This is a genomic window from Spirosoma luteolum (assembly GCF_054778875.1).
Genome location: NZ_BAAGZE010000022.1, coordinates 1 through 57671, shown reverse-complemented (window position 1 = coordinate 57671; position 57671 = coordinate 1). Strand labels below are relative to the sequence as shown.

General features: G+C 60.5%; 49 protein-coding genes and 1 riboswitch (1 of these 50 running past the window's edge). Of the genes, 15 read left to right on the top strand and 34 right to left on the bottom strand.

From position 1 onward, the window contains the following. The 20 genes from ACYVAC_RS19480 to ACYVAC_RS19385 all read right to left on the bottom strand — a co-directional run. Window positions 1-221, bottom strand: the start of a protein-coding gene (locus ACYVAC_RS19480) for an efflux RND transporter permease subunit (RefSeq protein WP_461099466.1). It extends 2926 nt beyond the left edge of the window; only the first 221 of its 3147 coding nucleotides appear in the window; its start codon is at window positions 219-221; its stop codon lies beyond the left edge, outside the window. A 43-nt stretch (window positions 222-264) separates the two neighbouring features. After that, the gene (locus ACYVAC_RS19475; protein ID WP_461099465.1) at window positions 265-1359 is read right to left on the bottom strand and encodes an efflux RND transporter periplasmic adaptor subunit; all 1095 of its coding nucleotides are present in this window, start codon (window positions 1357-1359) and stop codon (window positions 265-267) included. A 3-nt stretch (window positions 1360-1362) separates the two neighbouring features. Continuing rightward, window positions 1363-2631 (bottom strand): TolC family protein, encoded by a 1269-nt coding sequence (locus ACYVAC_RS19470; protein WP_461099464.1) that lies wholly within the window; start codon window positions 2629-2631, stop codon window positions 1363-1365. Window positions 2632-2747: 116 nt separating this feature from the next. Next, window positions 2748-4115, bottom strand: coding sequence for a sensor histidine kinase (locus ACYVAC_RS19465; protein WP_461099463.1), 1368 nt, complete (start codon window positions 4113-4115; stop codon window positions 2748-2750). Next, window positions 4112-4807: a response regulator gene (locus ACYVAC_RS19460; protein ID WP_461099462.1), complete on the bottom strand. Its 696-nt coding sequence runs from the start codon at window positions 4805-4807 to the stop codon at window positions 4112-4114. The genes ACYVAC_RS19465 and ACYVAC_RS19460 overlap by 4 nt, the downstream gene beginning before the upstream one ends. A gap of 108 nt (window positions 4808-4915) precedes the next feature. Then, window positions 4916-6487 carry a hypothetical protein gene (locus ACYVAC_RS19455; RefSeq protein WP_461099461.1) on the bottom strand — a complete coding sequence of 524 codons (1572 nt, stop codon included), beginning with the start codon at window positions 6485-6487 and terminating at the stop codon, window positions 4916-4918. Between the two features lie 309 nt (window positions 6488-6796). Next, window positions 6797-7120, bottom strand: coding sequence for a hypothetical protein (locus tag ACYVAC_RS19450; RefSeq protein ID WP_461099460.1), 324 nt, complete (start codon window positions 7118-7120; stop codon window positions 6797-6799). Window positions 7121-7205: 85 nt separating this feature from the next. After that, window positions 7206-7688, bottom strand: a complete 483-nt coding sequence (locus ACYVAC_RS19445) for a GyrI-like domain-containing protein (protein ID WP_461099459.1) — start codon at window positions 7686-7688, stop codon at window positions 7206-7208. A 61-nt stretch (window positions 7689-7749) separates the two neighbouring features. Then, complete coding sequence (locus ACYVAC_RS19440) at window positions 7750-8928, bottom strand: ATP-binding protein (protein ID WP_461099458.1); 1179 nt, start codon at window positions 8926-8928, stop codon at window positions 7750-7752. A 13-nt stretch (window positions 8929-8941) separates the two neighbouring features. Continuing rightward, window positions 8942-9748, bottom strand: a complete 807-nt coding sequence (locus ACYVAC_RS19435; protein ID WP_461099457.1) for an alpha/beta fold hydrolase — start codon at window positions 9746-9748, stop codon at window positions 8942-8944. A gap of 33 nt (window positions 9749-9781) precedes the next feature. Further along, window positions 9782-10210: a response regulator gene (locus tag ACYVAC_RS19430; protein ID WP_461099456.1), complete on the bottom strand. Its 429-nt coding sequence runs from the start codon at window positions 10208-10210 to the stop codon at window positions 9782-9784. Window positions 10211-10480: 270 nt separating this feature from the next. Beyond that, on the bottom strand, window positions 10481-11761 hold the full coding sequence (locus tag ACYVAC_RS19425; RefSeq protein ID WP_461099455.1) for an APC family permease: 1281 nt from the start codon (window positions 11759-11761) through the stop codon (window positions 10481-10483). 100 nt (window positions 11762-11861) lie between these two features. Next, the gene (locus ACYVAC_RS19420; RefSeq protein ID WP_461099454.1) at window positions 11862-13499 is read right to left on the bottom strand and encodes a hypothetical protein; all 1638 of its coding nucleotides are present in this window, start codon (window positions 13497-13499) and stop codon (window positions 11862-11864) included. Between the two features lie 11 nt (window positions 13500-13510). Beyond that, window positions 13511-14872, bottom strand: a complete 1362-nt coding sequence (locus ACYVAC_RS19415) for a DoxX family protein (protein ID WP_461099453.1) — start codon at window positions 14870-14872, stop codon at window positions 13511-13513. A 34-nt stretch (window positions 14873-14906) separates the two neighbouring features. Further along, entirely contained in the window at window positions 14907-15806 is a 900-nt protein-coding gene (locus tag ACYVAC_RS19410) for a cyanophycinase (protein WP_461099452.1), read from the bottom strand. A 120-nt stretch (window positions 15807-15926) separates the two neighbouring features. Then, complete coding sequence (locus ACYVAC_RS19405; protein ID WP_461099451.1) at window positions 15927-17276, bottom strand: RagB/SusD family nutrient uptake outer membrane protein; 1350 nt, start codon at window positions 17274-17276, stop codon at window positions 15927-15929. A 63-nt stretch (window positions 17277-17339) separates the two neighbouring features. Beyond that, window positions 17340-20366: a SusC/RagA family TonB-linked outer membrane protein gene (locus ACYVAC_RS19400; protein WP_461099450.1), complete on the bottom strand. Its 3027-nt coding sequence runs from the start codon at window positions 20364-20366 to the stop codon at window positions 17340-17342. 151 nt (window positions 20367-20517) lie between these two features. Then, window positions 20518-21333, bottom strand: coding sequence for a phytanoyl-CoA dioxygenase family protein (locus ACYVAC_RS19395; protein ID WP_461099449.1), 816 nt, complete (start codon window positions 21331-21333; stop codon window positions 20518-20520). A gap of 49 nt (window positions 21334-21382) precedes the next feature. Beyond that, window positions 21383-22339 carry a DUF1684 domain-containing protein gene (locus tag ACYVAC_RS19390; RefSeq protein WP_461099448.1) on the bottom strand — a complete coding sequence of 319 codons (957 nt, stop codon included), beginning with the start codon at window positions 22337-22339 and terminating at the stop codon, window positions 21383-21385. Between the two features lie 3 nt (window positions 22340-22342). Then, window positions 22343-22636 (bottom strand): hypothetical protein, encoded by a 294-nt coding sequence (locus ACYVAC_RS19385; protein ID WP_461099447.1) that lies wholly within the window; start codon window positions 22634-22636, stop codon window positions 22343-22345. A 256-nt stretch (window positions 22637-22892) separates the two neighbouring features. Continuing rightward, a riboswitch (SAM riboswitch) is annotated at window positions 22893-22997 on the bottom strand. A 147-nt stretch (window positions 22998-23144) separates the two neighbouring features. Between ACYVAC_RS19385 and ACYVAC_RS19380 the strand changes: the two genes are divergently transcribed. Both ACYVAC_RS19380 and ACYVAC_RS19375 read left to right on the top strand, forming a co-directional pair. Next, on the top strand, window positions 23145-23582 hold the full coding sequence (locus tag ACYVAC_RS19380; protein ID WP_461099445.1) for an RrF2 family transcriptional regulator: 438 nt from the start codon (window positions 23145-23147) through the stop codon (window positions 23580-23582). Between the two features lie 44 nt (window positions 23583-23626). After that, on the top strand, window positions 23627-25525 hold the full coding sequence (locus ACYVAC_RS19375) for an AAA domain-containing protein (protein ID WP_461099444.1): 1899 nt from the start codon (window positions 23627-23629) through the stop codon (window positions 25523-25525). A gap of 114 nt (window positions 25526-25639) precedes the next feature. On the opposite strand, the gene dnaJ is transcribed toward ACYVAC_RS19375, so the two are convergent. Then, complete coding sequence (gene dnaJ, locus ACYVAC_RS19370) at window positions 25640-26806, bottom strand: molecular chaperone DnaJ (protein WP_461099443.1); 1167 nt, start codon at window positions 26804-26806, stop codon at window positions 25640-25642. Window positions 26807-26906: 100 nt separating this feature from the next. After that, window positions 26907-27497: a nucleotide exchange factor GrpE gene (locus ACYVAC_RS19365; protein WP_461099442.1), complete on the bottom strand. Its 591-nt coding sequence runs from the start codon at window positions 27495-27497 to the stop codon at window positions 26907-26909. A gap of 167 nt (window positions 27498-27664) precedes the next feature. On the opposite strand from ACYVAC_RS19365, the gene queG reads away from it, so the two are divergent. Both queG and ACYVAC_RS19355 read left to right on the top strand, forming a co-directional pair. After that, the gene (gene queG / locus ACYVAC_RS19360; RefSeq protein ID WP_461099441.1) at window positions 27665-28654 is read left to right on the top strand and encodes a tRNA epoxyqueuosine(34) reductase QueG; all 990 of its coding nucleotides are present in this window, start codon (window positions 27665-27667) and stop codon (window positions 28652-28654) included. A gap of 68 nt (window positions 28655-28722) precedes the next feature. After that, window positions 28723-29361 (top strand): TetR/AcrR family transcriptional regulator, encoded by a 639-nt coding sequence (locus tag ACYVAC_RS19355; RefSeq protein WP_461099440.1) that lies wholly within the window; start codon window positions 28723-28725, stop codon window positions 29359-29361. On the opposite strand, the gene kynU is transcribed toward ACYVAC_RS19355, so the two are convergent. Beyond that, the gene (gene kynU, locus ACYVAC_RS19350; RefSeq protein ID WP_461099439.1) at window positions 29332-30603 is read right to left on the bottom strand and encodes a kynureninase; all 1272 of its coding nucleotides are present in this window, start codon (window positions 30601-30603) and stop codon (window positions 29332-29334) included. The genes ACYVAC_RS19355 and kynU overlap by 30 nt on opposite strands. Window positions 30604-30674: 71 nt before the next feature. Next, the gene (locus ACYVAC_RS19345) at window positions 30675-31844 is read right to left on the bottom strand and encodes a sensor histidine kinase (protein ID WP_461099438.1); all 1170 of its coding nucleotides are present in this window, start codon (window positions 31842-31844) and stop codon (window positions 30675-30677) included. A gap of 188 nt (window positions 31845-32032) precedes the next feature. Here ACYVAC_RS19345 and ACYVAC_RS19340 point away from each other — a divergent pair, with 188 nt between their 5' ends. Beyond that, window positions 32033-32980, top strand: coding sequence for a hypothetical protein (locus ACYVAC_RS19340; protein ID WP_461099437.1), 948 nt, complete (start codon window positions 32033-32035; stop codon window positions 32978-32980). 67 nt (window positions 32981-33047) lie between these two features. On the opposite strand, the gene ACYVAC_RS19335 is transcribed toward ACYVAC_RS19340, so the two are convergent. The 6 genes from ACYVAC_RS19335 to ACYVAC_RS19310 form a co-directional block, all read right to left on the bottom strand. After that, on the bottom strand, window positions 33048-33407 hold the full coding sequence (locus tag ACYVAC_RS19335; protein ID WP_461099436.1) for a heavy-metal-associated domain-containing protein: 360 nt from the start codon (window positions 33405-33407) through the stop codon (window positions 33048-33050). 38 nt (window positions 33408-33445) lie between these two features. Then, a complete protein-coding gene (locus tag ACYVAC_RS19330; RefSeq protein ID WP_461099435.1) occupies window positions 33446-34927 on the bottom strand; it encodes a hypothetical protein in 1482 nt (493 codons plus the stop codon). Between the two features lie 96 nt (window positions 34928-35023). After that, on the bottom strand, window positions 35024-35374 hold the full coding sequence (locus ACYVAC_RS19325) for a four-helix bundle copper-binding protein (protein ID WP_461099434.1): 351 nt from the start codon (window positions 35372-35374) through the stop codon (window positions 35024-35026). A 105-nt stretch (window positions 35375-35479) separates the two neighbouring features. Beyond that, the gene (locus ACYVAC_RS19320) at window positions 35480-36046 is read right to left on the bottom strand and encodes an AraC family transcriptional regulator (RefSeq protein WP_461099433.1); all 567 of its coding nucleotides are present in this window, start codon (window positions 36044-36046) and stop codon (window positions 35480-35482) included. A gap of 5 nt (window positions 36047-36051) precedes the next feature. Further along, the gene (locus tag ACYVAC_RS19315; protein WP_461099432.1) at window positions 36052-38322 is read right to left on the bottom strand and encodes a TonB-dependent receptor; all 2271 of its coding nucleotides are present in this window, start codon (window positions 38320-38322) and stop codon (window positions 36052-36054) included. Between the two features lie 76 nt (window positions 38323-38398). Then, window positions 38399-38857 (bottom strand): HYC_CC_PP family protein, encoded by a 459-nt coding sequence (locus tag ACYVAC_RS19310; RefSeq protein ID WP_461099431.1) that lies wholly within the window; start codon window positions 38855-38857, stop codon window positions 38399-38401. Window positions 38858-38976: 119 nt separating this feature from the next. On the opposite strand from ACYVAC_RS19310, the gene ACYVAC_RS19305 reads away from it, so the two are divergent. The 4 genes from ACYVAC_RS19305 (at window position 38977) to ACYVAC_RS19290 (ending at window position 45997) form a co-directional block, all read left to right on the top strand. Next, on the top strand, window positions 38977-39573 hold the full coding sequence (locus tag ACYVAC_RS19305) for a Crp/Fnr family transcriptional regulator (protein ID WP_461099430.1): 597 nt from the start codon (window positions 38977-38979) through the stop codon (window positions 39571-39573). 86 nt (window positions 39574-39659) lie between these two features. Continuing rightward, window positions 39660-40625 (top strand): NAD-dependent epimerase/dehydratase family protein, encoded by a 966-nt coding sequence (locus ACYVAC_RS19300; RefSeq protein ID WP_461099429.1) that lies wholly within the window; start codon window positions 39660-39662, stop codon window positions 40623-40625. Between the two features lie 78 nt (window positions 40626-40703). Next, window positions 40704-42173 (top strand): DASH family cryptochrome, encoded by a 1470-nt coding sequence (locus ACYVAC_RS19295; protein ID WP_461099428.1) that lies wholly within the window; start codon window positions 40704-40706, stop codon window positions 42171-42173. A gap of 215 nt (window positions 42174-42388) precedes the next feature. After that, the gene (locus tag ACYVAC_RS19290; RefSeq protein WP_461099427.1) at window positions 42389-45997 is read left to right on the top strand and encodes a CRTAC1 family protein; all 3609 of its coding nucleotides are present in this window, start codon (window positions 42389-42391) and stop codon (window positions 45995-45997) included. A 67-nt stretch (window positions 45998-46064) separates the two neighbouring features. On the opposite strand, the gene ACYVAC_RS19285 is transcribed toward ACYVAC_RS19290, so the two are convergent. Next, window positions 46065-46589, bottom strand: a complete 525-nt coding sequence (locus ACYVAC_RS19285; protein ID WP_461099426.1) for a DUF4494 domain-containing protein — start codon at window positions 46587-46589, stop codon at window positions 46065-46067. Between the two features lie 259 nt (window positions 46590-46848). On the opposite strand from ACYVAC_RS19285, the gene ACYVAC_RS19280 reads away from it, so the two are divergent. Further along, entirely contained in the window at window positions 46849-47391 is a 543-nt protein-coding gene (locus tag ACYVAC_RS19280; RefSeq protein WP_461099425.1) for a YceI family protein, read from the top strand. A gap of 208 nt (window positions 47392-47599) precedes the next feature. On the opposite strand, the gene ACYVAC_RS19275 is transcribed toward ACYVAC_RS19280, so the two are convergent. From ACYVAC_RS19275 to ACYVAC_RS19265, 3 genes are all read right to left on the bottom strand, one after another. Next, entirely contained in the window at window positions 47600-49813 is a 2214-nt protein-coding gene (locus ACYVAC_RS19275; RefSeq protein ID WP_461099424.1) for a carbohydrate binding family 9 domain-containing protein, read from the bottom strand. A gap of 115 nt (window positions 49814-49928) precedes the next feature. Then, a complete protein-coding gene (locus ACYVAC_RS19270) occupies window positions 49929-51968 on the bottom strand; it encodes a M3 family metallopeptidase (protein ID WP_461099423.1) in 2040 nt (679 codons plus the stop codon). A gap of 215 nt (window positions 51969-52183) precedes the next feature. Continuing rightward, the gene (locus ACYVAC_RS19265; protein ID WP_461099422.1) at window positions 52184-52702 is read right to left on the bottom strand and encodes an acyl-CoA thioesterase; all 519 of its coding nucleotides are present in this window, start codon (window positions 52700-52702) and stop codon (window positions 52184-52186) included. Window positions 52703-52896: 194 nt separating this feature from the next. On the opposite strand from ACYVAC_RS19265, the gene ACYVAC_RS19260 reads away from it, so the two are divergent. From ACYVAC_RS19260 to ACYVAC_RS19240, 5 genes are all read left to right on the top strand, one after another. Further along, the gene (locus ACYVAC_RS19260; RefSeq protein WP_461099421.1) at window positions 52897-53355 is read left to right on the top strand and encodes a DUF2147 domain-containing protein; all 459 of its coding nucleotides are present in this window, start codon (window positions 52897-52899) and stop codon (window positions 53353-53355) included. A gap of 82 nt (window positions 53356-53437) precedes the next feature. After that, window positions 53438-54586 (top strand): flavin-containing monooxygenase, encoded by a 1149-nt coding sequence (locus ACYVAC_RS19255; protein ID WP_461099420.1) that lies wholly within the window; start codon window positions 53438-53440, stop codon window positions 54584-54586. A 53-nt stretch (window positions 54587-54639) separates the two neighbouring features. Then, a complete protein-coding gene (locus tag ACYVAC_RS19250; RefSeq protein ID WP_461099419.1) occupies window positions 54640-54825 on the top strand; it encodes a CsbD family protein in 186 nt (61 codons plus the stop codon). 147 nt (window positions 54826-54972) lie between these two features. Then, window positions 54973-56418 (top strand): leucine-rich repeat domain-containing protein, encoded by a 1446-nt coding sequence (locus ACYVAC_RS19245; protein WP_461099418.1) that lies wholly within the window; start codon window positions 54973-54975, stop codon window positions 56416-56418. Between the two features lie 127 nt (window positions 56419-56545). After that, a complete protein-coding gene (locus ACYVAC_RS19240; protein ID WP_461099417.1) occupies window positions 56546-57466 on the top strand; it encodes an EamA family transporter in 921 nt (306 codons plus the stop codon). Window positions 57467-57671 lie beyond the last annotated feature (205 nt).

Sequence of the window (57671 nt, the reverse complement as noted above, 5' to 3'; positions counted from 1 at the left end):
ACTTCGATGGGCACCGTTACGAACCGTTCGACCTCCTCGGCCGAGCGGCCGTTCCACTCGGTCACCACAATGATCTGCGTGTTGGTCACGTCGGGAAAGGCTTCGATGGGGGTTTTGAGGTAACTCACCACCCCCGCCAGCACCAGCACGCCGGTCATGAAAAAAATAAAGAATCGGTTTTTCAGCGAAAACCCGACTACTGTCCGAATGAATTTTGACATAGCAATCCGAAGCCGGCAGCCGCCCCACGAGCAGCTACCCGCGTTACTGATTTAAGGCATTGAACACAAGGAGCTGGTTGGCCGTAATGACCTGTTCGCCGGGTTTCACCCCCTGCTGAATGTACGCGACGTCGCCCAGCGATTTGAGGAGACTGACTTCGCGGGTTTCGATGTCGGTACGGCTCCGGAAGACCATGACAAACTGTTTCGATCGCTCGAAAATGACGGCACCGGCCGGTACGGTGGGCAGCCCCCCGCCCCCGGTCGACGAGAGCGTAACGGTGGCGTGCATGTCGGGCTTGAGGGTGCCGTCGGTGTTGGCCAGCCTAATCCGGACGGTCATGGCCTTGGTGCCGGGGTCGAGTACACTATACACCTTATCGACGCGGCCCGTATAGATCCGGTCGGGGTAGCTCAGCGTACGCACTTCGGCCTGCATACCCGCCCGCACCCGGCTGATATCGCTTTCGTTGACATTGGCCAGCACCCATACATCGCTGATTTTACCGATCGTGAAGAGGTTGTCGGCATTGTCGGCCCGCAGTTGGGTACCCCGGTTTACATTCTTCTCGATCACGTAGCCATCGATGGGGGCTTTAACGGTGTAGATCGACGAGTTGCCGATGCCGTAGATGCGGGATACCTCGCGCACCCGCCGTACCTCGGCCTGCGCCTTCTCCACGTCTTTACGGGCAGCTACCACCTCGCGCTGCGCCGTGAGTTTGGTTTCGTACAGATCTTCGACCACCCGCAGGTTTTTTTCGGCCACCAGCAGTTCCGACTGGGCCTGAATGCCCTGCCGCTCGATGTCGGCGACTTCGCCCGAGCGGATGGCCGCCAGCGTCTGGCCTTTCCGCACGTAGTCGCCCAGCTCGACCCGCACCGCTTCCACGTCGCCCCCCACCAGCGGAAATACCTTGATAACCTGATTTTCGTCGGCGGCAATGCGGCCCACCAGCGTCAGTTCGCTCCGCACGGGCTGCACCCGCACCGTATCGAGCCGGATGCGCCGGAGCATGGTATCCGACAACCGAAACGCCTTGTCGGTTTCGGCTTCGGGTTTGGTATGGCAGCCCGCCAGCAGGCAAAGGCTCCCGACCAGCATAAGCTGGGTTAGGTGTTTGGGTAACATAGGCATGAATTAGTTGAACAGGTCGCGGCCGATGCGGTAGGAAAGCGATTCGTAGGCGCCCACCCGATCGGCCTTCAGGCGGTTGAGCTGCTGGATACTGTCGGTATAGGCTTCCACCAGGTCGACAAATTCAATCAGGGTCAGGTTGCCCCGGCGGAAACTCGTGATGACGCCCTGGTTGAGCTGCTCGAGCTGACTGGTGAAGGTGCTTTCGACCGCCTGCACCCGGGCCTCCACCGCCCGCACCTGCTGCAGGGCCGTAGAGACTTCGTTACGCACCTGAATGGCCTGCTGCTGCGCCAGCTGCTGCTGGTAGGCAATCTGACTCCGGGCCGCCCGGATGGCACCCTGGTTGCGGTTGAACAGGGGAATATCGGCCGAGAGCGACACCCCCACGTAGTTGCGGATGTAGTCGCTGGCCTGGTCGTAGCGGGCACCTACCTGAAGGTCGGGCACGGCAAGGGCGCGCTGCAGGGTATAGTTCAGGCGGGCTTCTTCGGTTTCGGCGTTTTTGACCAGCACATCGGGCCGATTGCGGAGCGCCAGCTGCCGCAGCGTATCGTCGGGCAGGGCTGGCAGGGTGTAACGTGCCAGTTCGGCATCGGTGGTCAGGGGCCGTACGGCGCGGTCGGTCGAAAGCAGGGTCTGGAGCGCCTGCTGATTCTCAGCCAGCTGCCCAAGCAGGGTGGCGCGGTCGTTATCGAGCTGGAAGAGCAGCGTCCGCAGCCGGAGCAGTTCGCGCAGCGACACGTTGTTGCGGTCATACTGGGTCTGGTAGGCCGCCACGGTGGTTTGCAGCATGCCCCGCTGCTGGTCGAAGCGCTGCAGGGTCTGCTGATCGAAGTAAATGGCGTAGAAGCGGGTGCGGAGTTCGTAGCGCAGGCCGCGCAGCAGATCGAGCAGTTCGAGTTCGGTCAGGCGGGTGCGCTGGGCGGCCAGGGCCACACGTTTGTTGCGCTTGCCGGCCGTAGCGAGCAGCTGCTCGATGCTGATCACCTTCTGCCCCTGGCGACCCACATCGACTACGCGCCGGGTTTCGTTGTTGTAGGCACTGGCTTCGACCGTCAGGGTCGGATTGGCGGTTAGACTGGCCTGCAGGGCCTCGGCGCGGCTGGCCTCGACCTGAAAGCGGCCGGCCAGCAGCAGCAGGTTGTGCTGCCGGAACACACTATCGGCCTGCGCCAGCGACAGCCGGAGCGTATCGGCCGGCGGGGGCGTCTGCGCAAAACAGGCGGGCAGTAGAGCAACGCAAAAAAAGAGACTAAATAGCAATCGCATGGGCTGATCGGGAACAGCCACAAAGCTCCCCTGCCCCGATTACACCCGCCTTACAGCCCGATTACATGTTGCTTAGACCCCGATTAGAATTCGCTTAGACCCGTCCTGCGGGTGGTTTACACATGCGGCAGCACCACCGTAAACGTACTGCCCAGCCCGAGCTCGCTGCTTACCTCGAGCCGTCCCTGGTGCAGCTCGACCAGGCGCCGGGCAATGGCCAGCCCCATGCCGAACCCCCCATAGCCAACGGCGCTCTCGGCCCGGAAAAAGGGCTCGAAAATCCGGTTCAGATCAGCTTCGGCAATGCCTATACCCGTGTCGCGCACCCGGATGTAGCACCAGGTGGGGTCGGTACTGATGCGCACCTGCGCCCGGTGGTCGGCCGAGTACTTGCAGGCGTTATCGAACAGGTTGAGCAGTACCTGTTTCAGCAGGTTCTCGTTGCCCTCCACCAGGGTTTCGTTTTCGCTGGCGGGCAGCGTGTCGTAATCCACGTCGATCTGGTAGCCAGGCCGGGCCAGCAGCAGTTCATCTTTGGCGCTGAACACCGCATCGTCGGCCCGAACGGGTTTGAACGGCAGCTGACTGATGGTATCCAGGGCGCGGGCCAGCGTCAACAAACTGTTGGTCAGGCCAATGAGCCGGTCGGTGTCGAGCAGCAGGTTTTCCAGAATGGCTGCGTGTTCGGGCACGGTGAGGGGGCGCAGCAAACCCAGCTGGATCTCGGATTTGAGGGCGGCCAGCGGGGTGCGCAGCTGGTGCGAAGTAAGCGACACGAAACTGCGCTGCTGGTTGAATGCCTGCTCCAGCCGCTCCAGCAGACTGTTGATGTTGATGGCCAGCCGCGCAATCTCGTCGGTGCGGTTGCCTTCGCTCAGGCGCTGCTGCAGGTTGCGGGCCGTAATGGTCGCCACCGTGTCGTTGATCTGGCTGATGGGCCGCAGCGACTGCCCGGCGAAAAATACGCCCAGCCCGATGGTCAGGCTCAAACCCGCCAGCAGCCCCCACCCCAGCGTCAGCCGCAGGTTGTCGAGCTTACTGCGCCCGAAGCGGTCACTGGCCGAGGCCAGCACCACCAGGTCGCGCCCGTTCTGGCGGTAGACGAGCCCGATCAGTTCGTTTTCGCCACTGTACGTCTCCACGTCGCGCAGCCGGCGCACGTCGGCCAGCAGCGCGGGCGAGTAATGAATCACCTGATCGTCGACACTGGCGTAGAGCAGCCGGTCGTGGGCATCGAAAATGAGTACTTTCTCGTCGAAGAGGGCCGTAAGCGTATTGCGGTCGATGATTTTCAGCAGCGTCTGGTCTACCTCTTTCACTTCGACCAGAAACCGGACCGTGGTGCGGGCCTTGTTTTTAAGCCGGTCGTAGAACTCCTCGCGCCGGTACGTGGCCGACACGGCGTAGATCAGCACCGAAAACAGGATTAGAATCGACGCGACGATCACCGAAAACTGCAGCGCCAGGCGGGTGCGGATGGTCATAGGTCGTCGCGCAGGATGTAGCCCATGCCGGGGCGGGTGTGAATCAGCCTGGGCTCGTAGTCACGGTCGATTTTCTTGCGCAGGTAGTTGATATAAACCTCCACCACGTTGGTACCGGGGTCGAAGTTCAGGTTCCAGACCGCTTCGGCAATGTCCATTTTGGCCAGCACCCGCCCCCGGTTTCGCATCAGGTATTCGAGCAGGGCAAACTCCCGCGCGGTCAGGTCGATCAGGGTGTTGCCCCGCCGGACTTCCTTGGTTCCCATATCGACGGTCAGGTCGGCCAGTCGCCAGACCTCGGGAGGCCGGCTGCCCGACTCGGTGCCCAGTTCCACCCGCCGGAAGCAGGTGGCTACCCGGGCAATGAGCTCCCGAAAATCGAACGGTTTCACGATGTAATCGTCGGCGCCCAGGCCGAGGCCTTCTATTTTATCCTCGATTTCGCCCAGGGCCGTGAGCATGATGATGGGCAGATGAGGCCGTTCGGCGCGTACCGACCGGCACACCTCGAAGCCACTCAGTCCCGGCAGGTTCAGGTCCAGTATCAGCAGGTCGATATCGGCCTGCAGGGCTCGCTGCCGGCCATTCAGCCCCTCGTAGACCACGTCGGTATCGTAGCCTTCATCGCGCAGCCCCCGGCTTATATTCTGGGCAATGCGCCGGTCGTCTTCGATGATCAGAATTTTCTTCATGTCTGTATGTAACGCAAAAAAGCCCGAAAAAACCCATTCTAACCGGTCGATGCCGGCAGTCGGGTTCGTTCGGACTCTATTGGAGGGCGTTGGACGGGCGTGGCTGGCCTACCGGCGCGCTACCAGGCCGGGGGCCGTACGCTCATACACATCGCAGTCGGCAAAGCGCCGGCGCAATGTATAATCGGTGGTTGTCAGCCCGGCGAAGGCCGTCGTCTGTTCGTTGGGCCGGGTAATCAGAAACCGGATACGACCCTGCCGGATGCGGGCATCCAGCCCCGAATAATCGAGCGTTTGCCGCGGATACATCACCGCCACAATCTCCTGCTGCGGCAGTAGGCAGTTGCGGTAGAGCAGCCCGTTGAGGTAGCAATAATTGTAGTTGGTCACGAACACCGCATCGGTGGGGCGCATCCCGAGCGACTGGTGCAGGTAGCGTACCACCTGCTGCTGCTCCTGATACGGTTTTTCGGAACCGGCGCTGGCACTGAGGGCAAAAGGCCAGTTGAAGTTGGGCACGTTGGGCAGCACCGCCCAGCCCAGTACGGCCAGCCCCAGCAGGGGCCAGCTCCGGCCCAGTTCGCGCAGCACGCGGTCGTGGTTACTGATCCAGACCATCACCACCAGCCCGGTCAGGGACACATAATCGGTAAAGTAGTTTAGCGCTGATCCCTGCTTGGTGCTCGTCAGCAGGGCAAAGGCAAACAGCATGAGCGCGCTCCAGCCCAGCCACCGCTGGTCGGCCCGGGGCTGGCGCAGCAGCCACACCGAAAACACCAGCCCGAGGGCATTGTGCAGCCCAAACGGTTTGAGGTAGTGATCGTAGATATTTACTTTGAACATGGCCCAGTCGAATCCCTGGCTCACCCCCGTTACGATGTTGGCGTAGAGCAGGGCCGGGTCGTGCTCGGGCATCAGTCCCAGCAGCGCCACCAGCGCCAGCGCCCCGGTAGCCGCGCCAATAGTCAGCCCGTAGGCCCAGTTGTGCCGAAACAGACAGTAGTAGCCCGCCCAGATCGCCGGCAGCACAATGCCCGACTGTTTGGTGGCGATGGCCAGCGCGGCCGCCCCCATCCCCGTCAGCAGCCAGCCGGTGGCGGTGCCGGCGGGAGCCTGCCACACGCGGGTGCCGGCATAGAGCGAGAGCAGACTCAGCAGCCCACACACGCTGTCGGGCCGCGAGTAGGCGTGCGGGGGCAGCAACACAAAGGCAACCACGCCAACGCCCAGTGCCGCCCACCGGGTTAGCCCGAAGCGACTGCCCAGCGCGGCCAGCAACCCCGCGTAGCCCAGATTGGCCAGCAGCGACAACCCGCGGCTGACGCGGTAAATACCCATTGGATCGTCGGGATTGAGCGAGCAGGCCGAGGCCACGGCCGCCACGAGCCGGTAGTAGAGCGGACTGTACTGCGTGATGGTAAAGGGCGCGGCTTCGGGGCTGGCATAGAGCGGAAAGCCCGCCAGGTAGCGCTGTACCGAGTAGATCACAAAGCTTTCGATACCGCCAATGTCGGAGCTGGCCAGAAAAATAAGCCGGTACCGCACCAGCAGCGTCAGCACCAGGCAACCACCCAGTATGAGGGCAAAGAGCAGCCGCCAGACCAGGCCCCGGCTTAGCCCGATTCGGTGGGTATCGAAACCATACGAGATGGCGTCTATCGTGAGCAGAAGTGTTTTCATCGGCTTTGTTGTCAGGGAGTGGCGACCGGACAGACGGTATCCGCCCGGCCTGCGATAGTAGCTATAAAAACTGTGCCTTTCTTTACTATTCGGTATCTTCTCAGTGTATTTTAATCGTCTATTCCCCCATTTCGTATCAACCAGTAAACCTGGTAGGCTACCTAGTCGACTTAGTCGGATTGCTGTTTTATCGGAACATACGGCCGGAGTTGACAGCGAATTCGGCGTTTTTTTTCAGAGCCGGGCATAAAAAAAGCCACACCCGGGGGGTATGGCTGATGCGGACTGACGTCCACGACCACGTCGGGCCTAGTAGCCTTCATCGGTAACCAGGTAGTAGCTGGCCTGTGTCGCCTGCTGATCGGCCTCGGTAAGCGTTACCGACAGCCATTCCACATGGGTATAGTCACTGTAGGGTTCGCTGCTGTGGCTGGTCAGCTGCTGACCCCGTTCGCCGGCCTGCTGCGCCACAAACGCCAGCGCTTCGTCGCGGCTGTCGAAACTGCCGAGCAGATCGCCCAGGCTCAGCGCCGGCTCGTTATCGGGCAGTTCGCCGGCGGGGTTCGAGATGGGTGCTTCGGGCTGGGCCGAGGCCGTTGCTGCCGTCGGTGCGGCATACAGTTCAATGATCATGCGCGTAGGATTCGTTTGACAGGCATAACCCGGCAATGCGGCCGAGTGTTGCCCGGCGGCCCGTTTCAGCCGCCCGTCACCCGACTCAGCGTGGCCGGACCGGCACCCAGATTTCTTCTTCCGAATCGGGCGACTGGGGGTCATAGGCCGGCCCCAGCCGTTCAAAATGCGGCCGGTCGTCGAGCTGGTAGTCCGACGCCGGCAGCCACGTCTGAAAAATATACCGAAACATCTGGGCGCCTTCGCTGGGCAGACCCCGGTAGTCGAACACGGCATACAGACCCGCCGGCAGCAGCAGCACGGCCATACCGGGCGGCACCTCATTCGGCACCGATACGGCCACGGCTGCCCACTTCACAAACGAAACCGCCGGGTCAAACGTCTTGACATAGCCGGGCGGGTAGCGTTGAACCGAGTACAGATCGGTGCCGATCCGGTTGGCAATGGTGGTTCGGCGGGGCATAAACGACCGCCATAACCCGGCCGTTTCGTTCCGGGCAAGCGACATCGGCCGATTCAGCCCAACCAGAATTGTGGCCGGCAGCAGCAAAAGACGGGGGGTGTACATGGGTGCAAACCTACACAATCGGCCTCAACGCCTGCCACCGTTCAGCGCCGAAACCACAGGCTTACCCGCCAATGGGCAACAGCAGGGTAATGGTGGTGCCCTGGCCGGGCGTCGACTGGGCCGATATCTGGCCGCCGTGCCGTTCGGCAATCTTTCGGGCAATGGCCAGGCCGATCCCGATGCCGGGTGTAGGGCCGTGCAGTTTTTTCAACAGCATGAAAACGGTTTCGCGGTGCTCATTGCCGAAACCCATCCCGTTGTCGGTTACCGTAATACGGGCATAATCGGCATAATCGTATTTGCCGGGCAGATTCCGAAATCGGTTGACGCCCACAACGGTACCGGCAATGTGAACGGTCAGGGGCGTATCGGGCCGGCGAAACTTGACCGCATTGTCGATCAGGTGGCGAAACAGGGTGCCCAGTTCGGCTTCGCTCCCCATCACGTCGGGCAAGGCATCGACTTCAATCGAGCAGGTGTCGTCCCGAAATTCGCTGGTCACCTGATTCAGCAACCAATCGAGCGAAACGGGCCGCGAAGACACTTCTTCACTTGTCTGGGTGAAGTAAAACTGCAAATCGCGGATCAGGTGCCGCATGCGGCCACTGGCCCGGGCCATACTCGCTATGGCCTGCTGGCCCACGGGTGTCAGCACCGAATCGGTTTCCTGCTGCAGCAGGTCGGCAAAGAGCATCAGTTTCCGGAGCGGCTCCTGCAAATCGTGCGCGATGATCCGGCTGAACTGTTCCAACTCGTCGTTCCGCTGTTTAAGCGAACTGAGCTGCCGGTCGAGTTCGACCTGATTCGTTTCGAGCTCATTTTTGAGCCGCACCAGTTCATCGTTTCGAAAGAGGGCTTCTTCGGCCTGCCGACGGGCGTTGATCAGCTCCTGCTCGAATTGCCGGCGCTGGTGCACCGGCATAAAGGCAAAGTACACCAACTGACCGCCGTCGCGCTCTTTGGCCACCGCGTTCAGCAGTACCGGAATAGACACCCGGTCGCTGGTCAGGAGCGACAGGTACACTTCGCTGGCGGCCCGCTGTAACGTGACGATGGGGTAAATATGGGTCTGAAAGTAGATCCGGCTGGCAACAGCCATAATCCGCTCCACTGACTGACCAATCAACTGCTGCGGTGTGTAGCCCAGTAGCTGACAGCTGTAGCTGTTTGCCTTTACGATGTGGTGTTCGCTATTAACCACCAGCACAGCCGCTGGCAACAGATCAAATGTATCAGGCATGTTGAGGCAACGATCAGTTGACGGTCAGCAGGTATTCCCGAATAGCCTCGATGGTTGGCCGGGGCGCACTCAGGTGCGGGCAGTGACCGGTTGCCTCAATGACTGCCAGCGTACTTTTGGGCGTATGCCGGGCTACGTATTCGCCCACCTGAAGGGGCGCAATGACATCCTGCTGCGCCTGAATAATGAGCGAGGGTACACGTAGCCTGGGCAGGTCGGCCCGGTTGTCACCGTAGAACGTTACCCGGGCCAGCTGAAGGGCTATCTGCGGATTGGTCTGGCAGAAGCTCGCCGTCAGTTCCTGCCCCAGCTCAGGCTGGTCGGGGTTACCCATGATGACAGGGCCGAAGGTGTTGGCCCAGCCCAGAAAGTTACCATCCAGTGTAGCCAGCAGTTCATTGATGTCTTCGCGATCAAAACCACCCCAGTACTCGCCATCGTTGATGTAGCAGGGCGATGGGCCAATCATGATCAGCCGATGAAACAGCGTGGGCTCGGCCAGACAGGCCAGCAGGCCGATCATGCTGCTGACCGAATGCCCCACCAGAATCACATCGGTCAGTTCAAGGGCATGGCAGATATCCAGAATATCCTGTGCGTAGCCATGCAGGGTGCTGTAGCGTTCGGCATTGTAGGTGTCGGGGGCCTGCTTACCATGACCGATGTAATCGAAGCGCACCACTTTGTAATCAGCTTCGAAGGCGGGGGCGATGTACCGCCACATGTGCTGATCACAGCCGAACCCGTGAGCCAGCACCAGGGGCTGTGTGCCGTGCCCGGTCACCGTTACATTATATCGTTTCTGAAGTACCTCCCGCATACCGTCAAATATAACGTATAAGCCTATAGGAAATCACCTGTACATTTGACTCCCCCACTGATTGATAAGCCCGGCAGTCAGGGTCAGCAGGTCCTGAAATTCGGTGGGTTTGCTGTAAAATGCCGACGCGCCCAGCTTCTCCGAGCGGGCCCGATCTTGTTCGTGGGACGACGTTGTCAGCATGATGACCGGCAATTGCTGATAATCGTGCTGCGCCCGCAGTAACTCAAGGGCATACAACCCGTTCATACGGGGCATATTCAAATCCATGATCACCACATTCGGCACCGGCATCGCCTGCTTCAGTTTTGGCAGCAGTTCATCGCCATCACGTAATACCTGTATCTGCACGGTTGGGGCAACCCGCTCGATGGCGGTCGTCAACATAAACAGGTCGTCTTCATCATCGTCGACGAGCCAAATACTGGTGCAGTCCGGTTGAGTAGATCGATCAGCGTTCATAACTATTGCTAAGGAGTCAAGACAAAGGTAGCTATAAATTATACCATTTGCGCCAGAACGTATGATGCTTTTATTGTATTTATACTCACCAGAATCTGCGCTATTTCAAGGCACTACTCAATACCAATCACCTCACAAACAAACGATTAATTTTAATTAGATAATAACCGACCCGGCAACCAACCTTTTAGTAAGAATCACTTATACGTATATAGGCATCCGGTCGTGACGCTCAGCAGGGCATCGCTCCGCCTGCTGAAAGCCACCTGATCAGGCCCGGCGCGGCCTCAGCCAGTACGTCAGCCCTCCCACCAGCACAATACCCAGCCCGATCAGGCTTTCGTAAGGGCGGTCGTTGATGATGAAACCCAGCACAGCGGTGCTGAACGCGATGTAGCCCCACTGCAGCCATGGCCGCAACGGACTCGGGAAGTCGCCGGGCTGGCGGGGTGTGCGGAGCAGACTGGCCACGGCCAGGGTACCCATCAGCTGCAGCACAAACGAGGTACAGAGCAGCACCTGCTCGAGGGTACCCGAAAAAAGCAGGAGCAGCGTGATGCCCACCTGCAGCCAGATGGCCCGCACCGGAATATGCTGCGCCGAGAGCCGGCCAAAGTAGCACCACAGCGGAAAATCGGCGGCCATGCGGCTCGTAACCCGGGCGCCGATCCAGCAGTACGAACTCATGGTAGCCACCAGCTGCAGGGCGATGCCGGCGCTGACCCACCGGCCGACCGTCGGCCCGAACCGGTTCTGGAACGCAATAACAGCCACATCGGCCTGATTCTGTAACCCTTCGGCCGGGGCCAGCCGCAGAAACACGAGCTGCAGTGCTACATACAGCGCCGTCACCGTGCCCGTACCCAGCAGCAGGGCCCGGGGCAGATTCCGGCGTGGCTCGCGGATTTCGGCCACGATGTAGGCGGCCGCGTTCCAGCCCGTGTAGGCATAGGTAACGTAGAGCAGTGAAACGGCAAAACCGGCCGTCAGCACTTCGGCGACAACGGGTCCGTCGGTACGCAGGGCGTTGGGCAGGGCGGGCGCCACCCACACCCCCACGCCGAGCAGCGCGGCCACAAAGAGCAGCTTGAGCAGCGTGGTGGCATTCTGAAAGCGGCTGCTGTGGCGCAGACTGACCGAGTGGATAAAGCCGGTCGACAGCACGAGCCCGACCGTCAGCCACCGCCACGAACCGCCCCCGAAGGCCGCGAGGTACGCTTCCATGGCCTTGCCGGCAATGGCCACCGGGGCCGCAAAGCCACCCACCAGCGACACCCAGGCCGAGAGGTAGCCCAGAAAGGGGTGCAGCCCCCGGGCAATGAACACGTAGTCACCCCCGTTGTCGCGGGGGTAGTGGGTGCCCAGTTCGGCAAACGTAAACGCCCCGATCAGGGCGAGCAGCCCGCCCAGCACCCAGAGCAGCACAATACTCCCCGTTTGCTGCACCGATCCCAGCTGAAAGCCCAGGCTCGTGAATACGCCCGTACCCACCATGTTGGCCACCACCAGCGAGGTAGCCGTACGCCAGCCTATTTTATGTGCTTCGTTCATCCATGCGGCAAGCCATCTTACCGGCTTTGGCGGCCAACATACGCATTTCGACGCATAAGCCGACAGGCCCAGAAGGGTGTCCAGGTCGTTTCGAGCGGGTTCATCGGTCGTTATAGCGACCCGCCGGCAGGCTGTTGGGGCTCAGGGCGTAGGGGCGTTCGACCCGGTCGAGCACCACTTCGATGGAGTCGTACGGCCCGGTCTGCCCGCGCAGAATGACCCGCCGGCCATCGGTAGTGTCGTAATGCAGTACCAGCCGGTCGCGCTCGGCGGGTTTGCTTTCCTCAATCAGGCCGCGCCGGCGCCGGGTGGTCTGCACCAGCGGATCGACCTTGCTGAATTCATCGCCGATAACGGCCCGGGCGCTGGCCGGTATCCAGTCGCGCTCAGCCCGGGCCCGGGCCGAGGGAGTAGGCCCAGGGCGCCGGGTGCCGCTCTCGGCGGGGTTGCCTGCCCCGGGCGCATCGGCCCGGGGTCCCTCGATCCGTACCTTGTCCTGCAAATACAGCACCCGCGCCACCGTATCGGCATCGTAGTAGAACACCCGCTGCCCACCGGCCACGCCCGTCACCTCGAAGGTTCGGTTGAGGTCGCGCATGGGGGCCCCGCCCCCATTGCTCAGGTCGAGCCGGGCGGGTTTGTTGACCGAGAACGTCAGCGTACTCCAGTTTTCGAAGGTCGCCTGTCGCCAGCGTGTTGTGTCGGTGGGGTCATAGGGCAGCGACTTGCCGTTGATGCGGAAATCGGTTACGGCGTAGTTGCCCCGCAGCGTTCGTACCCCCGCCTGCGCCGGTTGCTTGTAGGGGTCGTAGATAAAGTTGACCACCTGCAGGTAAAACAGCACGACTACAAACAGCCACAGGGTCAGGGCTTTCAGGGTGTAGCGCCCCCAGCGTTGCCAGGGCTGCGTCAGCGCCGGGTGATACGTGTAGGGTACGGTATAGCGTTCCCGAACGAGCAGATTCCAGACCGCGGGCAGATCCTTCCAGAGCAGAAAACCCGCCAGCAGCACAAAGTACGAACTATAGACGTGGACGCCCCCGTCGTAGGCCAGGTTAACCCAGACGATATCGGCCAGGGCACCGAACAGCAGCACGGCGCCCAGAAAGGTGGTTTTACGGAAGAAAAGCAGGATACCCGCCACCACCTCCACCACCCCCGCGAACACCTCGTACCAGGGCACGATACCGATCGATAGCCAGTACAGCTTCTGCGCCGTCAGGTCGCCAAAGTTAGCGTTCATGAGCCCCAGCGACGGATAAGGCAGCTGCGTTGGCAGCACTTTGGTGAACCCGAAACCAATAATACCGATACCGGCCCGGTAGCGCACCACCACCCGCAGCCAGTAATACAGGTCATTATAATTCCGCACCTCGCGGCCGCGCCACCGGGCCAGGCCGGTCCAGAGCAGACCGCCCACCACAGCCACCAGCGCGGTAATCAGCCAGGGTGCGTAGCCCATCAATTCGTTGCCGAACAACCGGTTACCAAACAGGGTCAGCCCCGAGCCGAAGCGGGCAATGTCGTACAGGTCGCGGTAGTGCAGACTGGTCCAGTCGAGGGCCAGCAGGTCGCGGTACCAGCGCAGGCTGTTGGGCAGCGCCATGATCCCGAAAAAAATAACGGCAATCCGGAGTGCCAGCCGCTGGCCAAACGACCAGGGGGTTACGGCCAGCGGAGCAGCAGCGGGGGGCACGGGTGCCCGACGGGGGGGCTGGGTGGCAGGTTGTATAAGCATGGGCGAAAGGTTCAGAGCCTTAGCTGGTGCCGCCGGCCGCTACGGGCCGCTTCAACCAGCAGATACGGTTTGTCGACCCGCTCGAGTACGGCGTAGACCGAATCGTGACGGGCGTTTCGGCCGGCCAGCACCAGCGTGCCGGGGCGGGGCTGGGTGTAGGTGAGCCGGTAGGTATCGGCCGGGCGCTGGGAATTTTGCAGTTGCAGGGTGTGGGAGGCCGCCATGACCGGCTGGTAGCGGTAATAGTGCCGGCCAATCTGGCCGGCGGCCTCAAAGGTGCGGGCCGCATCGGTTGAGGCAATGGTTTCGCGGTTGGCCGGATCGAGCGGGGCCGGGGCCGGCCGGCGGATGCTGAGTGTGTTCCAGCGCTCGACCACCACGTTGTCCCAGCGCACCGAGTCGGTTGCCGAGGGCGGGCGCGTCTGGCCATTGAGCTGAAAGGTCCGCACGGTATACAGCCCGGCGGCCCCACCGAGCACAGCAGGCCGCGTATCGGCCGGGTACTGGTGCCCACCCCGCTGCCACGCCCGGTAGGCTGTACCGGCATACAGCAGCAGACCGGCCGCGAGTGCAGCTTTGGCCACCCACCGCCCCGTTTGCGGCCAGCCCGGCCCGTACCGGAGCCGATAGCGGTTGGGCGCCGTGGGGCGGCCCAGCACCAGCAGCCGATACAGGCGCGGGATGTCGTCGCACAGCAGGTAAAGCGCCATCAGAAACAGCAGCAGCGCGTAAGCGCCGTCGCCCCCGCCATAGGCCAGGTTCGACATAAAGACATTACCCGAGAAAAAAACCGTGATGAAGGCGCCGATGGTAGCCGACCGGCGCGTGAGCAGCAGCAGTCCGGCCAGCGTTTCGATTGCCCCCAGAAACGACTGGTACGACGGCACGATACCCAGCGTCAGCACAAACAGTTTCCACTCGGTCATTTCACCGTAAGGGGTGTTGAGGGCGCTCAGCGAGGGGGCCGGTGCCTGCAGCGGAATCAGCTTGATAAGCCCGAAGGCCAGCAGACCAACCGCCAGCCGGTAGCGCAGCGCCAGGCGGAGCCAGGCCTGCAGCCGGTTGTGGTTGGGGGGCGGGTGGCCAGCCGCTGTCCGGTGCGCGGTCCAGCGCATCCAGATCAGGGCGCCGACCAGCGCCAGACCAGCCGCCACGGCCATGTTGCCGAACGAACCGGGCCGCCCCACCCAGTCGGGCGTATAGCTGGCCAGTACAAACAGCGATGGATACTGTCCATCGAGAGCCACCAGCGCGCGCCAGAACGCGGGCGTCAGCGGCAGTACCTGCACCGCAAAAAACAAAATGGCGATGTACAGCAGGCCCTGCTGCCAGGCCGCCCGGCGGGTCAGGGCAGCGGACGGGTCGGCAGGCATAGGATTCGGGTGTTGGTGCATCGGTATGGGTTGGTTAGCGGGCCGGTTCGCCCGGCCGTTGTCGGGAAGGAGTAAGCACGGTGCGGGTCTGCAGGTCGAACTGCTGGCCTTTGCCGAGAAAATAAAACGGGCCACCGGCGCTATTCTGCCCCGACGGGTACTGCGCGTTGCTGCTGATCTGCCGGCTGTCGTAGATACTCACGTAGGAGCTGCCCAGCACCTCGAACGTGTTGCCGCGCACCACCACGGCTGTGCCCTCGTCGATACCCAGCCCGAGCAGCGCCGGCCGGGCTTTGATGACCTCGATTAAATCGAACTGCCGGTTTCGGCGCAGCACGTGCTGGTCGATGGTGACGTCGCGCAGAAAGCCAAGCCCTTCCGTATGGTCGCCCACCAGAATGGCGTTGCCTTTGGTATCGCCCCGCACCATAAACGAGCCCAGAATGGTCGCCCCGGCCGAGGTGCCGCCGATGACACCCCCGCGGGCCAGCAGCGCCCGAAACGCCTGGTGGGTGCGGGTATTGAGGTAGGCGTCGGCCAGCCGCCAGTGCCGCCCCCCGTCGAACCAGACGGCCGTTGCCTGCTGCAGCGGGGCCACAAAAGCGGGGTCGTTGGCTTGTTTGGGGTCGCGGGTGTGGAGCAGGGTTACGTGCTTAACGCCCAGATCGAGCAGCCGCTGCCGGGTGCGCTGCCCCGACGCCACCAGCGACGAATCGTCGCCGGCGGTTGGAATGACCACGATACGAGCGCTGGGACCACCCGCCAGCTCGATAAACCGGTTCCAGACATCGGGCGGAATGGCCCCGCCCCCCACAATTACCAGCGCCCCATTCTCGGGACCGATGGTAGTGGCAGCGGGGGTTTGGGCACTGGCGGGCCGCAGCGATACCATCAGCAGAAAAAACAACAGACAGGCGTTCAGAAACGTACGCATAAGAGGGTGGTTGGTTTGAGGTTGTTGTAGCCGGTGCAGCCTGTTTCCCCGTGGGGCGGCTGCACCGGCTACAAACTACGCAGCCTCATCGGAAACTAACGATCGGAGGGCGCCGGCGCATCAGTAGCCGGGGTTCTGGGTCAGGGCTTTGTCGGCCAGCAGCTCACTCGTCGGAATGGGGAACAGGTACTTGCGGGGGTCGGTGATGCCGAGCACGGCCCCTGCCCGGCCTGTTCGGATCAGGTCGAACCAGCGGTCGGTTTCGAAGGCAAACTCCAGCCGCCGTTCGCTTTCGATGGCCAGCAGCAGGGCATCGGTCGTGGGCGTTGTGTCGCTCGTCAGGGCGGTCAGCCCGGCCCGGCTCCGCACGGCGTTCAGATCGGCCAGCGCCAGATCGGTCTTTCCCTGCCGCCCCCGGGCCTCGGCCCGGATCAGGTACAGTTCGGCGAGTCGGATCAGGTAAGCCGGATCGGTACCGGTGGGTGTGCGGTAGTACAGTTTGCCATACCACAGGTTACCCGGCGGGGCGGTTTGCCCGATCAGCGCCGACCGGTTGCCGCCCACGGCCGGATTGTTGAGCAGCGCCACCAGCTGCGGGTTGGGCGCCCATTCGCGCCGGCCACCCAGGGCGGGTGGAAGCCACCAGTTGTAATGACTATTTCTGGCCGAGTTGCCATACGCCAGTTCCCAGACCGACTCTGGCGTAGCCACGGCGTTGCTGGCAAAGAAGGCGCTGTAGGGCTTCGCCAGGGTGTAGTTTGCGCCATCGTCGATTAGTTTGGCCGCGTAGGTTTCGGCCAGCGCCCACTCCTGCCGGTACAGGTGGTAACGCGCCCGCAGCGCCCAGACGGTTTTTCGGGTTACGCGGTTGCGGTTGGTCGTTGCCGTCAGCAGCGGTTCGGCCGCCGTCAGATCGGCCAGTACCTGCGCGTAGGTGTCGGCGGTCGAGCTGCGCGCGATGCCCTGATTGTCGGCCGCCGAACGGGTGGGTTTCAGCACCAGCTGCACCCCGCCCCAGCCCCGGACCAGATCGAAGTACGCCAGCGCCCGGATGGCCAGCGCTTCGCCCCGCAACTGTCCCCGCCGGTCGGCAGTCAGCAGTGGATCGGTCAGCGTGGGCACGCTTTCGATGAGGTAGTTGGCCGCCAGAATAGTCTGGTAAATACCCGACCAGGCCTGACTCACGTAGCCATTGTCGGCGGTGAGTTTGCGGGCCGTAATCTCCTGCGGGGCACCCTGCGACCCCGTCCACTGGATATCGCCCCCCGACAGGTACGACAGGGCAGGGAAATTGGCCCCATAGTAGTTATCGGCCCCCAGCCGGTTATACAGCCCGTTCAGCGCTACCTCGGCCGTGGCCGCCCCCGTAATGGCCTGCTGCTCGTCGACCTGTAGCACCGGCTCAACGGTCAGAAACTGCTGGCAGCTGCTTAGCCCCAGCAGCAGGGCACAGATGTATGGTTTTTTCATGTAGACTGTCGTTTGCCGCGCCAGCCGGTTTCCGCCCATAGGCGTACCCGTTGGCTGCGGTTGTCAAAGCGTTAGATTCAGACCCAGCTGGGCCGTGCGGGGGATGGGTGGCGTACCCAGGTCCTGCCCCTGCGTACTTTGGTTCGCCGTTACGTTCACTTCCGGGTCGGGCCCCTGGTAGCGGCTCAGCAGCCACAGGTTCGAGCCGTTGTAATAGATCCGGGCCGACGAAATGCCCACCCGTTTCAGCAGGTTTTTGGGCAGGGTATAGCCCAGCACCACGCTGTTAAGCCGCACAAACGAGCCATCTTCGATAAAGCGGCTGTTGGGGTTCAGGTTGTAGTTATTGCCCAGCGTGGTCACGCGTGGCACGTCGGTTATATCACCGGGTTTCTGCCAGCGGTTCAGCTGGTTTTTGTTGATGGCCCGCCGGTCGTCGCGTGTGCCCCCCGACTCGTGAAAGAAGCGGTTGTTGTTGTTGACCAGATTACCCGAGCTGAAGTTGATCAGCACGGCCAGGTCGAAGCCCCGGTAGCTGACGTTGTTGGCAAACCCACCCACCAGCCGGGGCAGCGCCGTACCCACATACTGCCGGTCGGCCGCCGTAAGCACCCCGTCTTTGTTGTAGTCGTCGTAGATGGCGTCGCCCGTTTCGGGGTTCACCCCCAGTTGTTTGTAGACAAAGAACGCGTGGTAGGGATAGCCCTGAACCAGCCGCTCCACGTTATACGTCGCGTCGACGGGTATCGTCAGTTTCTCGATGCGGTTGCGGTTCGACGACAGGTTGAGGTTGCTGGTCCAGGTCAGAGTACGGGTCTGCACCGGCACCACGTTCAGGCTAATCTCAATACCGCGGTTGCTTACCTCACCGTCGTTGCGGAAGATGCTGGCGAAGCCTGTGCTCTGGGCCAGCGGCACCTGAATGAGCAGGTCGGTTGTGTATTTCTCGTAGGCGTTTACTTCCAGCCCGATGCGGTTGTTGAACAGCCCCAGGTTCAGGCCAATGTTGGCCTGGCGCGTGGTTTCCCACTTCAGGTCGGGGTTGGCCAGCTGGGTCGGAAACGTGCCGGGGTTATCCTGGTAGTTCTGGCCCCCGCCCCACAACCCGCGCGATGCAAAATCGTTGATGCCGTTCTGGTTGCCCGTCCAGCCAATGCTGGCCCGTAGTTTCAGATCGCTGATGGCCCGCACGCTCTGCAGAAAACGCGCCTGCTTCACCTGCCAGGCTATCCCCGCCGACGGGAAATAGCCCCAGCGGTGGTTGGTGCCGAACCGGCTCGAAGCATCGGCCCGCAGACTGGCTTCGATAAAGTACGTTCGGGCAAAGTTGTAATCGACCCGCCCGAAAAACGACGCCAGCCGGCTCTGACTCTGGTTAGACGACGACGTGGTGACCGAGGCCGAGGCTATCTGTTTAAACGCGTTGGAGGGGAAGTTGGTCCCTTGCGCCAGGGTCTGCCTGGTCAGGTTGCCCTGCACCGTGTTGCCCACCAGTACGCCAATCGCGTGCCGGTCGGTCAGCGTTCGGCGGTACTGCAGCGTCTGCTCATTGATCCAGACGGTATTCTGACTGATGCTCGACGTGGCCAGTCCCTTGCTGGCACTACCCCGGTTGGTCAGCGTATTCCAGTATTCGTACTCGTCAAACAGGTTGTAGTCGAGGCTCCAGCTGCTGCGGAGGGTCAGGCCCGGCACAATCGTGTAGTCGCCGTAAACGTTGCCGATGTAGCGCGTGCTGACCGAGTGCATGTCGGTGTTGTTGATCAGCACGTCGAGGTTGTCGAACCCGGCCCATTTGGCATAGCTGCCGTCGGCGTTGAACTTGGGCAGGTAGGTCGGCGTGTGCAGGGCCGCCTGCAGAATACCCCCCTGGGGCCCGTCGCCCACGCGGGCATTGGTGCGGTTCGACTGGGCGAAGCTGTTGCTCGTGCCGACCCGGATGCGGTCGGTGAGGGCATGGTCGAGGTTGAGTTTGAAGCTGGCGCGGCTGAAATCGTTGGTGCGCAGCGTGGCCTGCTGGCTGGTATAGCCGCCCCCGAGGTAGAACCGGGTCTGCTCGTTGCCCCCCGATACGCTCAGGTCGTAGTTCTGCAGCACACCCGTCCGGAAAACGTCGTGTAGCCGATCATACGTGGCCTGCTCCTCGGGTAGCCCCCGCCCCCCTTCCGACACAGGTCGGAAGGGTCGGGAGGCCGCCGGTTTGCCGTCGTTGGTCCAGGCTTCGTTGATGATGCTTGCGTGTTCGGGACCCGTCACCAGGTCCCACAGTCGGGGTGCCCAGGCCTGCCCCACCGAAGTGTTGATAGCCACCCTGGTTTTGGCATTGTAGCTGCCCCGTTTGGTGGTGATCACCACCACTCCATTGGCCGCCCGGGCTCCGTAGATAGCCGTAGCCTCAGCGTCTTTCAGAATCGAGATCGACTCGATATCGGCCGGATTGATGTCGGCCAGGGGGTTATTAGCCTGCCCCTGTGTGGTTATTTTCTGCAGGCTGTTGTTGTTGATAAAGACCCCGTCGACCACGTAGAGCGGGTCGTTGCTGGCATTGATGGAGGTGCTGCCCCGAATGCGGAAGTACAGCCCGTCGCCCGGGATGCCCGTGTTGGCCGACACCTGTACACCCGCCACCCGGCCCTGCAGCTGCTGCTCGAAACTGGCCACGGGGCGGGTTCGGACGGCGTCGGCATCGAGCTGACTAACCGAACCGATCAGGTTTTTTCGCTCCTGGGTACCATACCCCACCACCACTACTTCGTTGAGCTGGGAAGCCGATTCGGTCAGGGTTATGTCGAGGATGGTGCCCAGCCGCGCGGTCACTTCGGCGGTTTTGTAGCCGATGGCCGATACGGTCAGTACCTGCCCCGGAGCGGCCTGCAGGCTGTAGTGGCCCTTTCCGTCGGAACTGGTACCCCGGTTCTGCCCCTTCACAACGATCGTTGCGCCGGGCAACGGCTCGCGGTTGTCGGCATATACGGTGCCGGAAACGGTTATCGACTGCACCGGGCCGGGCAGCGTGCTCCCCGACTGCGCCCATAATTCGCTCCCGATCAGCAGGCAGAGGCCCGCTGTCAGTCCAATAAAATTGTGCATTATTGTTGTGGTTACGTGAAAATGAGGTCTGCCAGGACCTTGTTGAGTATCCGCCGGAACGGTTGCCGCCGTTCCGGCTTTTTTTTGGCCGGGGCGCATAGCCGGTTGCCGCCTGCTCTACCCCGCTGACCCATAGTATCTTATCGACCAATCAGTCCTGAAAAAATCGGGCAAACCGGTGGTAGAACGGCGTTTTGCTGGTGCCGGTACGCGGCTGGTACGCGCCCGTAACGATGGGGATATACATCACCCGGCGACGGCTGGCCGCACCCAGCAAGGGCGACTGCTCGACCCGATGCCATAAACTGCCATTGTGGATGGTCAGGTCGCCCGCTTCGATGTCGAAACCGACTTCGCGGGGGTCGGGCCGGTGATCCAGAAACTGCCGCTTCCGGAACAGGGTCATCAACGTATGCTGCCGGTGTGTACCGGGCAGCACCCGCAGGCCCCCATGCTGCTGCGGACAGTCGTCGAGGTGCAGCCCCACGTTCAGCATCGGCCGGATGCGGTGGCCCAGAAATAAATCACGCGGACTATCGGTGTGCCAGCCCATGCGCGAGAAATTGCTCTCGGGCGTTCGAACGTAGTGATTGACAACCAGCCCGTCTTTCTCATCGGGGCTGATGCGCCCCTCGTAGGGAGCCACCAGGCTGGTCAGGGCCTGCAGGCGCGGATCTTCGAGAAAGCGGGCCAGCAGGGGGCTAAAGTGCGAGGTAAACGCAAAGCGCTGCACGATACGCCGGCCGTGCTCATCGCGGCCAAATTTGATGGGCGTTCCGTTGATGGTGTCGACGGCTTCGGCCAGCCAGAGGGTTTCGACGCGTTCGATCTCGCGCAGAAAATCCCGGACCGTAGCCCGGTCGACAAACTGTTTCAGGTGCAGAAATCCGTTCTGATCAAATTGCCGCAGTTGCTCGGCCGTCAGCACGCCCGCCAGCAGCAGGCTATCGGTTGTTACTGGAGTCATACCAAATGAATGTGTAGGAGTATATCACTGAAATCGACGCATCGAGCCCTTACTCAACATGCGCAACCCGTTTTTCACCCGCCGGAATACGTACGGCCAGCCGGTTCTGCACCGGCGCCAGCGGGCAGGTGGCAAACGGGGTAAACGCACAGGGTGGATTGATGGCGCGGTTGAAGTCGAGCACGACCAATCCGTCTTTGTCGGGCTGGTCGGCATACAGGAAGCGACCCGACCCGTAGGTATCGTGGGCGTTGGTGGCATCGCCAAACAGAATAAACAACGGGTCGTTGCCCGCGCCTACCGCATCGAGCCGGTGGGTTTTCCCGCCGAGGGTAAAGACCAGCGTGCCGGCCAGGGGCTGCTGCGTGGTCTGACCCGTCACGTCCAGAATGGGCAGGGTGCGGGGCGTGGCCGGCCGCTCGAAACGGGCCGTAACGCGGTACTGCTCATCCGGCGCAAAGCGCTCGATACCGGCAAACTGGCGCAGCAGCGGACTTTCCAGGTCGCGCAGCCGAACGGCGTAGCGATCACCCCGTTTGATCACAAACCACCGGAGCGATCCGTAGGCCAGGGTCACGGGAGCGGCCAGGTCGGAAGCAAAAATGGTTCGGCGCCCCAGCACCGACGCGCCATTGGCTTTAACCACCACGCCCGGAGCGGCATCGAAGGCTACCGTACCGTTGGCGAGTGTAAACACGCCCAGCTGCCCGAGGGCTTTGGTGGCCGGAAACGCCAGCGCATTGCCGGGATCGCTGCCAGCGGGGTTGGCCCCGTTGCTGAGCCAGAACAGACCGGCCAGATTGAGCCAGCCGCCCTCGCTTTTGAGCGCGTCGACGCGCTGACGGTGCCACTGCTCGAGCTGGGCGCGGTAGCTGGGCTCTTCGGCCCGGAAGCCGGCAATGGCCAGCAGGGTGAGGCCCCAGCCCCAGAAAAACAAGCGGGCGTATGGGTTGATGGGCCCCGCCGGAGCGCCCGTTACAGGGCTGTTGTCGATGGGTTCGTACATGGCTTAGTTGGTTTGACGAATACTGACTACCCCCCGAATGGCCCGCAGCTGCCGGTCGATGTCAGCCAGCACGGCGTCGTGCTCGTGCAGCACGGTCAGCTGCCCGTCGACCCGAATGCCATCACCTTCGAATACGAGGCCGGTGATGCGGCAGTCGGTCTGCTCGGGAACGGCCCGGGCCACGTCGCCCACAAAATTGGGCCGGTCGAAACCGGTGATCTGGTAAATGGTTTGCCGGCTGACCAGCTGGCCAGCGCCGGCCATGGTAGTATGCTGAACGGATATGGTTGTGTACATGATCGTGTCTGATTAAGCCCTGCCGGGCTGTTTTTATTACTACTTTAAATCTATCTATCTAGTAGATTTAAAGGCCCCATAAAAATCCTGTTCGGGACAGGCGTGTCTGGCGGGTTAAAGCCGGCGGGGAACGGGTGCTGGCTGCGGGGCGGTTTGCCGGGGCGGCACCGGAGCAGCGTGAGCGGTAGAACAGGGACCTGTGGTGAGGCCGGCCCGAAGGCAACATCGACAGCGGTTGTGTAGCATACTCGTCCTTGATTTATAGTTCCCATTGTTAACAGGCAGGTTAGCACGGTTTCCGGACGACCGGAACGTTGCTAAGGGTTCACAGAGCCCGTCTCTCCCCCTTTCGGTATAAATCATCACGTGACAAACAGGGTGTCGGTGATGTTCCCTGGCGTAAAGGTAAGCGTCCGGATTTTGATTTTCCAAATTACTATACAAAATTTATAGGACAAATGTATTAGTACGAAAAGTCTATCGGAAACCTGCATAAATACGGCACAACATGATCTCCAAAAAAGCCAAATACGCCATCAAAGCGCTTAAAGCACTGACCGAAGCCTACGGAAGCGGGCCCGTGCTGATTGCCGACGTTGCCAACCGCGAGCTGATTCCGCGCAAGTTTCTGGAAAGTATTTTACTCGATCTGCGCAACCACGGGTTACTGCAAAGTCAGAAAGGAAAAGGCGGGGGCTACATGCTGCGGGTCGAACCCGACCGCATCACGCTGGCCCAGGTCATCCGGATTATCGACGGCCCCATCGCCCCCACGCCCTGCGTATCGCTCAACTTCTACGTGCGCTGCGACGACTGCGACGACGAGGAAACCTGCGCCATCCGCCCGATCATGGAACGCGTGCGCGACGCCAACCTCGCTGTTTACGAAAACACCACGTTTCAGATGCTCGTCGACCAGGCGCCGGTGGGCTTGCCGGTGCTGTAGCGTGCCGGGCCGGCAGATCAGGTCGTGATGCCGTACCTTTGTGTATGGATTATTTTAAAAAGCTGCTCGATCTGCTGCGGCTCGAACGCACCGAAGACCGCACGCAGTACGAACACCTCACCCAGTCGACGAGTGTGGCCGAACGCCGGGCCAATGGGCTGGTCTGGTACCCTATTGCCATTCGGGGTTCTGAACTGGGGCGAGGTGACTACCTGACCGTCGAGGTCGAACGTACCACCCACCAGGAGCTGTCGCACCAGCTGCGAACGGGGGTGCCGGCCGTACTGTTCAGCAACTACAACCCCAAAGCCGACCGGGTCGAGGGTACGGTTAGCTGGCAGGGTGGCAACCGGCTCCGTATTACGCTGCTGACCGATGAATTGCCCGACTGGTCGCGCGACGGCAAGCTGGGTATCGAACTCCTGTTCGACGACAAAAGCTACGACGAGATGCAGGACGCCCTTCGGGCGGCCAACGTCCTGGCCGATGCGGGGCAGAACCGGCTGGTCAACATCCTGACGGGGCAGGCCGCTCCCACGGCTCATCCCGACCAGCCCCCGGTGGCGCTGCCCGGCCTCAACCCCAGCCAGCAGCGGGCGGTGCAGCACATTCTGGCAGCCAACGAACTGGCCGTTGTGCACGGCCCGCCGGGCACCGGCAAAACCACCACGCTGGTGCAGGCCATCCGGGCGCTGGTGGCTGGGGGCCACCGCCCTATTCTGGTGGTGGCCCCCAGCAATACGGCGGTCGATCTGCTGAGCGAAAAGCTGCACGAACAGGGCCTCAACGTGCTGCGGGTGGGCAACCCCAGCCGGGTATCGGAGCACCTGGCGGCTCTCACCCTCGACCACCGCATGAGCGAGCATCCGCTGATGAAAGAAGCCAAAAAGCTGAAGAAGCAGGCAAATGAATTCCGGTCGATGGCCCACAAATACAAACGCAGCTTCGGCAAGGCCGAACGCGACCAGCGGAAAGCGCTGTTCGACGAAGCCCACCGTATCCTGAAAGACGTGGCCAGCACCGAGCAGTACATCATCGACGATCTGGTAGCACGGGCGCAGGTTATCACGGCTACTCTTGTGGGCTCGAATCAGTACATGATCCGCGACCTGACGTTCGACACGGTGGTGATCGACGAAGCCGGGCAGGCGCTCGAACCCGCCTGCTGGATTCCGATTCTGAAAGCGCCCCGGCTGGTGCTGGCCGGCGACCACTGTCAGCTGCCGCCCACTATCAAGTCGGCCGAAGCCGCCCGGCAGGGACTAAGCCATACGCTGCTCGAAAAATGCGTGGCGCTGCACCCCGAGGCCGTCACCCTGCTCGACGAGCAGTACCGCATGCACGAACACATCATGGGCTATTCGTCGCGGGTATTCTACGAAGGCAAGCTGCGGGCCCACGCATCGGTGGCGGCTCATCAGCTGCTGGCGGGCGATACGGCCCTGCAGTTTGTCGATACGGCGGGCTGCGGCTTCGACGAGAAGCTGGACGGCACCAGCTCGACCAACCCCGACGAAGCGGTCCTGCTGGTGAAACACCTGACGGCGCTGGTAACCGAACTGGGCCAGACCTACCCGCCCGATCGCTTTCCAAGCATCGGCATCATCTCGCCTTACCGGCAGCAGCTGGTTATCCTGAATGAACAGCTGCTGCACACGCCCGAGCTACAACCTTACCGCCACGCCATTACGGTCAACACCATCGACAGTTTTCAGGGGCAGGAGCGCGACATTATCTACATCTCGATGACCCGCAGTAACGACCGGGCCGAGATTGGCTTTCTGGCCGACATCCGCCGGATGAACGTGGCCATGACCCGCGCCCGCAAAAAGCTTGTCGTGATCGGCGACAGCGCCACCCTGTCGAGTCTGCCGTTCTACAGCGACTTTGTCACCTACGCCGAGTCGCTCAACGCCTACCAGAGCGCCTGGGAGTGGGCCTGAAACCCGGGCAAATACAGAAAAGCGCCCCGACGATATCGTCGGGGCGCTTTTCTGTGTGTACTGTATACATCAACCCGGCTGCGATCAGCCGGGCTGCGTTCAGTCGGGCTGCGATCAGCCGTGGAAGAAATCCTTCATCTTGTCGAAGAAGCCCTTCTCGTTTTTGTTTGGCTTGGGCTGAAAGTTGGGCGACGTGCGGAGTTTCTCCAGCATACCGCGCTCTTCGGCCGACAGCATTTTGGGCGTCCAGACATTGACGTGCACCAGCTCATCGCCCCGACCGTAGCCGTTGAGCTCCTTGATGCCTTTGCCTTTCAGCCGCAGAATTTTGCCACTCTGCGTGCCGGGCTCAAGCGTGATGCGGGCTTTGCCGTCGATGGTAGGCACCTCGATGCTCGTACCGATAGCCGCGTCGATAAAGCTGACGTAGAGATCGAACACTACGTTGTTGCCATCGCGCTTCAGATCGGCGTCCTCTTCTTCCTCCACCACGATTAGCAGGTCGCCGGCCACGCCACCCCGGGGTGGTACGTTGCCTTTGCCGCCAACCGACAGCTGAATACCCTCGGCCACGCCGGCGGGAATCTTGAGCGGGATGACGTCTTCCTGCAGCACCCGGCCTTCGCCAAAGCACACATCGCAGCGGTCGGTGACCAGTTTACCCTCGCCATTACAGGTCGGGCAGGTGCTGGTCGATACCATCTGGCCCAGCATGGTATTGACCACCTTGCGGGTCTGGCCCGAGCCGTTACAGGTCGAACAGGTCTGCACGGCGGTGCCGTTTTTCGATCCGTTGCCACCACAGGTCGTACAGGTTACGTGGCGTTTGACCTTGATTTTTTTCTCAACGCCATTGGCAACTTCCTGCAGGTTCAGCTTCAGCTTGATCCGCAGGTCGGAGCCACGCCGAACGCGCTGGCGCTGACCGCCCCCGCCACCCTGACCGCGGAAGAAACTGCCGAAGGGCGAATCGTCGCCAAAGACATCGCCAAACTGGCTGAAGATATCTTCCATCGACGGGCCGCCGGCTCCGTAGCCGCCACTGGCCGCACCACCCATGCCGGCATGACCGAACTGGTCGTAACGGGCTTTTTTCTGGGGGTCGTTCAGCACATCGTAGGCCTCGGCGGCTTCCTTGAACTTTTCTTCGGCCGAGGGGTCGTCCGGGTTTTTGTCGGGGTGGTACTTGATCGCCATCTTGCGGTAGGCCTTTTTGAGGTCTTCCGCCGATACGTTTTTATCCACCCCCAGCACTTCGTAATAATCGCGCTTCGTTGCCATATGGTTGACTGTGTGAATGAGCGAATGAGTGGTTGAGCGAATAGAAAAAAGCATGCGCCAGCCTATTCACTCAATCACTCATTTGCTCATTCGCCATTGATTAACTACCTACAATCACTTTCGCAAACCGGATCACCTTGTCGTTGAGGTAGTATCCTTTCTCAATCTCGTCGATCACTTTACCCTTCAGGTCGTCGCTGGGGGCGGGGAACTGCGTGATCGACTCGTGCAGATCGGCATCGAAGGCTTCTCCCCTGGCCGTCATGGCTTTTAGGCCCTTGCTTTCGAGGGTTTTCAGCAGCTTGGTATAAATCAGGTCGACGCCTTCTTTCAGAGCCGCCACATCGTTTGTCTGCTGCATCGACTGCATGCCGCGCTCGAAATCGTCGACTACCGGAATCAGGGCTTTCAGCATGCCTTCGTTGGCCGTGCCGATCAGTTCAAGTTTTTCCTTGGCCGTCCGGCGCCGGAAGTTTTCAAAATCGGCGTAGAGCCGGAGGTATTTATCTTTCAGTTCAGCCAGTTCGGCACCTGCTTTATCAACGGGTTCGGCCGCGGCAGTCGGTTCGGCTTCAGGCTCGCCCCCGTTTACTGTCACGGCGTCATCGCTGGTCAGTTCGTCAGAAGTCAGGTTGTCAGGTTGCTGAGGGTCGGGCATAGGCTGCTCGTCCCGGTTATCGGTATTGGTCATAGTTGTGTTTCTGTTTCGCTTCCAGAAATTCATACGCACCCATGCGCAAAAGGCTCGCCAAACTTCGCTGAACTGACAATATGTCGGTATGGCTCAGGGGGCAATCGGGGCCGTTTCGCGAATTTTTGACCGATTTTCGCCGTTGTAACAGCATCCAGTCTGCTCCCATGCACAACGCTCCCCAACATCACGCCCGTCTGATCAAAGCCAAAGCCGCTGAGCTCGGGTTCGACTTCTGCGGCATTGCCCGGGCCGACTTTCTGGAGGAGGAAGCGCCCCGGCTCGAAACCTGGCTCAAGAATGGCATGCACGGGCAGATGAACTACATGGCCAATCATTTCGACAAACGGCTCGACCCGCGCCTGCTGGTCGACGGAGCGAAATCGGTGGTGACGGTGCTGCTCAACTACTACCCTGAAACGCCCCTGCCCAGCGGCCCCGACGACTACAAACTGTCGAAATACGCCTACGGCACCGATTACCATTTTGTGCTGAAAGATAAACTTAAAGACCTGCTGCAGTACATACAGGACGCGATTGGCGAGGTGGGCGGCCGCGCCTTTGTCGACTCGGCGCCGGTCATGGATAAAGCCTGGGCCAGGCGGGCCGGCGTGGGCTGGGTCGGCAAAAATGCCAACCTCATCAACCGGCAGATCGGTTCCTTCTTCTTTATCGGTGAGCTGATTATCGACCTCGAGCTGGAGCCCGACGGGCCCATTACCGACTACTGCGGCACCTGCACCCGCTGCATCGATGCCTGCCCGACCGACGCCATCGTGGGCCCGTACGTGGTCGACGGCAGCAAATGCATCTCCTACTTCACCATCGAGCTTAAAGACGCCATTCCAACCGAGGTAAAGGGGCAGTTTGAGAACTGGATTTTCGGCTGCGATATCTGCCAGGACGTCTGCCCCTGGAACCGGTTTTCGCGCCCGACCCAGACCCCCGAATTTGCCCCCCACCCGGCCCTGCCCACCTTTTCGAATCAGGATTGGGAGGAAATTACGGACGACGTTTTCCGGGAGGTATTCCGCCGGTCGGCCGTCAAACGCACCAAACTCGACGGGCTGAAGCGCAATATCCGCTTCAGCCAGCTGCTGCCCCCCCCCGACGCCGATCAGCCGCAGCACGATGGCGGTTTATATGACGATAACTAATTTTAATTTGGAGGTAGTGCCGGTGAGACTTAGCATTGTAAATTTCAGCATCCTACACCTCCCAACCCATGAAACGCGACCGTAAGCACACTGAGCACCGATTATTAGAAGCCGTGGGGGAAATTATTGCGGCCCACGGTCTTGACCACGTGCGAATCAATAAGGTGGCCAGTTGGTCGGGTATCAACAAAATCCTGATCTACCGCTATTTCGGCGGCCTGGATGGGTTGCTGGAAGCCTATCACAGACGGGAACAGATGACCCGTTCCAATGCCTTTATCGACCTGCCCAGTCTGAAAGATTATCCGCTCGATGACCTCTTCGATTCGTTGTGCGAGCAAACACTGCAGGAATACCGGCGGCTGCGCTCGAATGTATACCTACAGGAGTACCTCAAAGCTGATCTGATCGGCAGCGACACGCCCTACAATCCGCTCGTTGCTGAACGGGCGGGCAAGCTGCGCCACCTGATCGACGAGGTGTCGGCCCACGTACAAACCAAACAGGGTCGGGCGTTCACCTCCGTCATGATCAGTGCAATGACCCTGCTGACTTTTATGGCCCAGCAAAAGCGCAGCATCCTCGACATCGACCTCGATTCGGAAAACGGCTGGCAGGAAATCGAAGAAGCAGTCCGGTCGATTTATCGCGGCATTTACCTCGTTGTGCAGGAGCGCTCACCCGAGCCGACCGAAAAAACGATCTAGTGCCTGCCCTACCTGCCATACCTCCTCAAACGTATTGTAGAGCGGTACGGGCGCCAGCCGGATACAGTCGGGCTCGCGCCAGTCGCCGATAATACCCGTTTCGGTCAGGTACGTAAACAGCTTTTTCCCGTCTTCGGCTACCAGCAGCGACAGCTGGCACCCCCTCTGGTTCGGATCAGATGGCGTCAGGATCCGGATGGCATCGAATGGCGCCAGCACGTGGGCCAGAAAACCGGTCAGTTGCTCGCTCTTGTGGCGCAGGGCGGCCATACCCGCCTGCGCGGTAAGGGCAATGGCCGCGCGGTGGAGCGCCAGCGCCGGAATGTTGGGGGTGCTGAGCTGCCAGCCGTCGGCCCCGGGCGCCGGCACAAAGCCGGGCGTCATCTGAAAACGCGTGTCTTCGCGGTAGCCCCACCAGCCGGCCAGCCGGGGCAGGCCCGCGTGGTGGTGTTTTTCATGCACAAATACGCCCGATACAGCCCCCGGCCCACCGTTGAGATACTTATACGAACACCAGGTTGCGAAATCGACTCCCCAGTCGTGCAGTTGCAGGGATACGTTGCCGATGGCGTGGGCCAGATCGAGCCCGATCGGTACACAATGCGCGCGCGCCGTAGCAGCCAGCGCGGCCATGTTATAAACCTGTCCGGTATAATAGTTCAGACCGCTGAGCCAGATCACCGCCAGTTCGTGTGCATGGTGGGCAATGGCCTCCTGCAGGTCGGTTGTATGGATAAGGCCATCGGCCCGGGGTGCCACTTCGATAATGGCATCGGCGGGGTCGAGGTTGTGGTGGCGGACATGGGTTTCGAGCGCGTACTGATCCGACGGAAAATCACCTTTGATGGTCAGGATGCGGTATCGGGTGGGCGTTGGCCGGTAGAACGACGCCAGCAGCAGGTGGATATTGACGGTCAGCGCGTTCATCGGGCACACCTCGACCGGACGCGCGCCCACAATCACGGCCAGATCGCCCTTGCACCGCTCGTGGTAGCTGAGCCACGGCTGCTCGGCCGCTTCGGTTGTTTCGAACCAGCCTTCTACACCCAGCTGCTGCCAGGTATCGAGTTCCCGGGTAAGGGCCGCCCGGGCGGCCCGGGGCTGTAACCCCAGCGAATTGCCGCACAGGTAGATCAGGTCGCGGTCGGCGCGCCGGGGAATCAGAAATTCGTCGCGAAACGACCGCAGGGGGTCGGCCAGGTCGAGCTGGCGGGCAAAAGCGAGGCTGTTTTCGTAGGTCATAGGAGTCGAAAGCTACGAAGAGATGACCGTTTCACCCTGTTTTTGTTTGACCGAACGGTGGCCCGCCGGCGCTAGCGGGCGGGCAGGAATACGCTGAACGTGCTGCCCTGACCGGGCCGGCTGCTGGCCGTGATGATACCGCCGTGGTTGGTCACCACTTTTTCACAGATCGCCAGGCCAATGCCCGTGCCGACAAAGTCGCTGCGGACATGCAGGCGCTGAAACACCGTGAACATACGGTCAAGGTACTTTTCGTCGAAGCCAATCCCATTGTCGGTCACGTCGATACGATGAAACATCGGCACCGAACGAATAGGCGGCACCGGCAGCCCCCCGACCGGCACCAGGCTGGCCTGCACCTGTATCTTCGGCTGCAGGCCATCGCGCCGGAATTTGAGGGCATTGCTCAGCAGATGATCAAACAGCTGCCCCAGCTGCTCGGCATCGCCGGCCAGCCGGGGCAGCTCGCCGATTGTAATCTGTGCTGCCGGCTCCGTCACGGAAATGTCGAGCTCCGTCAGCACCTCAGCGAGCACGTCTGCCAGCGAGACCAGCTGGTGTTGTTCGCGCTGGGTCGTGATCCGTGAATACGTGAGCAGGTCGCGAATCAGCATCGACATGCGCCCGGCGGCCACCTGCATCCGTTCAATGTACCGGATTCCTCCGCCCAGCACCGACCCATACTGACTGCGAAGCAGATCGGCGAACTGCTGTACTTTGCGCAGCGGTTCCTGCAGGTCGTGCGAGGCTACTACGGCAAACTGGTGCAGATTCTGATTCGAGCGCTGCAGGTCGTGCACCAGTTCCTGGAGCTGCAGGGTGCGTTCCTGCACCTGCTGGTCGAGGCTGGTCGACAGCTGGCGCAGGTTTTCCTCACTGCTGCTGAGGGCCTCCAGAATACCCACTTTCTCGGTAATTTCGATTCCCGTGGCAATAATGCCGAAGATTTCGCCCTGGTGATTGCGCAGGGCTTTAAACGAAAAATCGAAGTAAACCGTCCGCAACACCCCATTGGCTTCCATTTGCGCCGGGGTGTTGTCGGTCGTAAACGTTACTCCCGTTGTGAACACGTTATCCAGAATCGCCAGAAATGGCTGCCCTTTCATTTCGGGCAGGGCTTCGACCAGGGGCAACCCAATTACGCCGTTGCCCTTCCCCCAGACAGCCAGCTGGGGCTCATTGGCAATGGTAATAACCATATCCCGTCCCACCAGCAGGGCGATGGGAATGGGCGATTCCATAACCAGGGTCCGATAGATCGCTTCATTATCAAGGGGTTCGGGCACATTGAGCATGGACACTATCAAAAACCGATGAAGGCACGGCGGAGTAATAAAACCACGATTTACACCACTTAACGGTAAGAAAGGATTTTTTGGGGGCTTTATATTTACGGGCCTGTATGTTTATCTTTCAATCGCCGGCAGTCATGCATACACGTTTGCCGTTTTTTTTGGTACTGCCGGTCCTGTTTGCCGGCCTGACGGCCTGCTCGGTGCAGCGTCCCCCGCGGGCTACAGGACCAACGGGGGGCACCTACTGCACCCCACCCCGCCCCCTCACCGACGACGTTCGATTCCGGCCCCTGCCCGATACCGATCCGGCCCTCCAGGCCGAAGGGGCGCTGGCCGGTTTCAGCGAACACGACCGGCTGCTGGCCAATGCCACCGGCCTGGTACCGCTGCTCCGGCAGCGATACCGGCTCCGGGCGGATTCGTCAACGGCCGGCCAGCTTAGCCGGCTCGGCCTGGACCAGCAGCTAAGCCAGCGCCTGCAACTCGTTTCTACCCAGCTTACCAGCCTGGCGGCCGAGCTCGACTGCGAGGGCGAACGCGCCGATCAGCTGGCCCGCGCCCTCGACGAACGCGATAGCCGGCGCATCCGGCGGCTGACCATTGGCTCAGCCGTGCTGGGCGCCATCACGACCGTCGCTACGGCCTTCATTGCCCGCGATGGTGTCAACAAAAGCCTGGACATCGCGGGTGGGCTCATCAGCACCGGACTGGGGGTGGCGGCAGCGGTCAACACCCGACAGACCGTTTCGTTTGCGCACGCCCGCAATCTGCTGACCGATATCTGGACGGAGCAGACCCAATCGGACCTGTACCCACCCGCGGTCTGGTACGTACTGCACCACCCGGCCTTCAGCAACAGCGCCCGGCAAACCATAGCCCACAACATTCGGGCGCGCTGGATCGGCTACGAACTGGCCGATGCAGCGCCGGCCGACCGTGCGCTTTATTTCGGAGCCGGTGGTCCGTACCGGGCCGACGCCCTCCACGTCCGGGCCAATATGCTCAATCAGCTGCAATCGTCGATCTGGTCCATCAGCCAGGACCTGCAGAGTCTGCAGCAGCAGCTGATCCAGCAGCCATAACCCCATAAAAAAGCGGGCCACTCCATCCGGAAGTGGCCCGCTGTTCGGCGTCGGCAACCCAGGCCGATCAATGATGATCCATGGCACTTTCTTTTTTGCAGCAGCTGGGCAGCTTGTTATAGCCCACCGGATCGGCCGCTACTTCTTCGACATCGTACCCCGTTTTGCTGATATTGGCTTTCAGCCGGGCTACGTCGGTTTTGGCCGGGTTGTATTTGATGGTGACTACTTTCGACTTCACGTCCAGGTCGGCTTCTTTCACCCCTTTCTCGAACGAGAGGTTGCGCTCGATGCGGGCTTTGCACATGCCACAGATAGCCGAGGTTTTTAGTTTGACTTCTTTGTCACGGTCGTCGCGGGGAGCGGCCAGCGTGGCGCCGGTCAGCAGCAACGAGGTCAGGGCGGTCAGCAACAGGGTACGGATCATGATAACTAGCGGTTTATGGATAACTGATGAACGAAAATTTACCTGGAATGGTGCCTGCTCCGGCCGCGCGGCATCGAACGATTACCCATGCCGCGCATGGAGCCCATGGTCATGAGCGCCGGCGATAACCGAAGGTACACCTGCCCCGACAGGGTTTGCCGGCCGTATACGGGTTCGAGCTGGCGGTCGGGCCGGCCACCCGTAACCTGCGCCCCCAGCACCAGATCGGTGTTGTACTGGCGCATCAGGCGGTAGTTCATGCCCAGCGTCAGGCTGTTGATGGTCAGCGACGGATTGTCGCGAAAGGCACCGCCGGCATTGCGCTCGTCGAACAGGCCCAGCTCTTCGGCCGATTTGGTGACGTTTTCGTACCGACCATATACGGCCAGTCGGTCGAGTTGCAGGCTGCTTTCGGCCAGATACGCATTTTCGCCCCCGTCGTGGTGACTGTCGCCGTGGCGGTTGTTGCCCCACACCAGCGCCGAGGTAACGTAGCGGCCGGGCGCCAGCCCCTTGCTGTGCAGCAGCGAAGCCGTTGTTCTGACCACATCCTCATCGGCGTGCAGCTCTTCGGGACTGTGCAGATACCCCTGCGAGACCTGCAGCGCCAGCGACGGCGAGGGATTGACCGACAGCCGGTACGAATAGCTATCGAAGCGGGGGCGATCGAAATTATAGCGGTGCTCGTCTGGTTCGCGGCCCGTGAAGCTCGACGCTTCCAGCTTGGCCCATTTGTAGCGAACCCCGACCGTGGCAACGCCAAACAGAATGTGGGTGGCGTCCTGCCAGTGGTGACTGAGGGGCGCGTTGGGATCGTTGAACGACGAAATCCGGTGCATAAAGGCGGGCGGGCCCAGGGCCGGCTCGCCGGGGTAACCCACGTAGCCGTATACATCGACATCGCGGCTCAGGGCATGCGCATAACTCACCGACAGCTCGGAAACCAGATCGTGGGGGTGTTGCCGGTCGATGAGGGGCTGGCCCCGGTACGATTCGCCGGTCTGGAACAGCAGCGGATACCCCCCGTTGCCTACGGTGAGCGGGTCGAGCGACAGCATGGCCCGCAGTTGCAGCAGCCCCCGCTGCCCGATCCGGCGCTGGGCCATACCCATAAACCAGTTCGGAGCACCAAACTGCCGGTCACTGCCTCGCCGGTCGGGATTGTTGGTATTCTGGCCCGTGTAGCGCAGGTAAATGGCGTAGTGCATCATGTACGACCAGCCACTGGGTCGGGTCGGCGTCATGTAGGCATACATGGGTGTGTTGTCGGGGTGCCACGAGGTACCCGATCCATTGCGGTTCATGGACAGGTGGCGCGACAGGCCGTGGGTCATCACGCCTTCCGACGCGCCCATGGTCATGCCTTGGTTGGTCATGGTATGGCTGCTATCCATGGCCATCATGCCGGCGTGGTCAGCGTGTGCGGTACTGTCCATCCGCATCCCCGCGTGGTGCTGGTGCTGAGCCTGAGCCCCCAAAAAACCTGCGGTCAGACAGGCAAGCAGAAAATACTTGTTCATAGCGTTGTGAAAAAACAGCGGCCGGGGCGGGCTGTCGGCAAAGAGAGCAACTGGCTGCTGGCTGGCCGGCAGCCAGCAGCCAGTCGGTTAATGTTGTCAGGCGGCCATAGCGCGGCACTCGGCGGCACAGGCCCGGCAGGCTTCGGCGCAGGCCTTACAGTGGGCGTTGTGGCCCGCATGTTTTTCGCACTCGGCCGCGCAGGCTTCACAGGCTTCGGCGCATACGGCCATATAGCTTTTCATAAACTGCGAACCCCGGGCTTCCAGCCGGCCGCACAGCGTACAGATATCGGCACAGTCGCGGCAGAGTTTAATGCACAGCGTCATGTCGTGCCCCTTGCTGTCGGTGTCGCCCATTTCGAGGCAGGCCGTCAGGCAGCGTTCGCAGGCGGCCGCGCAGTCGAAGCAGGTGTCGGTGTGGGTGTGTTCGTGTTGAGTCGTTTCCATGTGTCTGGTTTGTTTAGCCGACCACTAGCGGTCTATGGGTATAACCGCCGGCTGCCGCTTGAGTTTTTACACAATTCGGGGCCGGTTTAAACAGCCGGTTCGGGCCTAGAGCGTATCGAGACCCTGCCGCACGGCCTGGGCTGCCTTACGAAACTGCCCGGGCGTTTGCCCGACCACCTGCCGAAACTGGTTGGAGAGGTGCTGCACACTGCTGTAGCCCAGACGCCAGGCCATCTCGCTCAGCGTGAGTTCATCGTAGCCGAGCCACTCTTTCACCTTTTCGATTTTCAGGGCAATCACGTACTTCTCCAGCGTACGGCCCTCCCCCGCCGAAAACAAGCCACTCAGGTACGAATACTCGTAGCCCAGCTTGCGCTCCAGAAAGGCCGACATGTTTTCGGTCGGCTGACGCTCGCCCTTCAGGTGCTGGATTTCGTTGATCAGAATAAGCTTGATCTGCTCCACCAGCCACTGCCGCCGGTCCTCCACCAGATCGAACTCACTGGCTTGGAGCGCTTGCCGGATGGTATCGAGCGTTAGCCCGATCGGCAGAGCCTCCACGTCGACTTCGCCCAGCTCGACCCGGTTTACGGTCAGGCCCAGCTTTTCGAGTTCTTCCCGTACGACCCGCTTGCAGCGTCCGCACACCATATTTCGAATGGTTAATCGCATAGCGCTTAGTGTTGGGGTTTGAACCGGAAACCGGCATAAACCATGGCTCCTGTTACGGGTCCCCATACCTGCGAACCGGCATCGAACGAAGGCCCGAACGGATCGGCCGCTCCGACAATGGGGTTATCCTGGCGAAAGCCGGTCAGGTTTTCGCCCCCCAGGTACACCTCCCAGCCACTCCGGAACGCGCGGCTTACCTGCGCGTTGAGGGTCACGAAGCCGGGCGAGTACGCCAGGGGCATGTCGGCATAGCTGCTATGCACGTAACCGGCGCGCAGGTATGGAATCCGGCGCGGGCCGTTCCACTGCACCGTAGCATCGTATTTCCACTTGTCGAACGGCAGCGCGTAGCCCGCATTGATCAATACCCGGTCGCGGGGCACCATCATGCGGGGCAGCAGCCGCGACTCACCGAACGGACCGCCCATGCTCTGCCGCACGTCGAACAGGCGGTAAGCGGCCTTCAGGTCGAACCGCCGGGCGGGCTGCACGTTCAGTTCGAGCTGCAGGCTGTTGGCAAACGACTGCGCCCCACGCCCCTCCGCCGACAGGTTATAGAAATACAGTTCGCCCGGGTGGTCGACATCGACAATCAGCTGGTTCCGGAAGGTAGTCCGGTGATAATCCAGTACAACCGATGATTTCAGGCCCAGCAGTTGAAAATCCTGACTTAGACTGCCGCCGTAATTCCAGGAAATTTCCGGCTGCAGCTCAGCCTGGTTGATGATCGCGCGGGAGCTGACAAAGTACCCGAAGTTCTCGATCAGGGCATTGGGCACCCGGAAACCACGGCCGGCCGAGGCCCGCAGGGTCAGGCCCCGCGTCAGGTCGTATTTCAGGTGAGCGCGGGGGGTCCACTGCGCACCAAACAGGTTGTGGTAGTCGAACCGGCCGCCCAGCACCAGTGTCAGCCGGTCGGCGTCGGTGTAAGTATATTCGGCAAAGACGCCCGGCACCGATTCGGTACGGCTGCGCTGAATGGGTGCCAGCTGCTCCCGGTAGTCATCGAGCAGGTAGCTCAAGCCCAGCTTGTAGCTGTTGTTGGTGGTGCCCAGTATATTCTGGTAGATCAGGTTGGCGTACAGCGTCCGCTGCTGGCCGCTGTAGGGCCGGAAGCCGAAATTGGCCGACTGCTCGTGCGTCAGACCGTTCAGAATCAGCCCCAGCCCCTTGTAGGGTTTTTCGGGGTAAAGCACCGCCATTTTTGCAAAAAACTCCAGTCGTCGGGTGGTGTTGCCGAACGAATAGCGGCCCGGCCCGAAGCGCGCCAGCTGCCCGCCATCCCGGTCTTCGTAGAGCGCCTTCACACCCACCTGCGCCATAAACCGGTCGCTGCTGTATTTGTAGCGGTTAATGGCGTTGACCTGCGTATAAAGCGGCAGGTCGCGGAAACCGTCGTTATTCTGGTCGAGTTCGGTGCGGAGCGTACTGGCGTGGCCCAGCACGCCCATGCTCCAGCGCTTGCTCAGCGGCTGCGACCAGTTGACGTTCCCTTCGACCCGGCCAAAGCTGTTGACGTAGCCGTTCAGAAACAGGCGGTCGGGGCTATCGGGCTTCTGCAGTTCGACGTTCAGCTGCCCGCTCATGCTTTCGTAGCCATTCACCACCGAGCCGGCGCCCTTTCCCACGTCGATGCTGGTGATCCAGGTGCCGGGGATGTAGTTGAGCCCGAAGGTGGTTGCCAGCCCTCGCACCGTCGGAATGTTTTCGACATTGGTCTGGACGTACTGCCCACCCAGTCCCAGAAACTGAATTTGTTTGGCTCCGGTCACGGCATCGGCAAACGACACGCTCACCGACGCATTGGTTTCAAAACTCTCCGACAGGTTGCAACAGGCGGCTTTGGCCAGCGTGCGCTGCGTGATCAGTTCGGTCTGGATGGGGTTGAGCCGGTCGATCTGGCCCGGCGCGCCCGTCACGGTCACGGCGGCCAGCGTTTGTTCGGCCCGCAGGGTAATCGTCAGCGGCTGGTCGGGCGTGGTCAGCGTCAGCGTGTCGGCCTGGTAGCCCACGTAGCTGACCACCAGCCGGCGGGCGCTGTCGGCAGCGTGTGGTGCGGGCCACGGCAGCCGAAACTGCCCCTGCCCGTCGGTGACGGTACCCACCGTGGTTTGCAGCCAGTAGAGGCTGGCCCCGATCAGCGGCTGACGCTGCCCGTTGCGCAGCTCGAGCACAGTGCCCTGCACGGCAGGGCGTACAATGGAATCGGATGGAATAGCCTGTGCACCAGCCGGCAGACTGGCCAGCAGCAGCAGGCCCGGAAAGAGGGAACGCATAGCGAATCGGAAAAAGCGAAAAACAAACCAAAGCGGCCAATCCCGGCGGGATTGGTCAAAACGGTCGTTCGCCGATTCAGATCAGCAGGCTATGCACGAGCGTAACGATCGTACGCCCGGACCGGAAGAAGGGGGGTGATGCGGCCTGGGCCGACAGCGTGGTCTGGCTATCGAACAGCCAGCCAACCAGGTAGGTCAGCAGGGTTACGGCACCGAGCAGGACCGCTTCGGCAACCGACTTGACAACTTTGGCCACCAGCTGACTCAGCGACGACGACGTATCGACGTTGTCGTAATGCTGTTCGTCCTGGCAGCACTCGGTTTTCTTGATAACCGTCTGCCCGGCAGGGGGGGGCGTATTGTGCTTGCCGGTAACGCAGGTTTTTCCCTGCGAGGTTTCGCTGAAGACAACGACCAGTGTTCGCTTTTTGCCCCGCATCTGACACGAGTGTTCGACCAGGCCAAAACCCGTGCTGCTTAGCAGCACGATGCAGGCCATGAGCAGGTTGAACAGCTGGAACAGAGTGCGTTTCATAGGTAGCCCAAAGGTAAATCTGCTCAGGAAGATTTGCAAACCGGTTCTTCCAAAAGACAGAAACTTTGCACGGCTGCCCCCGAATTGTGTTAGCTTCCCCGTTATAAGCACACAACGGTATGGTTACACCTGCACAGGCAGCCGCCCAACTTCGTCAGCAAATCGATCAGTTTACTACCCTGTCCGACGATGAGTGGACAAAACTGGTGCCGCACCTGACTGTCGTGAGCCTGAAAAAACAACAGGCTTTTGCGCAGCAGGGCCTCGTGGCCGACCGCATCGGCATGGTACTCGACGGGGCGCTGCGGCAGTTCTATACTAAGGACGGCGACGAACGGACAACCTATTTTTTTTTCGAACACCAGCTTACCGGGGCTTACATGAGTTGTGTCACGGGTCGTCCGTCGCCGGTTACCATCGAAGCCCTCATGCCAACTATCTGCGTTAGTTTCCCATACGCGGTGTTACACGATTTATTCGACACGTGCAGCGGCTGGCAGCGGTTTGGGCGGTTACTGGCCGAGTATCTGATGGTTGCCCTGGAAGAACGCATGGTGAGCCTGCTGCTGCTCAGTCCTGAAGAACGATATCTGGCCCTGCTGGAAGGGCCGCACAAGGAACTCCTTCAGCGGGTGCCGCAGCACTACATCGCCAGCTATCTGGGCATTACGCCGGTCAGTATGAGCCGAATCCGCAACCGTATCCGGCCACGGTAGGTGCATTCCTTATCTTTTGTTATCGTTTTGGCGCCCGGCCCGGCGGAACCTTTGTCGTGTCAATCACAAGCTAAATCGATAACACTATGCACACGATCTTAGGAGCCGGTGGACATGCATCCGGCGCACTGACCCGTGAATTGATCAACGCCAGGTTACCCGTCCGGCTCATCAGCCGCCGACCCATTGCCATCGACGCGCCCAACGTAAGCTGGCAACCCGCCGACCTGCTTAACCACAGCGACCTCATACGGGCCACAAAGGGCGCGACCGTGCTGTACCTTTGCCCCGGCCTGCCCTACGACAGCACCGTCTGGCGACAGCAGTGGCCGACGATTGTCCGCAACGCCATCAGTGTTGCCCAGGCCAACCAGGCCCGGCTGATTTTTCTGGACAATGTGTATATGTACGGACTGGTCGACGGGCCGATGACGGAAACGACGCCTTATAACCCAATGAGTCCGAAAGGCGAGGTGCAGGCCAGAACGGCGATGACCGTAATGGATGAGGTCAGGGCCGGCAACCTGCGGGCCAGCATCGCCCGTTGCCCGGACTTCTACGGCAGTGGCGCCAGTAGTTTCTACGACTCCACCGTGCTCGACAAGTTTGCCCACGGCCAGCGGGCGCAGTGGCTCGGCCGGGTCGACAAACGACACAGCTACCTCTACCTGCCCGACATCGGCAAGGCTATGTATTTACTGGGGCAGCGGCCAGACAGCGATAATCAGATCTGGCACCTGCCCACCGCCCCCGCGCTCACCGGCCGTGAGTACATCAGCCTCGCTGCCGAGGTGTTTGGCGTACCCGATCGCTACCTGACCGTGTCTAAAACCGTGACGCAGCTGCTGGGCCTGTTCATGCCGTTTATGAAAAACGTGGCGGAGGTATTTTACCAGTACGACCACGATTATGTGTTTAACGCCGACAAGTTTGAGCGGGCGTTCGGCATGCAGCCAACCAGCTACCGCGAGGGCGTAACGACTATTGCCAACCGCCTGCGTCGACCGGCCACGGCTTTCAACAAACCACTGTCGCCGGTACCCACCAGTTAGTGTTTGTCTAACCATCAGCCGACACAGGCCGTTTCATGCAGTACGACCCCGATTCGCCAACGGACGGGGCCGCGCTGCATGAAAAAAACAATCGTCTACTGGTTTCGCAACGATCTGCGGCTGCACGACAACGAGGGGCTCTACCGCGCCTACGAAGACGCCGACATCGTACTGCCCGTTTTCGTGTTCGACCCTAAATCCGTTGCCCCGCGGCCCGACATCGACGTGCCGAAAGCCGGGCCGCACCGCGTTCGGTTTCTGCTTGAATCGTTGCACGACCTGCGCGAATCGCTGCGCAAGCGGGGCAGCGACTTGCTGATTCGACTGGGCGATCCGGTCGAGGAGATTGCGAAACTGGCAAGAGAGCAACAGGCGACGGCCGTCTACGCCGGGCAGGAAGCCACCACCGAAGAAATCGACCTGGAGCAACAACTCGACAAGCGACTCAAACCGGCGGGTGTCGACCTGCGGCTATTTTGGATGCTGTCGCTGTACCATATCGACGATCTGCCGTTCGACGTTTCCGAACTACCCGACGCCTACCGTGACTTTCGGAAAGGCTGTGAAAAAGAAGTCCACGTCCGGCAGGCGTTACCCGAACCAACCATCAGCCCCCTGCCGACAGGCGTAATAGTGGGCAAGCTGCCGACCTTCACCAGTCTGGGTATGGCCAAACCCAAGGTCGACAAGCGGGCGGCTATCCAGTTTACCGGGGGCGAAACGGAAGCACTCGCGCGGCTGAATGCCTATGTCTGGGAGCGCGATCAGCTGCGGAACTACAAGTACACCCGCAATCAGCTGCTGGGCGACGATTACTCGAGCAAGTTCTCAGCCTGGCTGGCCAACGGCTGTCTGTCGCCCCGGCACGTGTACTGGGAGGTGAAACGCTACGAGCAGGAACGCAAAAAAAACGTGTCGACCTACTGGCTCGTGTTTGAGTTGATCTGGCGGGATTACTTCCGGTTCCAGGCCGCTAAACAGGGGACATTGATCTTTCTGGCAAAAGGTCCGCGCCAGGTTCCCACGGAAGGCTGGGTAAAAGACAAAGCCCTGTTTGCGAAGTGGGCCGCCGGGCAAACGGGCATCCCGTTCGTCGATGCCGGTATGCGGGAGCTGAACGCCACGGGCTACCTCTCCAACCGCGCCCGGCAGAACGTGGCCAGTTTGCTCATTACCCGCGATGGCAAGCCCGATCTGAGCGTCTGGTGGCCGTGGGGGGCGGCTTATATGGAAAGTCAGCTGATCGACTACGACCCGGCCAGCAACTGGGGCAACTGGAACCTGGTGGCCAAAGTCGGAGCCGATCCGCGCAATGACCGGTATTTTAACATCTACACACAGGCTACCAAATACGACGCCGACGGGGCTTACGTGAAAACATGGTGCCCCGAACTGACCGATGTGCCGGCCGACCGCCTGCAGCTGCTGTCGCTCAACAGCCCCGACGAGCTGGCCAGCTGGAACGTCGTGCTGGGCGAGACCTACCCCTACCCCCTGGTCGACCCGCAGAAATGGACGCGACGCAAAGCCAGACCGGCCGATGAATAAAGGGACACCCGGCCACTTAAACGGCCGGCGGGACAACGCCCGGAAAGCCGTGTCAGTCGCTCGCCTTTGTTATGATTTATCTTTGGTTCGTCGTATTTTTGTCCACCGCGCCTGAGCCATTTAGGGGCTTTCGGCGCGCCGGACCCCCTTTTTACCGGCCACACCACCGCTCGGCATCGGTGCCCTGCACGCATCTTCCTTTCTCTTCTACCACTGTGAATCGATTTGCTTACCTAACCCTGCTTGTCCTGTCGCTGGGGCTGGCCAGTTGCGACAAACCGCTCTTTACCGCCCTCCCCGCCGACGAAACGGGCATCACCTTTGCCAACCGGATTGTCGATAACGATACGATGAACATCATCGACTTCGAATACATCTACAACGGGGGCGGCACGGCTATCGGCGATTTCAACAACGATGGGCTGTCGGATGTATTTTTCACCGGCAACCAGGTGGCCAACCGGCTGTACCTGAACAAGGGTGATTTCAAGTTTGACGATATCACCAAAACGGCCGGCGTGGGCGGGGGTGGCAAATGGTGTTCGGGCGTGGCCCTGGTCGACATCAACAACGACGGCTGGCTCGATATCTACGTGGGCGCCACGGTGAGCAAGCAGGCCGCCCGGCGCGAGAACATGCTGTTTGTGAACCAGGGTGCCAAAAACGGTCAGCCGCCCGTATTCCGCGAGATGGCTAAAGAATATGGCATTGCCGATGACGGTCACACCACCAATGCCGCTTTCTTCGACTACGACAACGACGGCGACCTCGACCTGTACGTACTGACCAATACCATCGAAGAATACCCCAACGCGTACCGCAACCGCCTGACCGACGGCTCGTCGATCACCACCGACCGGCTGTACCGCAACGACCCCAACCCGGCCCTGGGGCACCCGGTCTTCACCAACGTATCGAAACCCGCCGGCATTCAGATCGAGGGCTACGGACTTGGGCTCAACATCAGCGACATTAACCGCGACGGCTGGAAAGACGTGTACGTGACCAACGACTACCTGAGCGACGATTTGCTCTGGATCAACAACAAGAACGGCACCTTTACCGACCGTGCTCCCGAGTATGTCAAGCATACCAGCGGCTCGGCCATGGGCAACGACATTGCCGATATCAACAATGATGGACTGGTCGACATCATGGCGGTAGACATGCTGCCCCGCGACAATTTCCGCAAGAAGATGCTGGTGGGGCCCAACAACTACCAGACCTACCTCAACAACGACCTCTACAAACACACGTACCAGTTTGTACGCAATACGCTGCAGCTGAACCAGGGCATGGCCCGCACCGACAGCAGCGGCACGCACCCTGTTTTCAGCGAGGTAAGTCTGTTCAGCGACATTGCCGAAACTGACTGGAGCTGGACGCCCAGCCTGCTCGACTTCGACAACGACGGCTACCGCGACCTGCTCATCACCAATGGCTTCCCGAAAGATGTGACCGACCGCGATTTTACCTCGTTTCGGGCGCAGAGTTCATCGGTGGCCAGTAAGTCGTTTATGCTGGCCCAGATTCCGGTTATCAAGATCAGCAACTACGCCTTCCGCAACCGGGGCGGTTCGGAAACGGGCGTACCGCTGTTCGATGACGTAACCGAGAAATGGGGCCTGAAAACGCCCTCCTTCTCCAACGGGGCAGCCTATGGTGACCTCGACAACGATGGCGACGTGGACTACGTGGTCAACAACATCAACGATTCGGCGTTTGTGTACCGCAACAACCTGGTCGAGAACAAAGCGCAGCACGCCAATTACCTCCGGCTGAAATTTGTGGGCGAAGGGCAAAACCGCATGGGACTCGGCGCCATTGTCGAACTGCGCTACGGCAACGGCCAGCAGCAGGTCTACGAGCATAGTCCCTACCGGGGGTACCTCTCGACGGTGGAGCCGGTGGCCCATTTCGGGCTGGGCAGCGAGTCGGTGGTGCGCGAAGTGCGTATCATCTGGCCGGGCCTCAACGGCGCCCCCCAGCATCAGCAGGTGCTGCGCAACGTCAAAACCAATCAGGTGCTGACCGTCGATGTCCGCAACGCCCGCGAACCCTATCAGCCCGCCCCGCTCCGCCCCGGGCTGTTCAGCGATGTGACCGACTCACTCCGCATCAGCTTCCGCCACCAGGAACCCGACTACATCGACTTCAACAGCCAGAAGCTGCTGCCCCATAAACTATCGCAGTTTGGCCCCGCCGTGTCGGCCGGCGACGTCAACGGCGACGGGCTCGACGATCTGTTCATTGCCGGCTCGCGGCTCAACAAAGGCCATTTCCTACTGCAGCAGTCCGACGGCTCCTTCAGTGAGCGCGACCTGCTGCCCGAACCCGCCGTACCGGGTTCGCTCTACAGCGGTTTCGGCAACGCCAAAGACAAAACCCAGGAAGACATGGGCACCCTGCTCTTCGACGCGGATGGCGATGGCGACCTCGACCTCTACATTGCCAGCGGCAGTGTGGAGGGCCTCGACAACCCCACCAGCTACCAGGATCGGCTCTACCTGAACGACGGCCGGGGTGGTTACAGCCTGGCCCGGCAGGCGCTGCCCACCAACACGGTCAGCAAGTCGTGCGTGAAAGCCGTCGACTACGACCGGGATGGCGACCTCGATCTGTTCGTGGGCGGGCGGGTCGAGCCCGAGCATTACCCCAAACCGGTATCGAGCAGCCTGTTGCGCAATGACTCGCGGCCGGGCCAGCCCCGTTTTACCGACGTGACGAAAACCGTGGCGCCGGGCCTGATCGATGCGGGTCTGGTATGTGATGCGCTCTGGACCGATACCGACAACGATGGGTGGCCCGATCTGATGCTGGCGGGTGAGTTTATGCCTCTGACGATCCTGAAAAACCAGGGAGGACGATCGCTGGCGGCTGCCGACGCGGGTCTGGGCCACGAAAAAGGCTGGTGGAACTCGCTCGTAGCCGGCGACTTCGACAACGATGGCGACATGGATTACGTGGCCGGCAACCTCGGTCTCAACGCCCGGATGCGGGCATCCGACCGTGAGCCCGTCCGGCTGTATGCCGGCGACTTCGACAACAATGGCTTCTACGACGCCATTCCGACCATCTACATTCCCGACGAAACAGGCGCCCGACGGGAGTTTACGTTCCACGGGCGCGACGACCTCATCAAGCAGATGATTGTGATGCGGAAGCGATTTCCGCTCTACAAAGACTTTACGCAGGCCAGCATCGACAAGCTGCTGACGCCCGAAGAACGGGAAAAAGCGCTGGTGCTGGAAGCCAACTACCTGCAATCGGCGTATCTCGAGAATCAGGGCAATGGCCGCTTTACGCTGCGCCCGTTGCCCAACCTGGCACAGCTGGGTCCCATCTTCGGCATGGTAGCCCAGGATGTCGACCGCGACGGCAACCTCGATCTGATGCTGGTGGGTAACGACTACGGGGGCGAAATTCTGGTTGGCCGCTACGACGCCCTGAACGGACTGTGGCTGCGGGGCAACGGCAAAGGCGGCTTTGCGCCCCAGACCATTGCGGCCAGCGGCTTCTACGTACCGGGCGACGCCAAGGGGCTGGCCCAGCTCACCGACCGGCAGGGCCGGCAACTGCTGGTGGCGACCCAGAACCGGGGCCGGCTCAAGGTGTTCCGCAACACCCAGCCCGCCCGCGCCGTTCCGCTGCAAACCACCGACGTTTCGGCCCTGCTGACGCTGGCCGACGGTCGCAAACAAAAAGTTGAATTCAGCTACGGCACCTCTTTTCTGTCGCAGTCGTCGCGGGCACTGCTGCTGGGGCCACAGGTCAAAGCCGCCGAGATTACCAACTCCAAAGGTGCTCAGCGGGCTGTCCGGTAAATACAGGCGAACCATACCGCCTAAATTGAAACGGGGGCCGGGTCAATCAGACCCGGCCCCCGTTTCGTTACTGCGCTTCCTGGGCTTCCTGCTCGGCCACTACGTCGGCCAGCGGACGCAGGTTTCGCTTGTCTTCCTCTACGTACGGGAAGATATCGAGAATCTTGGTGGTGTTGACGTCGGTGATCTCGAACGGATCGAGGGCCGACTTCAGGCTCTGCTCAACCCGTTCGTAGGCCTGCTTGGGCGTCTCGGCGTTGACCAGCATCACGCTGGGCGTTTTCTTCTGTTTGCCCGTTTTTTCGTCGTCGGTGATAAACACAGCTTTGACCTTGTACCAGGTCTCGCCCCCGTCTTCGTTGAAAAACACGTCGGCCAGTTTCATGCGCGAAATGTTGGTGATGTCGAATTCGGGCGTGTTAGCGGCAATCTCCGTGTAGAGCCGGCCTTCGGCATCCGTATAGCTGACGGCATCGACCAGATAGGCCTCCGTTACGGCTTTTTGCTTGATAAACTCTTCGTTGCGTGTCCCGACAGTAGCCTCGTCGATGGGCTGCTGATAACGTATTTTTCCGAGAAACCAGTTGGGCATTTTCAGGTGATTTAGTGTATAAATACAACGGAAATAAGGGGGTAAAGGTGCCTTAAATCGGCGACAATTCCGACTCGCAGAACCGTATTTTGGCCGCGTTCGACAGTCAGTCGGCCAACCCGTCCGGGGCGGTTGTTACACCCCGGCAACGGCATGATCGAAACACGTCACAAATAAATAATTAGCCCGCTGGAACAATTTCCGCCAATTACGTGTATCTACATTAAATAAACCTGTAATCAATTAACCAACCAACACTATGGAAGCGCAAACCGCCACCACCTGGACCATTGATCCAACGCACTCGGAGATTCAATTCAAAGTAAAACACCTGATGGTATCGACCGTTACGGGTCTGTTCAGCCAGTTTGAGGGCACCGTCGAGATGGCCGGCGACGACTTTGCCGATGCCAGCATCAAGTTCTCAGCCGACATCGACAGCATCAGCACGGGCAACGAACAGCGCGACGGCCACCTCAAATCGGGTGAGTTTTTCGACGCGGCCCAGTTCCCGAAACTGACCTTCGAATCGACGGGCATGACCAAAACCGGCGATGACACCTACGATCTGACGGGCAACCTGACCATGCATGGCGTGACCAAGCCCGTAACCCTGAAAGCTGAGTACGGCGGGCAGATGGTCGATTTCTACGGCCAGACTAAAGCCGGTTTTGAAGTAACGGGTGTGCTGAAGCGCAAGGAATTCGGCCTGACCTGGGATGGCGTAACCGAAGCGGGTGGTGTTGTCGTGAGCGACGATGTACGGCTGGTTCTGAACGTTCAGGTAACGAAGCAGGCGTAATTGGTATAACGTTGTAAAGTCATAGGGTTGTACAGTTGGCTGGCGCCAGTAGTGATCACGCCAGCCAACTGTACAACCCTATTGCTGTATGGGTCTATGACGACAACGTTGTCGAGTTGTAGGGTTATAAAGTCGGCCAGCACCAGCCGTGTTCGCGCCAGTTAACGTTATAACCCTACAACGGTATAACTACATTACTACGAAACCGTTACAACTGCCGCAGGTAACTCAGCTTGGCAATCGCGTGATCGTCGGTGCGGGTTTGGCCGGGAAGCTGGCCGTCGAAGCCCCGGTGGTTGACGACGACGTATAGAAACGACAGGGGCTGGTACTCCCACGACAGGCGGATGTTGTAGTTGCGGGAATCGTTTTCGGTATTGTACTGATAAAAACCCGTCAGCTGCAGCCGTGGGTTCAGCGCCAGCCGGCCCTCCACCGCATACAGGCTCACGGCGCGGGTTTCCTGGCGGTCACCCACCCCCACAAACCAGTTGGTGTTGAGCCGCCCCGTCAGCGATACGTGCGGAATCGGAGCGATCTGCAGGTTGGTATTGAGCGACCGGAGCCGCCCGTTGAAATAACTGCCCCATTCATATTGCCCGAACAGGTTGACCTTACGCGATGGGTCGCTGCTGACGAATAGCTGGTGGCGCACATAGCGGTATGTCCCCGGCGAAATAGTGATGCCCAGGGGCTCGAACGCATCGGTCAGCACCTGCCGGGCCGGGCTGAACGAATACCCTACGAAACCCCCATTCTGCAGGTTCAGCCAGAGCGGAAACAGGTTTAGCTGGGCTTCGACCAGCCGGCCCGTTGAGGCCTGGTGGTACACCTCGGGCAGAAAGCCCGGCTCGAAAGCCCGGATAAACCGCTTGAACGGCAGCAGCCGACCCCGGTAATACCAGTTAATGCCGGGCGTAGTGCCGATCACGTCGTTGCGCGACACAAAACCCATCTCGGGATTGAACGCGGCCGTCACTACCGACTGCGTCCACCAGATCTTGGCCTGGTTGTTCGTAAACTGGTACTGGGCAAAACCGGCAAAGCCCGACGCCCCCCCATTGCCCGAACCCGAATGGATCAGCATGGTGTTGAGCGAGTGAGCCTCGCCCAGCCGGAAAAAGCCGTCGATGGCACTGACGACGTTGGTATGACCCGGCTGATTCTTCACCGTCACCAGCCCGCCCAGCCGATTCTGTTTGCCCACATTTTCGGAGAATCGCCCCACAAAAAAGTTGGTGGCCGGCGAATCGTCGACACCCCGCTGCCGGATCAGCATGGCTCCGTAGTTCCGGCGCAGCGATCGGTAAACGAACCGGGCGCCCGCATCGATCGGAATAGGGTTGCCGGTATCGTCGAGACCGATGCGCCGGCTGAAGAACGGCTGGATGCGCATGTTGCCCCCGGCTCCATCTTCGGCGGGCCCCGCCCCTACGCCAAACAGCGATGCGTTCTCGAGGAAAAACTGCCGGCGTTCGGGAAAGAATACCGAAAACCGGGTCACGTTGTTGACCTGCCGGTCGGCGTCGGCCTGGGCGAAATCGGTGTTGGTGGTCAGGTCGAGTACCGCGTTGGGGTTGATGGCCCATTTCAGTTCGCCCCCCACTTTCAGCTTGGTCCCCTCTGCCGTGCCGGCCGGATCGGGCGACCGGTAGCGGTCGTAGGCCAGCAGCACGTAGGGCTGAATCCGGATGTTGGGCCGGGGCGGTGGGGGCTGCAGGTTGGTCAGCAGCCCAGCGTATTCCATGCGGAGCGGGCTGAACGATCGCGGAAACGGCGACAGGGCCGACACTTCGTTCGACAGGCGCCGGTTGCGGTACACGTTGAGCCCCCATTGCTGGGTGCTATCGGTAGTTTTGGGGTAGCGCAGCGTTTGCCACGGAATGGCCAGTTCGGCCACCCAGCCCGAATCGGTTCGCGCAGTACGCACCCGCCACAGGCCATCCCAGTCGGTATCGTAATACAGATCATCGAAGGCCAGCAGGTCGCGCTGCACCCCATAGGGGTTGGTCAGCAGCGACATGGCGTTGCGCCGGTCGTTGAACCCATCGAAGGCCAGCCCAACGTGATCGTGGGAGCGGGCGTTGAAATCCCGCTTAAAATCAGTGGCGCGAATGGCGCGCTTGCCCAGCGAATCAGACGCCACTATGCCCACGTAGAGGTACTGCCGGTTGTAGAGCACACGTACCTGGGTGCGGTGACGGGGTTGCTCGCCCTGAAACGGTTCGATCTGGGTGAAGCCGGTCGAGGGGCTGGCCCGCTGCCACTCGGCGTCGTTCAGGCGGCCGTCGACCCGCAGCATGGTCTGAATAGGAATCGCCCGGAGCACATTGCGCACCGAGTCGGGCTTGAACAGGGCAGCATCCTGCGCCCCGGCCGATAGGCCAGTCAGCAGAAAAAAAGCAGGTAAAAATTTGGTCATACCGTCGGGACAGGTGAAAAGCAGGTACTGGGTCTGGCGAGTGGGCTGGCCAGACAACAGACAGGGCGTCTGTTGAGACGCCCTGTCCGGGTTAGCGTGCACGTATCGTGCGTTATTACAGAATCAGCCCACTGCGCCGAAGCATGGCTTTGGGCGACGGTTCGCGACCGCGGAATTTCTTGTACAGCTCCATGGGGCGCTCGGTGCCACCTTTCTCCAGTACGTTCTTCCGGAAGCTATCGGCAGCCGCCTTGTTGTCGAGCCCGCCTTTCTCCTTGAAGAATTCGAAGGCATCGGCGTCGAGCACTTCGCTCCATTTGTAGCTGTAGTAGCCCGCCGAGTAGCCTCCGGCAAAGATGTGCGAGAACGCAGGGCTAAACGCAACGCCTTCGACCCGCGGGAACAGGTTGGTCACCGAATCGACCCGGCTTTCGATCTCGGCTACACTTTCGCCGGTTGGCTTCTGACCGTGGTAGTACATATCGACCAGTCCGAAGCGCAGTTGCCGCATGTTGGCCAGCCCGGCCAGAAAATTCTGGCTCGCCCGGATCTTCTCGATCAGTTCGTTCGGGATCACTTCTCCCGTCTGGTAGTGTTTGGCAAACAGTTTCAGCGCATCGGGGTCATAACACCAGTTTTCCATCACCTGCGAGGGCAGCTCCACAAAATCGCGGGGTACGCTGGTGCCGCTCAGGCTCTCGAACGTACCGTTGGCCAGCATGCCATGCAGCCCGTGGCCAAACTCGTGGAACAGGGTCGTCACTTCGTAGAAGGTCAGCAGCGACGGCTTGCTTTCGGTGGGACGGGTAAAGTTGCAGACGTTGACGATATGGGGCCGGATGTTCTGGCCGTTCTCGATCTTCTGGCCCTGAATGTCGTTCATCCAGGCTCCGCTGCGCTTGCCCGGCCGGGGAAAATAGTCGCCGTAGAACACCGCCACAAACTTACCGTCCTTGTCGAATACGTCGAACGTCCGCACTTCGGGGTTGTAAACGGGGATGTCTTTCCGCTCCTTGAAAGTGATGCCGTACAGTTTGTTGGCCACCATAAAGGCACCGTTCAGCACGTTGTCGAGCTTGAAGTACGGCTTCAGCGTTTCGTCGTCGAGGTCGTATTTTTCCTTTTTGAGTTTCTCGGCGTAGTAGCTGTTGTCCCAGGCCTGCAGCTTGTCGTCAGTAAAGCCGTTGGCCTTGGCGTAGGTAGTCAGTTCGGCGAGCTGCTTTTCGGCGGCCGGGCGGGCGTACCCCACCAGTTCATCGAGGAAGCTCTGCACCTTGCCCCGCGAGCCGGCCATGCTTTCTTCGAGCACAAAGTCGGCGTGGGTTTTGTAGCCCAGCAGGTTGGCGCGTTCGTAGCGCAGGGCTACCATTTCCTTAATGATGGCCTGGTTATCGTTTTTATCGTTGTGGAAGCCCCGGCCGTTGAAGGCCAGAAAGAGTTTCTTCCGCAGATCGCGGTTATCGGCATACTGCATGAAGGGCCCGTAGCTGGGCGCCTGGAGCGTAAACATATACCCGTCTTTACCCTTCTGTTTCGCGGTGGTTTTGGCCAGTTCCAGCACATAGTCGGGCAGGCCGGCCAGTTCCTTCACGTTGGTCACCAGCATACTGTACTCATTGGTTTCGTTGAGTACGTTTTCGCCAAACTGCAGCGAGAGCTGCGACAGCTGTTTGTCGATGGCGCGCAGCCGCTCCTTGCCTTTCTCGTCGAGGTTGGCGCCGTTGCGGGCAAAGCGCTTGTAGGCTTTTTCGAGCAGCATACTCCGCTCAGGGTCAAGTTTGAGGCTCGCCCGGCTGTCGTAAACGGCTTTCACGCGGGCAAACAGCTTGGCGTTGAGCGTTACGTCGTTGCCGTATTCGGTCAGCAGGGGCGACGCTTCCTTCACGATCTTCTGCAACTCGGGGGTGGTTTCAGCGCTGTTGAGGTTAAACAGCACCGAGGTTACCTTGCCCAGCAGATCGCCGGTTTTCTCAAGCGCCACCACGGTATTCTCGAAGGTTGGTTTGGCCGGGTTATCGACAATAGCCGCCACTTCGCGCCGGGCCTGCGTCAGGCCCTCCTGCAGGGCAGGCAGGTAATCGGGATTCTTGATCTTGTCGAACGGAGCCGTCTGATGGGGTGTCGTGTACGGCTGCAGAAACGGATTCTGACTCATAGAAGTTTTCGGTGGCACGGATGGGGCAGGCTGGGCCAGGGCCGCAACGACCGTAAACCCAATCAGTGCACTGGTCTGAAGAAGTTGTCGATGGTGTAACATGCAGGATGACAAAATGAGTTTCCGGCTGAATTTACGAAGAAAAAAGCGTGCCCGCCGGGCCAATCGGCTGACCGGATGCGGGCCGGGATAAATGGTTGACCGTGGTTCGGCCACTACCGGCCCGTTACTTCCTGCTTGATGGCTTTGATGCGGTCGTTGAACGGCACGTGCGGGTAATCGACGTCGGGCAGCTGGGTGGCATTGAGGTACTCCATCACGATCGGGTCGTGCGGAATGCGCTTACCGGTTTCCACGCTGATGTATTTGGAGGTCATCCAGAGCACGTTTTTGAGGTGCGTCCGGGCATCGTCGGTCATGATGTATTCGGTCACGATGGTGTCTTCGTTGAAAAAGATCAGCCGCGACGTGATGCGGACCCACTCGCTCACCAGCGCCGGACGGATGTAAGCGATCTGGTGCTGGTAAACAACCCAGCTCGTTTTCAGCTCCCGAAACATCTGCCCCGGATTGAAATCGTACAGCTTCGCTACCTGGTCTTCGCGGGCGTTGAAATAATAATCGAAGTACTTGGCGTTGTTGAGGTGCTGGAGCGGATCACAGTCCTGAAACCGGATAATGACACGGGTTTCGGTTTCGGTCGGGTACTGCCGGCCGGGGTCACGTCTGAACATAGGTCTGTTGCGATTTTAACGTCTATAAACTACCCGGGGCTGGCCAGGCAGACCGCCTGCCGGCCAGCCCCGGATCGCAAAGGTCGGTTGGCACCGGCGTAAAAAAAACCACCGGCGTTAGGCCATTCGCACGTCGGCGGTGCATATTTGCGTTAGTACAAAAAAATCATTGTTAACTCCATTAACGAACACCTATGAACGTTTTGCGATTCGGAATGCCCCTCGTAGCCCTGGTACTGATGCTAACTGCCTGGGCACCTGCCCCCGCCACCGACAGCAGCGATGCCGTGGTAGGCACCTGGCTCAACGGTTCCAAAAAAGGACATGTCCAGATTTACAAACAGGGCGGCACGTATTTCGGCAAGCTGGTGTGGCTGAAAGAGCCCAACGACCCGGCCACGGGCAAGCCCAAAACCGACGTTAAGAACCAGGATGCGTCCAAGCACAACCGCCCCCTGCTGAACCTGCCGCTGATGTACAACTTCAAGTACGACGGCGGTAATGTCTGGAGCGATGGCAAAATCTATAACCCGGAAGACGGCAAGGAGTACAACTGCAAAATGACCCTCAAAGACCCCAACACGCTCGACGTGCGCGGCTACGTAGGCATTTCGCTGCTGGGCAAGACCCAGACCTGGACACGGGTTAAATAACCGGCCGGCCCGACAAACGGTTTTTGGTTGGCGGTTCGTACCGGTTGCACACCGAAAGCCGCCAACCAAAAACCGTTTCTGTATGCATACGCTGATCATTGGGGCTGGCCCCGCCGGGCTGGCGGTGGCCGGGCAGCTGGCCCACCGCAATATGCCCTTCACCATCCTCGAAGCCAGCGAGTTTGTGGGTTACTCGTGGCGCAACCACTATGACCGGCTTCATCTGCACACCGTGAAGCAGTACTCGGCCCTGCCCCACTTCCCTTACCCCGACAGCTTTCCGACCTACGTACCCCGCCTGCAGGTGGTCGACTACCTCGAGCGGTACCGCGAGCATTTCAACATTCGGCCCCTGTTCAACCAGCGCGTGGTCAGCATCGGCCCCAACCCGCGCGCCGGCACTACCGGCGACCGCTGGCGGGTAGAAACGCAGACCGATGTATTCACCGCGTCGCACGTGGTGGTGGCAACCGGTTACAACCGCATTCCCAACCGGCCCGAGCTGCCCGGCGAGCGGGCTTTCCGGGGGATTATCTGGCACAGCAGCGAATACCGCAACGGAGCCCCCTTCCGCGACAAACGGGTGCTGGTACTGGGCATGGGCAATACCGGTGCCGAGCTGGCACTCGACCTGCTCGAATACGGCGCGCAGCCGTTTATATCGGTGCGCCGGCCGGTCAACATCGTCCGGCGCGATGTGTTTGGCAAACCCGCCCAGCCGACGGCCATCTTTCTCAACCGGTTTCCAAACTGGTTCTACGATTTCGTGACGGGGCTTTCCCAGCGCTTCACCGTGGGCGACCTGCGCCCCTACGGCCTGGGTAAGCCCGACCACCCGGCCTCTTACGACACCCGGCGCGGCAAAATTCCGGTGATCGACCAGGGCACCCTCGACGAGATCAAGGCGGGGCGCATCCGGGTATTGCCCGGTATCGAGCGCGTCAACGAACGGACCGTCACGTTTACCGACGGGCAGGACCTTCCGTTCGAAGCCATCGTGCTGGCCACGGGCTACCGGCCCGGCATGCAGGCCCTGCTCGACCCCGATGTCGCAAAATCGGTGCTAAATGAACGGGGGTATCCAAAACACCTCTGGTTCGACCAGAACGCGCTCAACGGCCTGTATTTCATCGGCTTTACAACCCCGCTCACCGGTATTCTCTACAACCTCAACATCGACTCCGGCCGCATTGCCAACCACCTCGCCAAAAACAATTTTGTCACGGCATAGTTCTATTACCAAAACCCACGATGGGTTAGCCAATCACTTAAACAGACAAAACCATGAACGAGACAACTGCCAGCGGACTGTGGGATCAGATGAAAGGTAAAATCAAACAGGCTTATGCCGATCTGACCGACGATGACCTCACCTACGAAGAAGGAAAAGAAGACGAAATGTGGGGTAAGCTGAAAGAAAAAACCGGCAAGACCAAAGACGAGATCAACAAGTCGATTGCCGATCTGTAGTCGTCTTCTGAGTTATAGAAAAGCGCCCGCCAGACTTGTTCTGACGGGCGCTTTTTCGTTACCGGCACCAGCCGTTTGCTCACTATCGGGCGGGCGAATGTGGAATCCGGGCAGGCCGCGCATCAACGCTCAACAGCCCCCTTCTCTATGTCACTCCGCCTGCCCGTTCTCCTGTTTCTGCTTTCGGCTGGTATGGCCCCGGCCCAGGACCGCGTTACCCTGCTGCGCGATACAAGCCGGCTGGGTGTGTCGCTGCACAGCTACCAGCATCGGTTTCCGCCCGCCCTGCCTACCTATGTCGAAGCAGGACGGCCCCGCCAGCGAGGCCTGTTCGACAGACAGCCGGGCCTGTTCCTCGATTCGGTGCAGGCCCGGCAGCGCGCCTTTGTCCGGTTTCGGGACCGTCAGCAGAAACAGCGACTCCCCACCGGGCTTACGGCCGACATCCAGGCCTTTGTTCGGTCCGATGGCCAGTACGAACGGGTCTTCTGCCGCTTCAACACCGATACCCTCAGCAGCGAACAGGAGCTTACGAGCCTTAACCTGCTGGGCAGCTGGTACGCCAGCCACCCGTTTGGCTTCCAAACGCCATCGGGGTTTTACTACCGGACCCAGCTGCCCCTGGGCCCGGCCGCGTCGGTCCGTACGATCCGGCGCGGCCCCGGTTATATCAACACGCTGGCGCAGGCCCGGCAAACCAACCGCCCCGATACCGTTACGGTGCTGGCCCTCAACCAACTGGAACTAGCCCGGATTCCGGAGGAGGTGTATCGCTTCCAGAACCTGACCGAACTCGACCTGTCGCGCAACCAGCTAACGAACCTGCCCGCCCGCCTGACTGCCCACCTGCCCCGGCTGCAGCGACTCAGCCTGCTCTACAATCGCCTGGTCGACGACAGTGTAGCTTTCACGCCGAACCGGCAGTTGCTCGCCCTGAACCTGCAGGGCAATCAGCTGACCCGAGTGCCACCCACGGTGCGGGCCAATCGGGCGCTGGAGAGCCTGTGGCTGGGCAACAACTCGCTGACCCGACTCGATACGCGCCCGTTGCGCCGGCTCCGTCGCCTGACCGACCTGAATCTCTACAACGCGGGGCTGACCGCGCTGCCCCGCACCATCCGGCAGCTGAAACGGCTGACGGTGCTCGATCTTTACTATAACAAACTAACCGCCCTGCCCCGACAGATCGGGCAGCTGCGCCGACTCGAACAGCTGGCCCTGTCCTACAATGAGCTGAGTGCCCTGCCCGGCAGGCTGCGCCGGCTAACCCGGCTCCAGATCCTCTACGTGCACCACAACCGGATCAGCACCCTCCCGCCCGATCTGCACAGGCTCCGGCAGTTAAATACCCTCGACATCAGCCACAACTGGTTTACGGTGCCGCCACCGCAGCTCGGGCAGTTGCCGGCCCTGGTCGAGCTCAGTCTGAACAACAACAATCTGCAGGAATTCCCGATGGTGCTGACGAGCCTGCCTGCTCTCCGCAAGGTGTTTCTGAGCAGCAATCCGGTAGTCGCTCCCGATGCACTCCAGCGCGCGACGGGGCCACTCATCAGAGGACTCGAAGCGCGGCAGGTGCAGGTATTTTATTGAGCATTTCGTTACAATAGTGCAATAAACAACCCACTTGTAGTACAATTCCTATAATAAGGCAAAATACCGGGTTCTCGGGATAGAAACCGTAAGGGCAGCTGTTAGGGGGGTATTCGCCCGTTGTTGTATGCAAGTTTCGTCTGCCCCGCTTACCCAGTCGCCCAATCGCGTTACGCTCTGGTCGGCCCTGACCGCCGTTTATATTCTGTGGGGGTCAACCTACCTGTTTATCCATTTCATGACCGAGCGGATGCCCCCGCTCTACATGGCCTCGATGCGGTACATTGTGGCGGGGACGCTTATGTATAGCTACGCCCGGCTGACCGGCACGCCCCGCGCAACCAAAGCCGAGTGGAAATCGGCGAGTATCATCGGGGTGCTGTTGCTGACGATCGCCAATGGCTGTCTGACGCTGGGTATTCAGTACATTCCGACGGGTATGGCAGCGCTGCTGGGCGGCATGCTGCCCGTGTTTCTACTGACCCTCAACTGGGTGTCGTTTGGCCGGCAGCGCCCAACCAACCTGGCGCTGGGCGGTCTGGTTCTGGGGTTGCTGGGCATTTATTTTCTGATCAAGCCCGATAAACTGCAGCCCATGGGGGGTGCCCACGCCAACCTGATCGGGGCGGCCTTGGTTACCACGGGTAACCTCTCCTGGGCCATTGGCACCCTGCTGACACCCCGGCTCACCCTGCCGGCCGGCATCCTGTCGAGTGGTATTCAGATGCTGGTTGGCGGTACCGTGCTGCTGATCGTGAGCCTTTGTCTGGAACCGGTTGTTCCCTGGAGCATTGTGTATGCCCCCACCAAAGCCATTGGCTCCATGCTGTATCTGGTCATCTTCGGCAGCATTATTGGTTTTTCGGCTTATTCGTGGCTGGCCCGAAATGCCCCCCCGCAGCTGTTGTCGACCTACGCGTTTGTCAACCCCGTAGTAGCCATGCTACTGGGGTCGTTGTTTGCCGGCGAGGTCTTCTCCAGCCAGTCGTTCATGGGCGCCATGATCGCGCTGGCCGGCGTCGTGCTGATTACGCTGGGGAGGAAATAGGGCGAAGGAGTGAATGAGTGAAAGAGCGGGTCAGTTCCTGCAACTCTTTGATTCTACAACGCGCCAACCTTATTACTCTACAACCTTACAACTCGCTAATCTGCTGTGCGTCGTAAAGTTGGGTACTGAACTAAGCGTCACCAAGTTTGGGATCAGTTCGTTGAAAAACAGTCAAGGTTTCGATACGCTGAGCCAATAATGTGTG

Excerpts from the sequence above, each read along its gene's own strand:
- ACYVAC_RS19475 (WP_461099465.1), bottom strand. The coding sequence starts at position 1,359 with ATGCCTATGTTACCCAAACACCTAACCCAGCTTATGCTGGTCGGGAGC.
- ACYVAC_RS19470 (WP_461099464.1), bottom strand. The coding sequence starts at position 2,631 with ATGCGATTGCTATTTAGTCTCTTTTTTTGCGTTGCTCTACTGCCCGCC.
- ACYVAC_RS19465 (WP_461099463.1), bottom strand. The coding sequence starts at position 4,115 with ATGACCATCCGCACCCGCCTGGCGCTGCAGTTTTCGGTGATCGTCGCG.
- ACYVAC_RS19460 (WP_461099462.1), bottom strand. The coding sequence starts at position 4,807 with ATGAAGAAAATTCTGATCATCGAAGACGACCGGCGCATTGCCCAGAAT.
- ACYVAC_RS19455 (WP_461099461.1), bottom strand. The coding sequence starts at position 6,487 with ATGAAAACACTTCTGCTCACGATAGACGCCATCTCGTATGGTTTCGAT.
- ACYVAC_RS19450 (WP_461099460.1), bottom strand. The coding sequence starts at position 7,120 with ATGATCATTGAACTGTATGCCGCACCGACGGCAGCAACGGCCTCGGCC.
- ACYVAC_RS19445 (WP_461099459.1), bottom strand. The coding sequence starts at position 7,688 with ATGTACACCCCCCGTCTTTTGCTGCTGCCGGCCACAATTCTGGTTGGG.
- ACYVAC_RS19440 (WP_461099458.1), bottom strand. The coding sequence starts at position 8,928 with ATGCCTGATACATTTGATCTGTTGCCAGCGGCTGTGCTGGTGGTTAAT.
- ACYVAC_RS19435 (WP_461099457.1), bottom strand. The coding sequence starts at position 9,748 with ATGCGGGAGGTACTTCAGAAACGATATAATGTAACGGTGACCGGGCAC.
- ACYVAC_RS19430 (WP_461099456.1), bottom strand. The coding sequence starts at position 10,210 with ATGAACGCTGATCGATCTACTCAACCGGACTGCACCAGTATTTGGCTC.
- ACYVAC_RS19425 (WP_461099455.1), bottom strand. The coding sequence starts at position 11,761 with ATGAACGAAGCACATAAAATAGGCTGGCGTACGGCTACCTCGCTGGTG.
- ACYVAC_RS19420 (WP_461099454.1), bottom strand. The coding sequence starts at position 13,499 with ATGCTTATACAACCTGCCACCCAGCCCCCCCGTCGGGCACCCGTGCCC.
- ACYVAC_RS19415 (WP_461099453.1), bottom strand. The coding sequence starts at position 14,872 with ATGCCTGCCGACCCGTCCGCTGCCCTGACCCGCCGGGCGGCCTGGCAG.
- ACYVAC_RS19410 (WP_461099452.1), bottom strand. The coding sequence starts at position 15,806 with ATGCGTACGTTTCTGAACGCCTGTCTGTTGTTTTTTCTGCTGATGGTA.
- ACYVAC_RS19405 (WP_461099451.1), bottom strand. The coding sequence starts at position 17,276 with ATGAAAAAACCATACATCTGTGCCCTGCTGCTGGGGCTAAGCAGCTGC.
- ACYVAC_RS19400 (WP_461099450.1), bottom strand. The coding sequence starts at position 20,366 with ATGCACAATTTTATTGGACTGACAGCGGGCCTCTGCCTGCTGATCGGG.
- ACYVAC_RS19395 (WP_461099449.1), bottom strand. The coding sequence starts at position 21,333 with ATGACTCCAGTAACAACCGATAGCCTGCTGCTGGCGGGCGTGCTGACG.
- ACYVAC_RS19390 (WP_461099448.1), bottom strand. The coding sequence starts at position 22,339 with ATGTACGAACCCATCGACAACAGCCCTGTAACGGGCGCTCCGGCGGGG.
- ACYVAC_RS19385 (WP_461099447.1), bottom strand. The coding sequence starts at position 22,636 with ATGTACACAACCATATCCGTTCAGCATACTACCATGGCCGGCGCTGGC.
- ACYVAC_RS19380 (WP_461099445.1), top strand. The coding sequence starts at position 23,145 with ATGATCTCCAAAAAAGCCAAATACGCCATCAAAGCGCTTAAAGCACTG.
- ACYVAC_RS19375 (WP_461099444.1), top strand. The coding sequence starts at position 23,627 with ATGGATTATTTTAAAAAGCTGCTCGATCTGCTGCGGCTCGAACGCACC.
- dnaJ (WP_461099443.1), bottom strand. The coding sequence starts at position 26,806 with ATGGCAACGAAGCGCGATTATTACGAAGTGCTGGGGGTGGATAAAAAC.
- ACYVAC_RS19365 (WP_461099442.1), bottom strand. The coding sequence starts at position 27,497 with ATGACCAATACCGATAACCGGGACGAGCAGCCTATGCCCGACCCTCAG.
- queG (WP_461099441.1), top strand. The coding sequence starts at position 27,665 with ATGCACAACGCTCCCCAACATCACGCCCGTCTGATCAAAGCCAAAGCC.
- ACYVAC_RS19355 (WP_461099440.1), top strand. The coding sequence starts at position 28,723 with ATGAAACGCGACCGTAAGCACACTGAGCACCGATTATTAGAAGCCGTG.
- kynU (WP_461099439.1), bottom strand. The coding sequence starts at position 30,603 with ATGACCTACGAAAACAGCCTCGCTTTTGCCCGCCAGCTCGACCTGGCC.
- ACYVAC_RS19345 (WP_461099438.1), bottom strand. The coding sequence starts at position 31,844 with ATGGAATCGCCCATTCCCATCGCCCTGCTGGTGGGACGGGATATGGTT.
- ACYVAC_RS19340 (WP_461099437.1), top strand. The coding sequence starts at position 32,033 with ATGCATACACGTTTGCCGTTTTTTTTGGTACTGCCGGTCCTGTTTGCC.
- ACYVAC_RS19335 (WP_461099436.1), bottom strand. The coding sequence starts at position 33,407 with ATGATCCGTACCCTGTTGCTGACCGCCCTGACCTCGTTGCTGCTGACC.
- ACYVAC_RS19330 (WP_461099435.1), bottom strand. The coding sequence starts at position 34,927 with ATGAACAAGTATTTTCTGCTTGCCTGTCTGACCGCAGGTTTTTTGGGG.
- ACYVAC_RS19325 (WP_461099434.1), bottom strand. The coding sequence starts at position 35,374 with ATGGAAACGACTCAACACGAACACACCCACACCGACACCTGCTTCGAC.
- ACYVAC_RS19320 (WP_461099433.1), bottom strand. The coding sequence starts at position 36,046 with ATGCGATTAACCATTCGAAATATGGTGTGCGGACGCTGCAAGCGGGTC.
- ACYVAC_RS19315 (WP_461099432.1), bottom strand. The coding sequence starts at position 38,322 with ATGCGTTCCCTCTTTCCGGGCCTGCTGCTGCTGGCCAGTCTGCCGGCT.
- ACYVAC_RS19310 (WP_461099431.1), bottom strand. The coding sequence starts at position 38,857 with ATGAAACGCACTCTGTTCCAGCTGTTCAACCTGCTCATGGCCTGCATC.
- ACYVAC_RS19305 (WP_461099430.1), top strand. The coding sequence starts at position 38,977 with ATGGTTACACCTGCACAGGCAGCCGCCCAACTTCGTCAGCAAATCGAT.
- ACYVAC_RS19300 (WP_461099429.1), top strand. The coding sequence starts at position 39,660 with ATGCACACGATCTTAGGAGCCGGTGGACATGCATCCGGCGCACTGACC.
- ACYVAC_RS19295 (WP_461099428.1), top strand. The coding sequence starts at position 40,704 with ATGAAAAAAACAATCGTCTACTGGTTTCGCAACGATCTGCGGCTGCAC.
- ACYVAC_RS19285 (WP_461099426.1), bottom strand. The coding sequence starts at position 46,589 with ATGCCCAACTGGTTTCTCGGAAAAATACGTTATCAGCAGCCCATCGAC.
- ACYVAC_RS19280 (WP_461099425.1), top strand. The coding sequence starts at position 46,849 with ATGGAAGCGCAAACCGCCACCACCTGGACCATTGATCCAACGCACTCG.
- ACYVAC_RS19275 (WP_461099424.1), bottom strand. The coding sequence starts at position 49,813 with ATGACCAAATTTTTACCTGCTTTTTTTCTGCTGACTGGCCTATCGGCC.
- ACYVAC_RS19270 (WP_461099423.1), bottom strand. The coding sequence starts at position 51,968 with ATGAGTCAGAATCCGTTTCTGCAGCCGTACACGACACCCCATCAGACG.
- ACYVAC_RS19265 (WP_461099422.1), bottom strand. The coding sequence starts at position 52,702 with ATGTTCAGACGTGACCCCGGCCGGCAGTACCCGACCGAAACCGAAACC.
- ACYVAC_RS19260 (WP_461099421.1), top strand. The coding sequence starts at position 52,897 with ATGAACGTTTTGCGATTCGGAATGCCCCTCGTAGCCCTGGTACTGATG.
- ACYVAC_RS19255 (WP_461099420.1), top strand. The coding sequence starts at position 53,438 with ATGCATACGCTGATCATTGGGGCTGGCCCCGCCGGGCTGGCGGTGGCC.
- ACYVAC_RS19250 (WP_461099419.1), top strand. The coding sequence starts at position 54,640 with ATGAACGAGACAACTGCCAGCGGACTGTGGGATCAGATGAAAGGTAAA.
- ACYVAC_RS19245 (WP_461099418.1), top strand. The coding sequence starts at position 54,973 with ATGTCACTCCGCCTGCCCGTTCTCCTGTTTCTGCTTTCGGCTGGTATG.
- ACYVAC_RS19240 (WP_461099417.1), top strand. The coding sequence starts at position 56,546 with ATGCAAGTTTCGTCTGCCCCGCTTACCCAGTCGCCCAATCGCGTTACG.